This window comes from Mesorhizobium sp. M0029 (assembly GCF_040323735.1).
Taxonomy (GTDB): Bacteria; Pseudomonadota; Alphaproteobacteria; order Rhizobiales; family Rhizobiaceae; genus Mesorhizobium.
Genome location: NZ_JAMYVF010000002.1, coordinates 57038 through 112777, shown reverse-complemented (window position 1 = coordinate 112777; position 55740 = coordinate 57038). Strand labels below are relative to the sequence as shown.

57 protein-coding genes and 2 pseudogenes (2 of these 59 only partly in view) are annotated in these 55740 nt (G+C 62.9%); 40 read left to right on the top strand and 19 right to left on the bottom strand.

What is annotated here, in order from left to right; genetic code table 11:
- The 3 genes from NKJ76_RS03690 to NKJ76_RS03680 all read left to right on the top strand — a co-directional run.
- Positions 1-908: the 3' portion of a DNA alkylation response protein gene (locus NKJ76_RS03690; protein ID WP_023700749.1), read on the top strand. It extends 721 nt beyond the left edge of the window; the window shows 908 of its 1629 coding nt (coding positions 722-1629); its start codon lies off the left edge, out of view; the stop codon is at positions 906-908.
- Between the two features lie 124 nt (positions 909-1032).
- Positions 1033-1620: a hypothetical protein gene (locus tag NKJ76_RS03685; protein WP_023724363.1), complete on the top strand. Its 588-nt coding sequence runs from the start codon at positions 1033-1035 to the stop codon at positions 1618-1620.
- Positions 1620-1961: a DUF6105 family protein gene (locus NKJ76_RS03680; protein ID WP_023693426.1), complete on the top strand. Its 342-nt coding sequence runs from the start codon at positions 1620-1622 to the stop codon at positions 1959-1961. Before NKJ76_RS03685 ends, NKJ76_RS03680 begins: the two co-directional genes overlap by 1 nt.
- Here the strand turns inward: NKJ76_RS03680 and ruvX are convergent.
- Complete coding sequence (gene ruvX / locus NKJ76_RS03675) at positions 1879-2385, bottom strand: Holliday junction resolvase RuvX (RefSeq protein ID WP_023724364.1); 507 nt, start codon at positions 2383-2385, stop codon at positions 1879-1881. The two genes, NKJ76_RS03680 and ruvX, sit on opposite strands and share 83 nt — an antisense overlap.
- Before the next feature lie 182 nt (positions 2386-2567).
- Here ruvX and NKJ76_RS03670 point away from each other — a divergent pair, with 182 nt between their 5' ends.
- The 7 genes and pseudogenes from NKJ76_RS03670 to NKJ76_RS03640 all read left to right on the top strand — a co-directional run bounded on the left by NKJ76_RS03670 (position 2568) and on the right by NKJ76_RS03640 (position 7501).
- A complete protein-coding gene (locus tag NKJ76_RS03670; RefSeq protein ID WP_352536785.1) occupies positions 2568-3275 on the top strand; it encodes a metal-dependent hydrolase in 708 nt (235 codons plus the stop codon).
- Positions 3276-3319: 44 nt separating this feature from the next.
- Positions 3320-3736: a hypothetical protein gene (locus NKJ76_RS03665; RefSeq protein WP_023670998.1), complete on the top strand. Its 417-nt coding sequence runs from the start codon at positions 3320-3322 to the stop codon at positions 3734-3736.
- Between the two features lie 110 nt (positions 3737-3846).
- Positions 3847-4134 carry an Asp-tRNA(Asn)/Glu-tRNA(Gln) amidotransferase subunit GatC gene (gene gatC / locus NKJ76_RS03660; RefSeq protein WP_352536784.1) on the top strand — a complete coding sequence of 96 codons (288 nt, stop codon included), beginning with the start codon at positions 3847-3849 and terminating at the stop codon, positions 4132-4134.
- Between the two features lie 7 nt (positions 4135-4141).
- Positions 4142-4597, top strand: coding sequence for a GNAT family N-acetyltransferase (locus NKJ76_RS03655; RefSeq protein WP_023706217.1), 456 nt, complete (start codon positions 4142-4144; stop codon positions 4595-4597).
- Positions 4597-6162: an amidase gene (locus NKJ76_RS03650; RefSeq protein WP_023671001.1), complete on the top strand. Its 1566-nt coding sequence runs from the start codon at positions 4597-4599 to the stop codon at positions 6160-6162. The genes NKJ76_RS03655 and NKJ76_RS03650 overlap by 1 nt, the downstream gene beginning before the upstream one ends.
- A gap of 1 nt (position 6163) precedes the next feature.
- Positions 6164-6694 (top strand): hypothetical protein, encoded by a 531-nt coding sequence (locus NKJ76_RS03645; protein WP_023693430.1) that lies wholly within the window; start codon positions 6164-6166, stop codon positions 6692-6694.
- Between the two features lie 7 nt (positions 6695-6701).
- Positions 6702-7501: pseudogene (locus NKJ76_RS03640) on the top strand (YdcF family protein).
- On the opposite strand, the gene NKJ76_RS03635 reads toward NKJ76_RS03640, so the two are convergent.
- The gene (locus NKJ76_RS03635) at positions 7450-8193 is read right to left on the bottom strand and encodes a DUF599 domain-containing protein (RefSeq protein ID WP_352536988.1); all 744 of its coding nucleotides are present in this window, start codon (positions 8191-8193) and stop codon (positions 7450-7452) included. The pseudogene NKJ76_RS03640 and the gene NKJ76_RS03635 overlap by 52 nt on opposite strands.
- 273 nt (positions 8194-8466) lie before the next feature.
- Between NKJ76_RS03635 and NKJ76_RS03630 the strand changes: the two genes are divergently transcribed.
- The 4 genes from NKJ76_RS03630 to NKJ76_RS03615 all read left to right on the top strand — a co-directional run bounded on the left by NKJ76_RS03630 (position 8467) and on the right by NKJ76_RS03615 (position 11919).
- Positions 8467-9870 carry an L-serine ammonia-lyase gene (locus NKJ76_RS03630; protein WP_023724370.1) on the top strand — a complete coding sequence of 468 codons (1404 nt, stop codon included), beginning with the start codon at positions 8467-8469 and terminating at the stop codon, positions 9868-9870.
- A 78-nt stretch (positions 9871-9948) separates the two neighbouring features.
- Positions 9949-10386 carry a DUF1489 family protein gene (locus tag NKJ76_RS03625; RefSeq protein ID WP_023752223.1) on the top strand — a complete coding sequence of 146 codons (438 nt, stop codon included), beginning with the start codon at positions 9949-9951 and terminating at the stop codon, positions 10384-10386.
- A gap of 103 nt (positions 10387-10489) precedes the next feature.
- A complete protein-coding gene (locus tag NKJ76_RS03620) occupies positions 10490-11221 on the top strand; it encodes a hypothetical protein (RefSeq protein ID WP_023832078.1) in 732 nt (243 codons plus the stop codon).
- The gene (locus tag NKJ76_RS03615; RefSeq protein ID WP_023700739.1) at positions 11221-11919 is read left to right on the top strand and encodes a DnaJ domain-containing protein; all 699 of its coding nucleotides are present in this window, start codon (positions 11221-11223) and stop codon (positions 11917-11919) included. Before NKJ76_RS03620 ends, NKJ76_RS03615 begins: the two co-directional genes overlap by 1 nt.
- A 46-nt stretch (positions 11920-11965) precedes the next feature.
- On the opposite strand, the gene NKJ76_RS03610 is transcribed toward NKJ76_RS03615, so the two are convergent.
- On the bottom strand, positions 11966-13360 hold the full coding sequence (locus NKJ76_RS03610) for an SPOR domain-containing protein (protein ID WP_373420149.1): 1395 nt from the start codon (positions 13358-13360) through the stop codon (positions 11966-11968).
- Between the two features lie 68 nt (positions 13361-13428).
- Here NKJ76_RS03610 and NKJ76_RS03605 point away from each other — a divergent pair, with 68 nt between their 5' ends.
- From NKJ76_RS03605 to clpA, 4 genes are all read left to right on the top strand, one after another.
- Positions 13429-13704: a hypothetical protein gene (locus tag NKJ76_RS03605; RefSeq protein WP_155927172.1), complete on the top strand. Its 276-nt coding sequence runs from the start codon at positions 13429-13431 to the stop codon at positions 13702-13704.
- Positions 13701-14030: a phasin family protein gene (locus NKJ76_RS03600; protein WP_023671011.1), complete on the top strand. Its 330-nt coding sequence runs from the start codon at positions 13701-13703 to the stop codon at positions 14028-14030. Before NKJ76_RS03605 ends, NKJ76_RS03600 begins: the two co-directional genes overlap by 4 nt.
- A 277-nt stretch (positions 14031-14307) precedes the next feature.
- Positions 14308-14634 carry an ATP-dependent Clp protease adapter ClpS gene (gene clpS / locus NKJ76_RS03595; RefSeq protein WP_023671012.1) on the top strand — a complete coding sequence of 109 codons (327 nt, stop codon included), beginning with the start codon at positions 14308-14310 and terminating at the stop codon, positions 14632-14634.
- Positions 14635-14640: 6 nt separating this feature from the next.
- Positions 14641-17130 (top strand): ATP-dependent Clp protease ATP-binding subunit ClpA, encoded by a 2490-nt coding sequence (gene clpA, locus NKJ76_RS03590; protein ID WP_023671013.1) that lies wholly within the window; start codon positions 14641-14643, stop codon positions 17128-17130.
- 102 nt (positions 17131-17232) lie between these two features.
- Here the strand turns inward: clpA and NKJ76_RS03585 are convergent, their stop codons facing one another.
- The 5 genes from NKJ76_RS03585 to NKJ76_RS03565 all read right to left on the bottom strand — a co-directional run bounded on the left by NKJ76_RS03585 (position 17233) and on the right by NKJ76_RS03565 (position 21464).
- Entirely contained in the window at positions 17233-18375 is a 1143-nt protein-coding gene (locus tag NKJ76_RS03585) for a phosphatase PAP2 family protein (protein ID WP_352536783.1), read from the bottom strand.
- Between the two features lie 73 nt (positions 18376-18448).
- On the bottom strand, positions 18449-18877 hold the full coding sequence (locus NKJ76_RS03580) for an HIT family protein (RefSeq protein ID WP_023684683.1): 429 nt from the start codon (positions 18875-18877) through the stop codon (positions 18449-18451).
- A 109-nt stretch (positions 18878-18986) separates the two neighbouring features.
- Positions 18987-20201 carry a GNAT family N-acetyltransferase gene (locus tag NKJ76_RS03575; RefSeq protein WP_023693439.1) on the bottom strand — a complete coding sequence of 405 codons (1215 nt, stop codon included), beginning with the start codon at positions 20199-20201 and terminating at the stop codon, positions 18987-18989.
- Positions 20202-20256: 55 nt separating this feature from the next.
- Positions 20257-20985 carry a glycerophosphodiester phosphodiesterase gene (locus NKJ76_RS03570; protein WP_023724372.1) on the bottom strand — a complete coding sequence of 243 codons (729 nt, stop codon included), beginning with the start codon at positions 20983-20985 and terminating at the stop codon, positions 20257-20259.
- 14 nt (positions 20986-20999) lie between these two features.
- A complete protein-coding gene (locus NKJ76_RS03565) occupies positions 21000-21464 on the bottom strand; it encodes a RidA family protein (RefSeq protein WP_023693441.1) in 465 nt (154 codons plus the stop codon).
- Positions 21465-21602: 138 nt separating this feature from the next.
- Here NKJ76_RS03565 and NKJ76_RS03560 point away from each other — a divergent pair, with 138 nt between their 5' ends.
- From NKJ76_RS03560 to tsf, 5 genes are all read left to right on the top strand, one after another.
- Entirely contained in the window at positions 21603-22433 is an 831-nt protein-coding gene (locus NKJ76_RS03560) for a cell envelope integrity EipB family protein (protein ID WP_352536782.1), read from the top strand.
- Between the two features lie 44 nt (positions 22434-22477).
- On the top strand, positions 22478-22756 hold the full coding sequence (locus NKJ76_RS03555; RefSeq protein ID WP_023671020.1) for a DUF4031 domain-containing protein: 279 nt from the start codon (positions 22478-22480) through the stop codon (positions 22754-22756).
- Between the two features lie 5 nt (positions 22757-22761).
- Positions 22762-23364, top strand: a complete 603-nt coding sequence (locus NKJ76_RS03550; protein WP_245272516.1) for a LysE family translocator — start codon at positions 22762-22764, stop codon at positions 23362-23364.
- Positions 23365-23542: 178 nt separating this feature from the next.
- The gene (rpsB, locus tag NKJ76_RS03545; protein WP_023671022.1) at positions 23543-24331 is read left to right on the top strand and encodes a 30S ribosomal protein S2; all 789 of its coding nucleotides are present in this window, start codon (positions 23543-23545) and stop codon (positions 24329-24331) included.
- Between the two features lie 108 nt (positions 24332-24439).
- Positions 24440-25360 (top strand): translation elongation factor Ts, encoded by a 921-nt coding sequence (tsf, locus tag NKJ76_RS03540; RefSeq protein ID WP_023724376.1) that lies wholly within the window; start codon positions 24440-24442, stop codon positions 25358-25360.
- A gap of 34 nt (positions 25361-25394) precedes the next feature.
- Here tsf and NKJ76_RS03535 read toward each other — a convergent pair.
- Positions 25395-26293: pseudogene (locus NKJ76_RS03535) on the bottom strand (LysR family transcriptional regulator).
- Positions 26294-26392: 99 nt separating this feature from the next.
- Here NKJ76_RS03535 and NKJ76_RS03530 point away from each other — a divergent pair.
- The 13 genes from NKJ76_RS03530 (at position 26393) to lpxB (ending at position 39499) form a co-directional block, all read left to right on the top strand.
- On the top strand, positions 26393-26920 hold the full coding sequence (locus tag NKJ76_RS03530) for a nuclear transport factor 2 family protein (RefSeq protein WP_352536781.1): 528 nt from the start codon (positions 26393-26395) through the stop codon (positions 26918-26920).
- A gap of 34 nt (positions 26921-26954) precedes the next feature.
- Entirely contained in the window at positions 26955-28064 is a 1110-nt protein-coding gene (locus NKJ76_RS03525; RefSeq protein ID WP_023724378.1) for an aldo/keto reductase, read from the top strand.
- A gap of 151 nt (positions 28065-28215) precedes the next feature.
- Complete coding sequence (gene pyrH / locus NKJ76_RS03520) at positions 28216-28938, top strand: UMP kinase (RefSeq protein ID WP_023671026.1); 723 nt, start codon at positions 28216-28218, stop codon at positions 28936-28938.
- 99 nt (positions 28939-29037) lie between these two features.
- Positions 29038-29592: a ribosome recycling factor gene (gene frr, locus NKJ76_RS03515; RefSeq protein ID WP_023671027.1), complete on the top strand. Its 555-nt coding sequence runs from the start codon at positions 29038-29040 to the stop codon at positions 29590-29592.
- A gap of 31 nt (positions 29593-29623) precedes the next feature.
- Positions 29624-30346, top strand: a complete 723-nt coding sequence (locus NKJ76_RS03510) for an isoprenyl transferase (protein ID WP_023748403.1) — start codon at positions 29624-29626, stop codon at positions 30344-30346.
- An 11-nt stretch (positions 30347-30357) separates the two neighbouring features.
- Positions 30358-31173 carry a phosphatidate cytidylyltransferase gene (locus NKJ76_RS03505; protein WP_023724379.1) on the top strand — a complete coding sequence of 272 codons (816 nt, stop codon included), beginning with the start codon at positions 30358-30360 and terminating at the stop codon, positions 31171-31173.
- A gap of 103 nt (positions 31174-31276) precedes the next feature.
- Positions 31277-32419 carry an RIP metalloprotease RseP gene (gene rseP, locus NKJ76_RS03500; protein ID WP_023688578.1) on the top strand — a complete coding sequence of 381 codons (1143 nt, stop codon included), beginning with the start codon at positions 31277-31279 and terminating at the stop codon, positions 32417-32419.
- A 217-nt stretch (positions 32420-32636) separates the two neighbouring features.
- Positions 32637-35003 (top strand): outer membrane protein assembly factor BamA, encoded by a 2367-nt coding sequence (gene bamA / locus NKJ76_RS03495; protein WP_023724380.1) that lies wholly within the window; start codon positions 32637-32639, stop codon positions 35001-35003.
- A gap of 77 nt (positions 35004-35080) precedes the next feature.
- Positions 35081-36139, top strand: coding sequence for a UDP-3-O-(3-hydroxymyristoyl)glucosamine N-acyltransferase (gene lpxD / locus NKJ76_RS03490; RefSeq protein WP_023724381.1), 1059 nt, complete (start codon positions 35081-35083; stop codon positions 36137-36139).
- 1 nt (position 36140) lies between these two features.
- Positions 36141-36593, top strand: a complete 453-nt coding sequence (gene fabZ / locus NKJ76_RS03485; protein ID WP_023684696.1) for a 3-hydroxyacyl-ACP dehydratase FabZ — start codon at positions 36141-36143, stop codon at positions 36591-36593.
- A gap of 15 nt (positions 36594-36608) precedes the next feature.
- Positions 36609-37442, top strand: coding sequence for an acyl-ACP--UDP-N-acetylglucosamine O-acyltransferase (gene lpxA, locus NKJ76_RS03480; RefSeq protein ID WP_023706235.1), 834 nt, complete (start codon positions 36609-36611; stop codon positions 37440-37442).
- Positions 37429-38331, top strand: a complete 903-nt coding sequence (locus tag NKJ76_RS03475; protein WP_023724382.1) for an LpxI family protein — start codon at positions 37429-37431, stop codon at positions 38329-38331. The genes lpxA and NKJ76_RS03475 overlap by 14 nt, the downstream gene beginning before the upstream one ends.
- A complete protein-coding gene (gene lpxB / locus NKJ76_RS03470) occupies positions 38321-39499 on the top strand; it encodes a lipid-A-disaccharide synthase (RefSeq protein ID WP_352536780.1) in 1179 nt (392 codons plus the stop codon). Before NKJ76_RS03475 ends, lpxB begins: the two co-directional genes overlap by 11 nt.
- Positions 39500-39656: 157 nt before the next feature.
- Here the strand turns inward: lpxB and gltA are convergent, their stop codons facing one another.
- Both gltA and gltX read right to left on the bottom strand, forming a co-directional pair.
- Positions 39657-40988 (bottom strand): citrate synthase, encoded by a 1332-nt coding sequence (gene gltA / locus NKJ76_RS03465; RefSeq protein WP_023671037.1) that lies wholly within the window; start codon positions 40986-40988, stop codon positions 39657-39659.
- 181 nt (positions 40989-41169) lie between these two features.
- Positions 41170-42594 (bottom strand): glutamate--tRNA ligase, encoded by a 1425-nt coding sequence (gltX, locus tag NKJ76_RS03460; protein ID WP_023696561.1) that lies wholly within the window; start codon positions 42592-42594, stop codon positions 41170-41172.
- Positions 42595-43057: 463 nt separating this feature from the next.
- Between gltX and arr the strand changes: the two genes are divergently transcribed.
- Positions 43058-43474, top strand: a complete 417-nt coding sequence (gene arr, locus NKJ76_RS03455) for an NAD(+)--rifampin ADP-ribosyltransferase (RefSeq protein WP_023688571.1) — start codon at positions 43058-43060, stop codon at positions 43472-43474.
- Positions 43475-43585: 111 nt separating this feature from the next.
- Positions 43586-46042 carry a ComEC/Rec2 family competence protein gene (locus NKJ76_RS03450; protein WP_352536779.1) on the top strand — a complete coding sequence of 819 codons (2457 nt, stop codon included), beginning with the start codon at positions 43586-43588 and terminating at the stop codon, positions 46040-46042.
- Here NKJ76_RS03450 and lexA read toward each other — a convergent pair.
- Together lexA and NKJ76_RS03440 are read right to left on the bottom strand one after the other, a co-directional pair.
- Positions 46036-46818: a transcriptional repressor LexA gene (gene lexA / locus NKJ76_RS03445; protein WP_023693449.1), complete on the bottom strand. Its 783-nt coding sequence runs from the start codon at positions 46816-46818 to the stop codon at positions 46036-46038. The genes NKJ76_RS03450 and lexA overlap by 7 nt on opposite strands.
- A 205-nt stretch (positions 46819-47023) precedes the next feature.
- Positions 47024-47788 (bottom strand): GntR family transcriptional regulator, encoded by a 765-nt coding sequence (locus NKJ76_RS03440; RefSeq protein WP_023688568.1) that lies wholly within the window; start codon positions 47786-47788, stop codon positions 47024-47026.
- A gap of 167 nt (positions 47789-47955) precedes the next feature.
- On the opposite strand from NKJ76_RS03440, the gene kynU reads away from it, so the two are divergent.
- Positions 47956-49203, top strand: a complete 1248-nt coding sequence (gene kynU / locus NKJ76_RS03435) for a kynureninase (protein ID WP_023724389.1) — start codon at positions 47956-47958, stop codon at positions 49201-49203.
- Positions 49204-49309: 106 nt separating this feature from the next.
- Here the strand turns inward: kynU and kynA are convergent, their stop codons facing one another.
- Positions 49310-50146 (bottom strand): tryptophan 2,3-dioxygenase, encoded by an 837-nt coding sequence (gene kynA, locus NKJ76_RS03430; protein WP_023748414.1) that lies wholly within the window; start codon positions 50144-50146, stop codon positions 49310-49312.
- Positions 50143-51768 carry an AMP-binding protein gene (locus tag NKJ76_RS03425; RefSeq protein ID WP_023724390.1) on the bottom strand — a complete coding sequence of 542 codons (1626 nt, stop codon included), beginning with the start codon at positions 51766-51768 and terminating at the stop codon, positions 50143-50145. Before NKJ76_RS03425 ends, kynA begins: the two co-directional genes overlap by 4 nt.
- A gap of 160 nt (positions 51769-51928) precedes the next feature.
- Between NKJ76_RS03425 and NKJ76_RS03420 the strand changes: the two genes are divergently transcribed.
- Positions 51929-52765, top strand: a complete 837-nt coding sequence (locus NKJ76_RS03420; RefSeq protein WP_488376730.1) for a hormone-sensitive lipase — start codon at positions 51929-51931, stop codon at positions 52763-52765.
- 45 nt (positions 52766-52810) lie between these two features.
- Here NKJ76_RS03420 and NKJ76_RS03415 read toward each other — a convergent pair whose 3' ends face one another.
- The 4 genes in view from NKJ76_RS03415 to trpD are tightly spaced (at most 3 nt apart) and all read right to left on the bottom strand, a layout consistent with a single transcriptional unit that may run on beyond the window.
- A complete protein-coding gene (locus tag NKJ76_RS03415; protein ID WP_352536778.1) occupies positions 52811-54016 on the bottom strand; it encodes a molybdopterin molybdotransferase MoeA in 1206 nt (401 codons plus the stop codon).
- A complete protein-coding gene (moaC, locus tag NKJ76_RS03410; protein WP_023726639.1) occupies positions 54016-54498 on the bottom strand; it encodes a cyclic pyranopterin monophosphate synthase MoaC in 483 nt (160 codons plus the stop codon). Before moaC ends, NKJ76_RS03415 begins: the two co-directional genes overlap by 1 nt.
- Before the next feature lie 2 nt (positions 54499-54500).
- Complete coding sequence (trpC, locus tag NKJ76_RS03405) at positions 54501-55313, bottom strand: indole-3-glycerol phosphate synthase TrpC (protein ID WP_023750454.1); 813 nt, start codon at positions 55311-55313, stop codon at positions 54501-54503.
- Positions 55314-55316: 3 nt separating this feature from the next.
- On the bottom strand, positions 55317-55740 hold the 3' portion of the coding sequence (gene trpD / locus NKJ76_RS03400; protein WP_352536777.1) for an anthranilate phosphoribosyltransferase. 587 nt of this gene lie beyond the right edge of the window; only the last 424 of its 1011 coding nucleotides appear in the window; its start codon lies beyond the right edge, outside the window — the gene reads right to left on this strand; its stop codon occupies positions 55317-55319.

The window sequence follows — 55740 nt, the reverse complement described above, 5'->3', positions numbered from 1 at the left end:
TCGGCGACGGTTCCGGCAACGGCTTCCGCTTTCAGCGGCTGAAGGACAAGCTCGGCAACCGCTCCAACGCCTCATCGGAGGTAGAGTTCGTCAACGCCATCGGCGAGATGGTCGGCGAGCCCGGCGCCGGCATAAAGACGATCATGGACATGGTCACGCTGACCCGGCTCGACTGCGCCGTCGCCTCGTCGGCAATCATGCGAGCGGGGCTGGCTGAGGCCGTGCATCACGCCCGTCACCGCCAGGTGGCCGGCTCGACGCTGATCGAACAGCCGCTGATGCAGCGCGTGCTGGCGGACATGGCGCTCGATGTCGCCGCCGCCACGGCACTCTCGTTCCGACTGGCGCGCTCCTTCGACGAGGCTGCCGGCGACCGCGGCGAGGCTGCTTTTGCCCGCGCCATGACCCCGGTGGTCAAATACTGGGTCTGCAAGATCGCGCCGCCACTGCTCTATGAGGCGATGGAGTGCCTCGGCGGCAATGGCTATGTCGAGGAAGCGCCGCTCGCCCGCTACTACCGCGAAGCCCCGGTCAATGCGATCTGGGAGGGCTCAGGCAATGTCATGGCGCTCGACGTGCTGCGCGTGCTCGGCCGCGCGCCCGGCCTGTTCGAGGAGGTGCTGGCCGGCATCGACCGCGATCTCGGCGCCGGCGGACGCGGAACCATTGGCGTGCTCAAGGCGGCCATGCAGGTCGCCGGCACCGATGAGGGGTCGGCCCGCCTGCTGACCGAACAGCTGGCGCTGTCGGCGGCAGCTGCGGAATTGCGCCGGCTGGGGGCAGGGCGGATTGCGGACGCCTTCGTCGAGACGCGGCTCGCCGGCCAGTGGCGCAACACCTATGGCATGCTCGATTCGCGCCACGATGCGCGCATGATCATCGACACGCTCTATCCGCCGGTGAATTGAGGGCCTTCCGCCAGTCCGTGAACGAATTTGCCTGCCTGTGGACAGCCGTTAACCTTAACGAATGGTTTCCGTTGCAGCCGCAGGCCGCAGACCCCACTGTCTTTGTCACCAAAGCAGGAATGCCATGCGGCACATTTTGACGTCCTTTCTGGCCTTGCACTGGGCGCTGGTTTTCGCCCTGCTGGCGTTCATCTGTGTCGATGGAAACCGCGGCGTTGCGGGCGCTCTGGGCGTGCTCGGCGTCGTCGTGGAAAACACTCGTCTGGCCGATCTCGACAATGCTGCCGTCGTGGCGCCGCTGGCCATCGCCTTGCTGGTCGTGGCGGTGCTGTTTTGCTGGGTCTTCGTCGAGAGCCTGGTTAACGCCGCAGCGAGCCCGGACGGAGCCGACAGTGTGGCGCGGACCGCCTTCATTTCGGCATCCGCGGTGTTGTCGCTCATCCTGGTCGGCGGCGCGGCGCGAGGCATCAACGGCCTGTTTTTGGTTGTCGCCGTGCAATTGGCGGCACTTCTGGCCTCCTATGTCGCCATGCTGGCCGAGCGGAGGTCGGTCTTCGCCGTCATGGTTTCGCGGGAGGCAGAGAGTCGCGCCACCGCCCATGCCATGGCCAAGGGTGCCGCGCACGGCTCCTTGCTGTCGCGCATTTCCGGCCGTCCGGACATTGGTCCCAGCGGTCCCAGAGGCGGCTCCAGCCGCAGGGACGGTCACTGATGCGCACGCTGTTCGCATTGTGGGCCGCGCCACTCGCTCTGTTCTGGGGCTGGTTCTTCCTGTCGCTCAACGACATCAATTTCGGCTACGTCATGCTCAGCCGGCAGCTGCATGATTTCGTGTTCCAGCTCTACGGGCAGATGCTGGGCATCGATCCGGCGATCATTCCCGGCATGGTGGCAAGGGCCTGCGTCTTTGACGGCTTCCTGCTGATGGCATTGTGGGCGTTTCGCCGCCGCCGCAACATCACGGCCTGGGTCAGGCGGCAGGCGGGGAATCCGGTTCCGTCCGATCGCGTGGGTCAAGCGACTGGAGCCGGTCCAGAACTCCCTGCAGAATAAAGGCCGCAGCCGCCGAATCGATCTTGCCGGCGCGCTTTCGGCGCGAGAAATCCATCTCGATCAGCGTCCGCTCCGCCGCCACCGTCGACAGCCGCTCGTCCCACAGCACGAAGGGCAGGTCGGTTATGCCTGCCATGTTGCGCACGAAGGCGCGCGACTTCTGGGCGCGGGGACCTTCCGAGCCGTCCATGTTGATAGGAAGGCCGAGTACAAACGCGCCGACATTATCCTTCTGCAGCTGGGCGAGCAGCGCTGCCGCATCCAGCGAAAACTTTTTACGTAGGATGACAGGGCGCGGATGGGCAAAGGACAGGCCGCGGTCGGAAACGGCGACACCGATCGTCTTGTCGCCGAGGTCGAGTCCGGCCAGCGTCCTGCCGCCCTCCAGCCGTGCCGGCAGATCCTCGATTGCTATGATGCCCAACGGCTTTCCCCAACCAGTTTTACCGTGACCCAGTCTTAACCGTGACCCAGACTTACCGTGACCCAGACTTGCCGTCACAAAGAGCGCGACACGTTCTTTTGAACCGCGAGCACACTATGTCACTTTAATTTTGCTGCCGGCGTTCTATCTTCCGGCGCAACCAAAATCGAGGAACACGATCGATGAAATTGACCTGGTACGGACATTCCGCCTTCCGCGTCGAGACATCAGGCGCGACCATCCTGATCGACCCCTATCTCGTCGGCAACCCATCATGGACGAGCGGCTGGGAGGGGCCGGCGGAAGGCGTCACCCATGTGCTTTTGACCCACGGCCACAGTGACCATGTCAGTGGCGCGGTGGAGGTGCTGAAGAAGAGCGGCGCCCAGCTGGTCGCCAATTACGAGATCTGCATGTACCTGGTCGGCAAGGGCGTCGACGGCAAGAAGATCAATCCCGGCAATCATGGCGGCACCGTCGATTGCGGTGCCTTCACCACCACCTTCGTGCAGGCACTGCATTCCTCGTCGTTTGGACTCGATGGCGGCCAGAACGTCTACCTCGGCAATCCCAACGGGCTGGTCCTGCATTTCCCGGAGGACAAGACGCTCTACCATATGGGCGACACCGACATCTTCTCCGATATGGCGCTGATCGAGGAACTGCATGAGCCGAAGATCGGCCTCGTGCCGGTCGGCGACCGCTTCACCATGGGCGGCGCGGTGGCGGCCCTGGCCTGCCGGCGCTTCTTCCACTTCGACACGGTCGTTCCCTGCCATTTCGGCACCTTCCGGATCATCGACGCGACGGCGGAGAAGTTCGTGGCCGGCCTCGAAGGGTCAGGTGTCGACGTAGCCTTGCCAGCGATCGGCCAAACGATCACACTATAGAGCGATCGTTGAAACGATCCCTTGTCGCAAAGGGGAATTAAACCATGGGTTTGAGAGAGACTCTTTGCGTTTCGATGCTGGTCGCTGCGTCGCCCGCATCCGCCGCCGAGGACTTCATCAAGGGCGTTTACCTCCAGACCCAGGAGCTTTGCGCGCAAGCCAAAAAGGACACGCTGCAGACGCTGATTGACACCGGCAATGTCATCTTGTCGGCGGACGGCCTGCAAAGCGTCGAGTATAATTGCGAGTTCGTCCAGGTCACCAAGGCGACGCGCTCGCCGAGCTGGGCGGTCACTGCCATCTGCCAGGAGCCGGGCTTTCTCTTTCCCGATATACTGTCGATTACGCAGATGAACGCGACCCAAATCGACATCGTCTCGGTGCGCCCGACCGCCGACGAAGGCGAGCAGGCCGGCAATGGCGGCAGCTATTATCTGTGCGAGGGTGTATCGCTGCCCTAGGCTGAAATGCCGCCCTGGCATGAACGGGCTCTATCCCCAAGCACGATCGATGTTGCGCGGCACGCGCCACGCCGCTATAGCGCCATCTGGTTTTCCCAAAGGCTAAAGACATGTCCGTTGATCTGCAAACTGTGAAGCGCGTCGCGCGTCTCGCCCGCATTGCGGTGAGCGAGGAGGATGCCGAGCGCATGACCGGCGAGCTGAACGCCATTCTGGGCTTTGTCGAGCAGCTGAACGAGGTCGATGTCTCCGGCGTCGAACCGATGACATCGGTGACGCCGATGGAGATGAAGAAGCGCCAAGACATCGTCACCGACGGCAAGAAGGCTGCCGATATCGTCGCCAACGCGCCGGCCACTGACGAGAATTTCTTCCTCGTGCCGAAGGTCGTGGAGTAGCTGGCCGATGGCAATCGAGATCGCCATCGAAACGCCGCTGCAGGACGATGTCCGCGCTTTGGTCGAGGAGCTCAACGCGACGCTGCTCGAACTGACGCCGCCGGAGCATTGCTACCATCTGACGGTCGAGCAGATGGCTGGCGACGACACCACCGTGTTCATCGCCCGCGACGACGGGCAAGCCATCGGTTGCGGCGCGCTGAAGCGCCATGACGCCCGCGTCGGTGAGGTCAAGCGCATGTACACGCGGCCCTCGCATCGCGGCAGGAAGATCGGCGCCAAGATCGTCGAGCATGTCGAAACGCTGGCGCGCAGCGAAGGGCTGAAGCGCCTGGTGCTTGAAACCGGCGACCGCCATCCCGCCGCCTGGACCGTCTACGAACGCGCCGGCTTCTCGCGCTGCGGGCCGGTGCTGGATTATCCCGATTCCGAGTGGTCGGTGTTTTACGAAAAGAGCCTTTGATGAGCGAACTGACCCATCTGACGATTTCGCAGGCGCGCGCCAAGCTGCGCGCCAAGGAGATTTCGGCCGTCGAAATCACCGAGGCCTATCTCGGTGCCATCGAGCGCGCCAATCCGGTGCTCAATGCCTACATCGTCGTCACCGGCGACAAGGCGCGCGATATGGCCAAAGCTTCCGACGCCAGGCTCGCCAAGGGCCATGGCGGTGCGCTGGAAGGCATCCCGCTCGGCATCAAGGACCTGTTCGGCACCGAAGGTATCCACACCCAGGCCTGCAGCCATGTGCTGGACGGCTTCAAGCCGCGCTACGAATCGACCGTCACCGCCAATCTGTGGGCAGACGGCGCCGTCATGCTGGGCAAGCTTAACATGGACGAGTTCGCCATGGGCTCGTCCAACGAGACCTCCTATTACGGCCCTGTCGTCAATCCATGGCGGCGTTCGCGCCTCGACACGGTGGTGATGCCGACCACGCATCAGGGCGATGGCGGTTTCGTTTCGGCCGGCGGCACCAAGACCGCGCGCACGCTGGACAATGCCCAACTGGTGCCGGGGGGCTCGTCGGGGGGCTCGGCTTCCGCCGTCTCGGCTTTCCTGTGCGCCGGCGCCACCGCCACCGACACCGGCGGCTCGATCCGCCAGCCAGCCGCCTTCACCGGCACCGTCGGCATCAAGCCGACCTATGGCCGCTGCTCGCGCTGGGGCATCGTCGCCTTCGCTTCGTCGCTCGATCAGGCCGGCCCGATCGCCCGGGACGTGCGCGATGCCGCGATCATGCTGAAGTCCATGGCCTCGGTCGACGCCAAGGACACCACTTCCGTCGACCGGCCGGTGCCGGATTACGAGGCGGCGATCGGCAAACCGATCAGGGGCATGAAGGTCGGCATTCCCCGGGAATACCGCGTCGACGGCATGCCGGAAGAGATCGAGGCGCTGTGGCAGAAGGGCATTGCCTGGCTCAGGGATGCCGGCGCCGAGATCGTCGACATTTCGCTGCCGCACACCAAATATGCTTTGCCGGCTTATTATATCGTAGCGCCTGCCGAAGCATCGTCCAATCTGGCGCGCTATGACGGCGTCCGCTATGGCCTGCGCGTGCCGGGCCAGGACATTGTCGACATGTACGAAAAGACCCGAGCCGCCGGGTTCGGTCGAGAGGTCAAGCGTCGCATCATGATCGGCACCTATGTACTGTCGGCAGGCTATTACGATGCCTACTATCTGCAGGCGCAGAAGGTGCGCAATTTGATCAAGCGCGACTTCGAGACGGTTTTTGCCGACGGCGTCGACGTCATCCTGACGCCGGCGACGCCGTCGGCCGCCTTCGGCATCGCTGACGAGGACATGGCCGCCGATCCGGTGAAAATGTACCTCAACGACATTTTCACGGTGACCGTGAACATGGCCGGACTGCCGGGCATTGCTGTGCCTGCCGGCCTCGATGCCAAGGGCCTGCCGCTCGGCCTGCAGCTGATTGGCCGTCCCTTCGACGAGGAAACCCTGTTCCAGACAGCCGCCGTCATCGAGCAGGCGGCGGGAACCTTCCAGCCGGAGAAGTGGTGGTAGCATGCCGCCTCCGTCTCGCATTTCCATCGTCGAGACGGGAAACGAACTGCTGATCGCGAACCCGCCACGCACCTCGGATTTCAGGACAGTCTTTGTCCTGATCGGGGCCGCGATTGTCGCCTACACCGGCTACATGGGATTGACGGATATGTCGTCCGCAACGCTCACCAGCGGCACGCTCGGCCTGCTGTCCTTCGTGGCGGTCATTGCCCTCTTCACCTATTTCCTGGGCAAGGATTTCATCTGGCGGGTGTTCGGCAGGGAAACCCTGCGGCTGACCGACACCGCAGCCGTGCGCTCGGTGAGGGGTTCCTTGCGAAATCGGTGGTCACTGCCTTTGAAAGGGCATCTTAGGGTCGAAATCCTCGACCATACCTATCCCACGGACGAAGTGGGACTGTCGGAAGTCATCAGCTTAACCAACGCGAACGGCGTCCTTGTTTTCGGCAGGGAGTTAAGCCGCCTCGAAGCGGAAGCGGTAGCGAGTGCGGTCGAGCACTTCACCGGCCGTCACAATTTGAGCTGGAGATAGGCAGGCAATGTTCTTCTATCTCTCCAAGGTATTCTGGTTCTTCGTCCAACCACTCAACCTGGCGATCTTCCTGCTGCTTGCCGGCTTGCTCGCGGCGCTGATCGGCCGCCGGCGATTGGCGGCGACGGGCAGTGTGTTCGCCTTCCTGATTCTGGCGCTGTCGGCCTGGACCTCGCTTGGCGCCATGATGCTCAATCCGCTCGAAGAGCGCTTCCCAAAGCCGCCGCTGCCGCGGAAGGTCGACGGCATTGTCGTGCTCGGCGGCGGCTTCGAGGGCGCCATCAACTTGGCGCGCGGCGGCTATGAGCTGAATTCCGGCGGCGACCGCATGGTGGAGGCGGCGATTTCCTTGCCCGGCGCTTTCCCGAGGCGAAAGTGGTTATCTCGGGCGGCACCGGTGAACTGTTCATCGATGGCGAGGGGGATGCGGCCACCGCGCCGCGGCTGCTCGGTGCGCTTGGCGTCGACGCCGATCGCCTGATGCTCGAGAGCAAATCCCGCAACACCTATGAGAATGCCGTCTTCACCAAGGAACTGGTAACGCCGAAATCGGGCGAAACCTGGCTGCTGGTGACCTCCGCCTTCCACATGCCGCGCGCCAAGGCGCTGTTCGACAAGGCCGGCTTTCACACGGTCCCGTGGCCGGTCGACTATCGCACCTCGGGCAAGGAAGGCTTCGGCCTGTTTCGCGACAACGCACCCGATTCGCTGCAGACCACGACCATGGCGATCCGCGAATGGATCGGGCTCGCCGCCTATTGGCTATCGGGCCGGATCGACCAGCTTTTCCCCGGCCCGGGCGGCTGACCGATCACCGCTTGTCGCGCCGCTGAAAAGAACTGGCGCCGCACCAGCACCGCCAGAAGCAGCAGCGTCGACAGCACGAACACGATCGGGTCGACGAACCAGCCGAGATAGCCGATCGAGAAGAACACCGCGCGCAGCCCTGAATTGAAGTGCTTGCCGGCCAGCATGTTCATGCGCGCCGCGCGCCACACCGCCGTTTCGCTGACCGGGTTGCGTGACGCCTCGCCATAGGGGATCGGCACCGCGCCGATCAGGATCGTGCAGTAGTTGAAGAGACGGTAGGCCCAGCCGAACTTGAAGAAGGCGAAGGCCAGGATCAGCACCAGGCCAAAGACCTTGATCTGGAAGGCGGAGCGCGATGAGGTCGCGTTCAACGGCAGGTCGTTCAGCACGGCAAGGACCTGATCCGAGGCGCCAAGCAGCGCGAAACAGCCACCGGGCGCAATCAGCGAACTGGAGGCGAAAAAGGCGGTGCCTTGCTGCAGGCCGCTCATGATGGCGGTGTCGACGATGCGGATTTCGCGCTCGGCCATGGTGCGCATCCAGGCCTCGCGCTGCACGTTCATGGCCATCGTCAACGACACCCGGCTGACCAGTCTGCCGTCGGACGCCAGCGTATGCAGCAACCAGGCGAGCAGGAAGAAAGCCAGCGCCGCCAGATCGGCCGTCGACAGGTGGAAGGAATCGCCCATGCCCCCTTTTACCACAGGCAAAGCGGTCAGTTCGATGCTCCAAAGCATGTCGCCCAGAAGTGAGCTTCGGTTCTGGGACAACGACATGCATTAAAACAAGAACTTAAAGCGCGTCGCATGAATCCGTTTTCAGCGCGACGCGCTTTAAGCCGGTGATGTCGCTGCCGGAGCAAACAAGGTCGGCAGGTGCAGCGCCGCAATCCGCAAAACAGCACAAACATCATGGAAAGTCCTATATGTAGGCCTTGATCTCATTTCCGGAGACGGCGCAGCGTGTTTCTTTCGGTTTTCGACCTGTTCAAGATCGGCATCGGACCGTCGAGTTCGCACACGATGGGACCGATGACGGCGGCGCGGCGGTTTCTCGACGAGATCGCCGGAGATGACTGGCCGCGCCCGGCCGGCGTCAAGGTCGATCGCATTGGCGCCAGCCTGCACGGCTCGCTCGCCTATACCGGTATCGGCCATGGCTCGGATCGCGCCGTTGTCCTCGGCCTTGCTGGCCTGACACCGCAGACGGTCGATCCCGATCAGGTCGAGGGCATCGCCACGCGCATCGCAGCCGAGAAGCGGATATCGCCCCGCGGCCATCCCTCCTACCGCTTCGATCCGGCGACGGATCTGGTGCTCGACCGCAAGACGTCGCTCACCGGCCACGCCAACGGCATGGCCTTCTACGCTTACGATGCCGGCGACCGGCTGCTGCTCAAGCGCATCTATTATTCCATCGGCGGCGGCTTCGTGGTGTCCGAGGAAGAGCTGCAGCGGATAAAGGTGAAGGGCTCGGTGACCACAGAAGGCAAGAAGGTGCCCTATCCCTTCAAGAATGCCGTCGAGATGCTGAAGATGGCAGGCAAAAGCGGCCTGTCTATCGCCGACATGAAGCGCATCAATGAAGAGACGCATATGTCGCGCGAGGAGCTCGACAGCGGCCTCGATGCGATCTGGGGCGCTATGAAGGGCTGCATCGACCGCGGCCTGTCGCAGGACGGCATCATGCCGGGCGGGCTGAAAGTGCGCCGTCGTGCCCGCATGCTGCACGACAAGCTGCAGGAGCAATGGCAGCAGAACAAGCCCAACCCTTTGCTGGCCAATGACTGGCTGTCGATCTACGCCATGGCGGTGAACGAAGAGAACGCCGCCGGTGGACGCGTCGTCACCGCGCCGACCAATGGCGCGGCCGGCACATTGCCGGCTGTGCTGCGTTACTGGCTGCATTTCCACCCCGAGGCCGACCAGCCGAGCATCCGCGACTTCCTGCTCACGGCGGCCGCCGTCGGCGGCATCATCAAGACCAATGCCTCGATCTCCGGCGCCGAGGTCGGCTGCCAGGGCGAGGTCGGTTCGGCCTCGGCGATGGCTGCCGCGGGTCTCTGCGCCGTGATGGGCGGCACGCCCGAGCAGGTCGAGAACGCCGCCGAAATCGCGCTCGAACATCATCTCGGCATGACTTGCGATCCGGTCGGCGGTCTGGTCCAAGTGCCTTGCATCGAGCGCAACGCGCTCGGCGCCGTCAAGGCGGTCACCGCCGCCTCTCTGGCGATCAAAGGCGACGGCGTCCATTTCGTGCCGCTCGACGCCGCGATCGAAACAATGCGCCAGACGGGCCTCGACATGAACGAGAAGTACAAGGAAACCAGCCTTGGTGGGCTCGCCGTCAATGTCGTGGAATGCTGACCGTGCAACGCCACTGGCACTGTGGAGAAGTCGGGCAGGGCCGTTGACGCAATCGCGCGCCGGACTAAACCTTAAGCGATGGCACTCAATCTCCTAAAACTGTGCGTCGGTTGCGACAGCGTCGAGGACCTCGAAGAATGGATCGCCTTCCGCCTCGATGAGCGCCGCCGCGCCGGCGAACCCGCCGAGCACTGGCACACCACCCGCATGGTGCCTACGCGCGGCGCCGAGGTCACCGATGGCGGTTCGCTTTATTGGGTGATCAAGGGCAGCGTGCAATGCCGCCAGCTGATCACTGATATCAGGCCCTTCACGGACGATGAAGGCATCGGCCGTTGCCGCCTGATGCTCGACCTCGACGTCGTGCGCACCGACTGGCAGCCGCGCCGCGCCTTCCAGGGCTGGCGTTATCTCAGACCTTCGGATGCGCCCGCCGATATCGGCAAGGGCAAGGCCGGAATGGTCGAGATGCCGCCGAAACTGAAGCGCGAGCTCGCCGATCTGGGCTTGCTGTAGAGCCAAGGGCGCGGCCGCTTCTCCCAGAGCGTCGAGCGCTGGCCCTTCATCTTGTCCAAGGCTGGACTTGCAAGGGGCCCGACAACGCCACATCTTGCTTCTTATGAGCGACAAGAAGCAGCGCGTGCCCGCAAGGGCCAGTCCTGCGCCGGTCAAGCCTCAATCCAATGCCGGCGAGATCGACGCCTTCATCCGTCAGGCCCGGACGCTTGCCGCGTCCGCGACCGGCTCCGGGCGGCTGATCCTTGCGCTCGACGCCACGATGAGCCGCCAGCCGACCTGGGATCTCGCCACCAAGCTGCAGGGCGAAATGTTCGACGCCGTCGGCAAGGCCGGAACTCTCAGCGTCCAACTGGCCTATTTTCGCGGGTTGGGCGAGTGCCGCTCGTCGGCTTTTGTCGCCGATACTGATGCCCTGAAGCAGCTGATGACGCGGATCGACTGCCGTGCCGGCCACACCCAGATCGGCAAGGTGCTGGCGCATGCGCTAAAGGAAACGGCGGCGGCCAAGGTCAACGCTCTGGTTTATATCGGCGACGCCATGGAAGAGGATATCGACGACCTGGCGCAGAAGGCCGGCAGCCTCGGCCTGCACGGCGTTCCCGTCTTCGTCTTCCAGGAAGGTCATGATTCCGGCGCAGAAAGGGCGTTCAAGGAGATTGCGCGGCTGTCCAAAGGGGCTTGGTTCCGATTTGATCGGCGGGCTGCCGCGACCTTGGCCGGGCTGCTTTCGGCGGTTGCCGTCTATGCGACCGGCGGATTGAAGGCGCTCGAGGCAAGGGACAGGCCGGGAGACCGGCTGCTGATCGAGCATCTCAGGGGCGGCGGGAATTGATGGGCGCTATCATTGCACTTGTTGCACTGTTTCTGGTGCTGCTCGGCGCGGCGACGATCTTTGTCCGCGCCGATGCGCAAAAACTGGCAAGCGGCATGCGCACGCTCGGGCCGGTGCTTCTGGCGCTGGTCGGGCTCGCCGTGCTGGTGGTCGGGCGCGAAGGCATTGCCGGCCTCATTCTGGCCGCGGCCCTTGCCTGGTACGGTTCGATGCGAATGAAGCGGCCGTCGGTCGGGCCGGCGCCCGGCAAGCGCTCGACGGTGCGGACCGCCGCACTGGAAATGGAGCTTGATCACGATACGGGCGGGCTTGAAGGCCTGGTTCTGGCCGGCCGCCATGAAGGCAAGATGCTGGGCGCGATGGGCCTGGCCGAGCTGCAGCAGCTTTACCGCGAACTCCCCGGCGACCCGGAGAGCCGCCAGCTCCTAGAGACGTATCTTGACGGCCGTTTTCCCGTCTGGCGCAAAGACGCTGAGGCGAACGGTGGCGAAGGGCTGGGTGTTGCGCCAGGTGCGGGCGCCATGACTAAGGAGGAGGCCTACAAGATCCTTGGTCTTGAAGCGGGGGCCGCCGCGGCGGATGTCCGCAAGGCGCACCGCCGCCTGATGCAGCGCCTGCACCCCGACATCGGCGGCACGTCTTTCCTGGCGGCGCGGATCAACGAAGCCAAGGACGTCTTGCTCTCCAATCACAACTAGTCTCCTTCGACGCAGTAAATTTCCGGGAGATGGTTCCGACGCCGCCCTACTGTTGGACGGCGTAGCAGGCGATTTTCTTTTTCTTCAGGGCATTGCAGGCATTCCAGGCCGCGTCCTTCGAGCGGAAGCCGCCGAACCGGGCGCGGTAATAGGTCTCGCCATCTTTTTCGAAGGCGACGGTGAAACCGGAAGCAGCCCCAAGAACTTTGGGCGCCAGCTTGGCGGTCTTGTCGAGGAAAGCCTGGGCTTCGGACTGCTTGGGCGACGACGCCACCTGCACCGCCCAACCAGCCGGCACGGAGGCCGTGTTGACCGGGTCGACCGCCTGTGGGGATACAGGCGTGGGTTCGGCATAGGCAGCCACAATCTGCGCAGTTTCGACCTTCGGCGCCGTCACGATGACGGTCTTGACCTTCCTGGTCTTGACGACGGGGGCGGGCTCTTCGACCGCGGCCACCGTCTGTTCGTCGGCAGACTGGCCTTCAGCAGACTGCTCGTCAGCGGATGTCGGATCGTCATTGGACGCTACGGCATCGTCTTCAACGATCGGCTTGCCATCCGGCGTCGGCGCGTCATGCTTGGGCAGGAAGACCTTGGCCAGCGCCTTGACCGGATTGTCGCCGCCGGCCTTGGCGACCAGGGCGCCGCCGCCGCGGGTCGATGCGCGCGGCATGTAGGCGTTGATCAGGCCGGCCATCTGGTTGTCGCGGCTGCGCCCCGAAGTGCCGCCCATGACGACGGCGACGAGGCGGCGGTTGCCATCCGAAACCGACGAGACGAGGTTGAAGCCGGAGGCGCGGGTATAGCCGGTCTTAATGCCGTCGACGCCCTTGATGCGGCCGAGCAGACGGTTGTGGCCATTGATGCGCTGGCGGCCGTAAAGGAAGGAGCGCTGCGAGAAATAGCCGTAATACTGCGGATAATGTTCCCTGAGCGCTATGCCAAGCATCGCCATGTCGTGGGCGGTTGTGAACTGGCCTGGATCGGGCAGGCCGTTGGCATTGCGAAACACGGTGCCGTCCATGCCGAGCGCGCGCGCCTTGGCGGTCATCATGCGGGCGAAATTGCTTTCGCTGCCGCCGAGCAGTTCGCCGAGCGCGGTCGCCGAATCATTGGCCGACTTGGTCACCATCGACAGGATGGCGGTCTCGACCGAAACCGCTCCGCCCGCCTTGACGCCGAGCTTGGTCGGCGGTTCGGCCGCCGCTTTGGCCGAGAACGGCACGGGCGTGTTCCTGCTGATCCGGCCCTTCGCCATGGCCTCGAAGGTCAGATAGAGCGTCATCATCTTGGTCAGCGACGCCGGGTAGCGCCGGCCGTTGGCATCGGACGAATAAAGCACCTTGCCGGTCTTGGCGTCGACGACGATCGCCGAAGACCTGGCGGCCATCGAGGACGCGGCATCCGCAACGACAAATGACATCGCCAAAGCGAGGATCATGATCGTTTTGAGGGAAGATGCGGATTTTGAACCGAAGACCGACAACGCCTGACGCACTGATAGTTCCTTTGAAACTCATTGCCATGGAGGCGGCAAAGGGATCCGACCTCACTTGTCGTCAAACTATCGCGGCCAGCGTTACCAATCCGTTTATGGTAACCGGCGCGTTCACCATTTTCCTCGGGCTTGAGCCTTTCTTTATTCGAATTTTAGCTGTTGCCGGCGCAGCGCGGCCTGATGCCGCTGAAATCTTGACTTTTGTGCAGCGCACAATATATTCTCGTGCATTGCACAACCGCGCTCAGGCAAGGGCGCTTCAAAACGCCAAGGGAAACGTCAAATGACCCAGACCTACGAGGACTTCTCGAAATACGGCAAGGAGTTTGCCGATACCGGATTGAAGAGCTTCACCTCGCTCTCCAAGGGCGCGCAGGCGATCGCCACTGAAGCTGGCGAATACACCAAGAAGAGCTTCGAAGCCGGCAGCGCCGCGGTCGAAAAGCTGTTCTCCGCCAAGTCGCTGGAAAAGGCGGTCGAGATCCAGTCCGACTTCGCCAAGCAGAGCTATGAGAGCTTCGTTGCCGAGGCGACCAAGTTCGGCGATCTCTATGCCGATCTCGCCAAGGAGGCTTACAAGCCCTTCGAATCGATTGTCGCCAAGGCGAAGTAATTTCGCTCGAGAATACCAGGCACGGCCTTTCGGGCTTGCAAAACAGACCCGGTCGCGGATGCGCGGCCGGGTTTTTTCATGCCGGTTTCAATTCCGGGGCTTTGGCGGTTCACGATTTTGAAAATCGCCTCGGTTTGCCCACCTAGCCATATTGTCAGCTAACAAGAAGGGCTTAAAATCGTCCATCGAACACCTACATATCGAACTCGCCATGGGGATTCGAAAGAGGCAGGATTACGTGACTTCAGGTTTGACTGCCACGACAAGCGTGGTGCGGATGCAAAGTGACGGCGACGGCAATGAGGCCGGTCGCGGCACAGCCGTCATTACGCGCACCAAGACCAAGACCAAGAAGCCCAGCCTTTACAGGGTCCTCATCCTCAACGACGACTACACGCCCATGGAGTTCGTGGTTCACGTCCTGGAGCGTTTTTTTCAAAAGGACCGCGAAGCCGCCACACGCATCATGCTTCATGTTCACAATCATGGGGTGGGAGAGTGCGGGGTCTATACATTCGAGGTGGCCGAGACCAAAGTGTCTCAGGTCATGGATTTCGCCCGACAGAATCAGCATCCGCTGCAATGCGTGATGGAGAAGAAGTGAGGTAACATGCCGGCTTTCTCCCAAGGCCTGGAAAAGGCGCTTCACCAGGCGCTGACGCTCGCCAATGAGCGGCACCATGAATATGCAACCCTAGAACATCTGCTGCTCGCCCTCATCGACGACACGGAGGCGGCCGCCGTCATGCGCGCCTGCAACGTCGATCTCGACGAGCTGAAGCACACCGTTCTGACCTATATCGACACCGAGCTCGATAATCTCGTCACCGGCTACGATGAGGATTCCAAGCCGACCGCCGGCTTCCAGCGCGTCATCCAGCGCGCGGTGATCCATGTGCAGTCGTCGGGCCGCGAGGAAGTATCCGGCGCCAACGTGCTCGTCGCCATCTTTGCCGAGCGCGAGAGCCATGCCGCTTATTTCCTGCAGGAACAGCAGATGACCCGCTACGACGCGGTCAACTACATCTCGCACGGCATCGCCAAGCGCCCCGGCGCATCGGAGACGCGCTCGCCGCGCGGCGCCGATGACGAGCAGGGCGGCCAGAACGGCGCCGAGCCGCAGGAGGAAGGCGGCAAGAAGAAGCAGCAGCAGGATGCGCTGACGGCTTATTGCGTCAACCTCAACAACAAGGCCAAGGCCGGCAAGATCGATCCGCTGATCGGCCGCGAGAGCGAAATCAACCGCACCATCCAGGTGCTGTGCCGCCGCTCCAAGAACAACCCGCTCTATGTCGGCGATCCCGGCGTCGGCAAGACGGCGATTGCCGAAGGTCTGGCCAAGCGCATCGTCGAAGGCGACGTGCCCGAAGTGCTGCAGGACGCCACCATTTTCGCGCTCGACATGGGCACGCTTCTGGCCGGCACCCGCTACCGTGGCGATTTCGAAGAGCGGCTGAAGCAGGTTGTCAAGGAGCTAGAGGATTATCCCGGCGCCGTGCTGTTCATCGACGAGATCCACACCGTCATCGGCGCCGGTGCGACGTCCGGCGGCGCGATGGATGCGTCGAACCTGTTGAAGCCGGCGCTGTCTTCGGGTGCCATCCGCTGCATCGGCTCGACCACTTACAAGGAGTTCCGCCAGTTCTTCGAGAAGGACCGCGCTCTGGTGCGGCGCTTCCAGAAGATCGACGTCAACGAGCCGACCATCGAGGACGCCATCGAGATCATGAAGGGCCTCAAGCCCTATTATGAGGAATTCCACAAGGTGAAGTTCACCAACGAGGCGATCAAGGCTTCGGTGGAACTGTCGGCCCGCTACATCAACGACCGCAAGCTGCCGGACAAGGCGATCGACGTGATCGACGAGACGGGCGCCTCGCAGATGCTGGTGCCGGAAGCCAAGCGCAAAAAGACGATCGGCATCAAGGAGATCGAAGCCACGATCGCCACGATGGCCCGCATCCCGCCGAAGACGGTTTCGGCAGACGACGAGAAGGTGCTGCAAGGCCTCGACATCGAGCTGAAGCGCGTCGTCTATGGCCAGGACACCGCCATCACCGCGCTGACCTCGGCGATCAAGCTGGCACGTGCCGGCCTGCGCGAACCGGAAAAGCCGATCGGCTCCTACCTGTTCTCAGGCCCGACCGGCGTCGGCAAGACCGAAGTCGCCAAGCAGTTGGCTGCCTCGCTCGGCGTCGAGCTGATCCGCTTCGACATGTCGGAATATATGGAACGCCACACCGTCTCGCGGTTGATCGGCGCGCCTCCCGGCTATGTCGGCTTCGACCAGGGCGGTCTGCTTACCGACGGGGTCGACCAGCATCCGCACTGCGTGCTCTTGCTGGATGAAGTCGAGAAGGCGCATCCGGACCTGTTCAACATCCTGTTGCAGGTCATGGACCACGGCAAGCTGACCGACCATAACGGCAAGCAGATCGACTTCCGCAATGTCATCCTTATCATGACCACCAATGCGGGCGCATCCGATGCGCAGCGCGCGGCGATCGGTTTCGGATCGACCAAGCGCGAAGGCGACGATGTCGAGGCCATCAACCGGTTGTTCACGCCGGAGTTCCGCAACCGTCTCGATGCGATCATCCCGTTCGGTTCGCTGCCGGTGCCGGTCATCCATCAGGTGGTGCAGAAGTTCGTCATGCAGCTCGAGGCCCAGCTCTCCGAGCGGGGCGTCACCTTCGACCTGTCGTCCGACGCGATCGCCTGGCTGGCCGACAAGGGCTATGATGAGCGCATGGGTGCGCGGCCGCTCGGCCGGGTCATCCAGGAGCACATCAAGAAGCCGTTGGCCGACGAGGTGCTGTTCGGCAAGCTCAAGAAGGGCGGCACGGTGCGCGTCACCGTCGAGAAGAAGGAAACCGGCGAAACCGGCCTGAAGCTCGAATCACTGGCCGACGAAGCCCCGGTGCAGCCGAAGCAGGAGCCGGAAGAGGCGCCGAAAGCCCGCAAGGCGGTGGCCAAGAAGCCCGTCGCCAAGAAGGCGGTGGCGCAGAAGCCTCAGCCCAAGGGCAAGGACGAGCCTGAGCCGAAGGGCAAGGACGGCGGCAAGCGCAGCCTGGTGCCGCAACTGCCGCGCAAGAGCTAAAAAGTTCGCCTATGAAAAAAGGGCCCGGTGACGGGCCCTTTTTCATTGGCTGGCCGGTTTGCCGACACAGCGCCCCTGCTTTTCAGGTCAGATGTTGTTAGGTCAGGCGGCGACGCCCTCGGGTGCAAACTTGCCCAGGAAGTACCCGCACGCCTTCCAGATGGCGATCGAAATCAGAACGCTCGCATAGCCATCCACGGCATAATGCCAGCCAAGGACGACCGAGCCGACCATGATGATTGCGGCGAATGCCCACATCAAAAGGCCGGCCAACCATGAGCGGCGTGTTGCATAAAGCGCGAAAAGCACCGCCATCGCTACATGCATGGACGGGAAGGCGGATATGCCGAGACTGCCTGGCGTCGCCCCGATATAGCCGCTCCACACAATGTCCTGCGTGCTGAGCGCCCAGATCGGATAGATGCGATCGGCGGCGGCGAGTGCTTGCATCAGGGAATGATAGTCGCTGCCCAGCCCCAGTCGCTCGTAAAAGCACGGCCCTGCCGAAGACAGGCCCATCGCCAGGAAAAAACCCGCCAGTATCCACACGAGCATGAAGCTCATCAGGAACTGGTGACGCAGCTTCGTGTCCCTGCGCGTGATGCAAGCGATGAAGACCGAGGCGATAAGGACGACGAACCAGGAATTGTAAGCCAGGTTGAACGATCTTACGGCGAGCGGCGACTGGACGATAAACCATAGCCATTCATGGGGCGCTCGGCCGAAATGCAGCACCCGGTCGGCCTGAGCCAATGCGTGATCCCATGCGAATGGCGAAAGGATCGCGACCGCGCCTTTCAACACACCGAAAGCGGATATGAGCGCAATGCACGCGGCCAGACCATTCAGGCTGTTGGCGTTGCGCTCGGCGTCGCCGAAGACGCCGCCGATCGATCGCAGGAAAGTGCCGAGCGGCTCAGGATCCCGCTTGATGAGTGCAAGGTGAAAAAAGCTGCCGAGTGCGAAGGCGCAGCCACCGATCCAGAAAGCGAAAAGAAGGTATTGGGAATAGTCTTCCAGCACGCCGAAATCCGGCATGTTTCCGGTGCGCAGGCCGACCGCGGCTGCCAAAAGCAGGGCAGCGATGGCCATCGCGTGCAGCAGGCGGTGTCGCCGGTACGCGTCCGCCAAGGTGCGCAGAAAGGCCCGCCCGGCAGCTGCTTTTACCAACGGCTCTGATGTCGCAACCGAATGTTCCACGATTTTGAAAACCCAAACGCATGCCGGTACGGAGCACGTTATCACGGCGTGGTTTGATATTTTCCTAACCGACGTGGTGGATTGTGGCTGAGCGCATCTCCCTGAGGCGCGCGCCACCTCAACCGTTCAGCGCTGCTCGGATCTTCGCCGCGTTCTCCGTCAGCACTTCGGGCTTCTCCATCTGCCCCGTATGCGGCTTGAGCGCGATGCCTTCGAACCGCGGGATGACATGGACATGTAGGTGGTAGACGGTCTGGCCGGACGCCGGTTCGTTGAACTGCAGGATGGTGACCCCGTCAGCGCCGAAAGCCTTTTTGACCGCCAGCGCGACCGTTTGGACCGTGGTGAACAGCCGGCCGAGCGTCGCGGGATCGGCATCGAGCAGATTGCGCGACGGTGCTTTGGGCACCACCAGCGTGTGACCGGGGCCTTGCGGCATCACATCCATGAAGGCGACCACGGCATCATCCTCGTAGATGCGGTGCGAGGGGATTTCGCCGCGCAGGATCTTTGCGAAGATATTGCTGGGGTCGTAGGCCTCGGTCATGGCGGCGCTCCGGGAGTATGCTCCCGGTGTAGCGAAGCTGTCCCGGACCGGCAAGATGGTCAGGTAAGATGGTCAGGTAAGATGGTCAGGCGAGGGCAGGGGCGGATCGCTATTCCTCAAGATCCTTGCGGAACGGCGTATGCTCTTCCAGGATTTCGCCCATCCGCTCGACCTCGCGGCGTTCCCGCCGGAGATAGTCGGCCACAGCATTGCGCAGGCCGGGATGTGCGATGTAGTGCGCCGAATGCATGGTCACGGGACGATAGCCGCGCGCCAGCTTGTGCTCACCCTGCGCGCCGGCCTCGACCACCTTCAGCTTACGCTCGATGGCGAAGTCGATGGCCTGATGGTAGCAAACTTCGAAATGCAGGAACGGGTGGTCCTCGATGCAGCCCCAATTGCGGCCGTAGAGCGCATCGGAGCCGATGAAGTTGATGGCGCCGGCGACATAGCGGCCATTGCGCTTGGCCATTACCAACAGGATATCCTGGGACATGCGCTCGCCGATCAGCGAGAAGAACTTGCGGTTGAGATAGGGCCGGCCCCATTTGCGGCTGCCGGTATCCATATAGAAGGCGAAGAAATCGTCCCAGGCCCTTTCGGTCAGGTCCTTGCCGGTCAGCCGGTCGATCGAGATATCGTTGGCGAGCGCCTCGCGCCGCTCCTTCTTCATCGCCTTGCGCTTGCGCGATGCCAGCGTGGCGAGGAAATCGTCATAGGTCGAAAAGCCTTCGTTGAAGAAGTGGAACTGCTGGTCGGTGCGGTGCAGGAAGCCGGCTGCTTCCAGCGTTGCAACGTCGCTTTCACTGGCGAAGGTGACATGCGCGGACGACACGCCGAGCTTTTCCGTCACCGCCTTCAGGCCCGCTGCGAGACCGGCCTTCACAATGGCGCTGTCCTCGCCCTTGCTGACCAGCAGGCGAGGGCCGGTGACCGGAGAGAACGGCACGGCGCATTGCAGTTTCGGATAGTAGTTGCCGCCGGCGCGTTCGAACGCATCGGACCAGCCGTGGTCGAAGACATATTCGCCCTGGCTGTGCGATTTGAGATAGCAGGGCACGGCGCCCAGCAATCTGCCTTGGGCATTTTCCAGTCTGAGATGATGACCTTGCCAGCCGGTACGCCGCACGGCGCAGCCGGAATCTTCAAGCGCGCTCAGAAAAGCATATGAAACGAGAGGGTTATAGCCATTTTCTGTGTCGCTGCGGGTTGTGCCGGTAAAGCCGTTCCACTCGTCGCAGGTGAAGGCATTGATGCCGGCGGCGACGCGGATGGAAAACTCCGCATTCGCCGTTTGCCCGTCGCCTTCATCACCCTGATCCATGGGGCTTATTTAAGCTCTGTCGGGGCCGCTACAAGTCACGTTTCAGGCACTTCCATCAGGCGACATTGACCAGATCGGGTTCGAACCCTTCGAACGTCATCTGGTCGGCGTATTTGAAGGTGAGATCCACCGCCGGCTGGTCATGCACCGTCCAGGTGATGACAGGCATTTTAAGCCTTTCGCGCACGAAGCTGACGAACGGGTTCGGCAGATCGCCCGCGGCATAGGAGGTGAAGGCGAGGTCATGCGCCAGCATGGCGAAATGCGCCTCGATCAACTGGTTGTCCTTGCCATAGGCCGTGAGCCCGCCCGGAATTCCTGGCGCATCCCTGGGGAAATCGCGGACCAGCCAGTGGTCGAACGACATGATCGCCGCCTTGCCCTTGTAGCGCTCCAGCATCTTGCCGACGCTCGCCACCAGGCCCTCGTCGTAGCCGGGCACGCCCTTCAATTCGACCACCAAAGGCACGCGGCCGTCGACCAGGTCGAGCACCTCCTGAAGTGTCGGCACATGGTCCTTGGTGCCGCCGATCCTGAGCGCCGCCAGTTCCGCTGCCGTGCGCTGCCAGACGAAGCCGTCCTGGCCGGTCAACCGCCTGAGATCGCCGTCATGAATGATGACGGGGACGCGGTCGGACGACAAATGCACGTCGCATTCGATCGCATAGCCGCGCTCGGCGGCAGCAGCGAAGGCCGACAGCGTGTTTTCCCAGCGCGTCTTGTTCATGTCGTGAAAGCCGCGATGCGCCACCGGGCGGGCGGTCAGCCAGGAAAGGTCGGTCATTGTCTTGGTCCTGCTCATGCGACCTCGAAGACGGCTTCGATTTCCACTGCGGCATTAAGCGGCAGACAGGCGGTGCCGACGGCGGAGCGGGCATGCTTGCCGCGCTCGCCAAGGGCCGCGACCAGGAAATCGGAGGCGCCATTGGCGACCAGATGCTGCTCGACGAAATCCGGCACTGATGCAACAAACACGGTAATCTTGACCAAACGCTGGATTTTTTCGAGATCGCCAAGTGCTGCTTTTGCCTGGGCCAAGATGTTGATTGCACAGTACTTTGCGCCTTCCTTGCCGGTTGCCGTGTCGACGTCGCGGCCGAGCAGGCCGCTTGCCTGCAGCTTGCCGTCCTTGAGCGGCAACTGCCCGGCGGTGAACAAAAGATTGCCGGACCTGCAATAGGGCACATAGTTCGCGGCGGGCGCTGCGGCGGCAGGTATCGTCACGCCGAGATCGCTTAGCCGCTTTTCGATTGTTTCACTCATGGTATTTCCCTATTGCTTGGAGACGCCGCGCTGGCCGGGCCGAAATTGCTATTTTTGCCTCGCTTCCGCCACGACTTTTTTTAAGCTGGACCATCTTTACCTGCTGCCTGCCATCAGCTGCGACGATCGGAGCCCCTTATGCGCGCAACGCGCCTTGCCTTCCACGCCGTTCTCTTTCCGGTGCTGTTCTCGATGGCTCCAGCCTTTGCCGTGCCGGCGCTGCAGGCGCATCGCGCCGTCTACGATCTTACCCTCGACAAGGCGTCGGACCGCTCGGGTATCACCGGCATTTCCGGCCGCATGGTCTATGAGTTCAACGGCTCGCCCTGCGAGGGCTATACGGTAAAATTCCGTTTCGTCACCCAGATCGCCACCGGCGACAACACCAGGCTGACCGACCAGCAGACGACCACGTTCGAGGACGCCGAAGGCAAGACCTTCTCGTTCGTGACCAAATCCTTCGTCGACCAGAACTTCGACAAGGAGGTCAAGGGCACCGCCACGAAAGAGACCAAGGGCCTCAAAGTCGACATCGACAAGCCCGAGAAGAACAGCCTGGAACTTGCCACCACCCAGTTCCCGACCCAGCATCTGGTCGAACTGATCGGCAAGGCCGAGAAGGGCGAGAATTTCTACGAAACCAGCCTGTTCGACGGTTCGGAGGATGCCAACAAGGTGATGACCACCACCGTCATCGTCGGCAAGAAGGCCGAGGGCGACAAGGCCGACCCCGAAGCGCCGGCGCTGGCCAAGCTTGCCGGCGACAAATACTGGCCGGTCGACATCGCCTATTTCGACGAGACCGACAAATCGGGCGAAGAGGTGCCGGAATACCGCATCAGCTTCAAGCTGCACGAGAACGGCATCACCCGCGACCTCACAATGGACTATGGCGAGTTCTCGATGACCGGAAAGCTGGTCAACCTGTCGCTGTTCGATCAGACCAAGCCTTGCCCGGTCTCGAAATAGCAACAATGCGGCGCTGGCCACGGCAGGCTTGATGGCAGTACCCGATGGCGGTCTATGTCGATGCGGCGATCTGGAAATGGGCCGGCCATCGCTGGTGCCACCTGATGGCCGACGATACGGACGAACTGCATCGTTTCGCCGCCGAACTTGGCGTCAAGCGTTCGTCCTACCAGGGGCCGCCCAGGACATCGGCGCCGCACTATGACATAACCGGCTTCGAGCGCGACCGCGCGGTGCGGCTCGGCGCCATCGAATGCAGCCGCGAGGAGATCGTTGCGATCTTCAGGCGCGTACGGGTACCCAACGGAAAGGGCCGATCGTGACGCTAATGGCATTCCTGGCTTATTGCCTTGCCATCACACTTGCCGCCGCCACGCCGGGACCGGCGATGTTCACGGTGATCACCAACGGCGTGGCACGCGGCTTCCTGCGTGCGTTCGTCGCCGGAATGGGCATTGCCGCCGGCGATGCCGTGCTGGTCACCCTGGCACTGCTCGGGCTGGTGGCGCTGGCCCAGACCTTCGAATGGGTGTTTCTCCTGTTGAAATACGCCGGTGCGGCCTACCTGATTTTCCTCGGCATCAAGATGTGGCGGGCCGCGGCCGCGCAATCGGCCGCGCAAGGAATCCCCCAAACCGGATTGTCGCGTTCGTTCCTGCTTGGTGCCTCCGTGGCGCTCGGCAACCCGAAGGCGATCCTGTTCCACGCCTCGATCATGCCGCTGATCCTCAACCTCGACACCATGACGTTTGCCGACGGCCTGCTGGTGGTGGCAGTCGTCGTCGGCGCCAATATTCTCACCATGGGCATCTACGCCGCGCTGGCGGGCAGGGCATCCGGCTGGTTCAGGACGCCCGAACGCATGCGGCTGATTAACCGGTTCGCCGGCAGCGCCATGATCGGCACCGGAGCGCTGATTGCCGCACGCTGAGCGATGAAGCACCTCACCGCTTGCGTTTGCAGCGCTTCCCCTCTATATGCGCGCTCATTCCACACACGGACTTTGGTGTCTGCCCGGGAGAAATCCGGCTGGAAACCTCCGGTGGCGTTCGAGGACAAAGTCCAAAAATGCCTGTGTCCGTGGAGGCTAACCGGAAAAGGAACTAAGAATGGCACTGCCTGATTTCAGCATGCGCCAGCTTTTGGAAGCTGGCATTCACTTCGGCCACCAGACCCACCGCTGGAACCCGAAGATGGCGCCTTACATCTACGGCGCCCGCAACAACATCCACATCATCGACCTGTCGCAGACGGTGCCTTTGCTGCACCAGGCTCTGAAGCAGGTTTCCGACACCGTTGCCAAGGGCGGCCGCGTGCTGTTCGTCGGCACCAAGCGCCAGGCGTCCGACATCGTCGCCGACGCCGCACAGCGTTCGGCCCAATACTATGTCAACTCGCGTTGGCTCGGCGGCATGCTGACCAACTGGAAGACGATCTCGAATTCGATCCAGCGCCTGCGCAAGCTCGACGAGATGCTGGCCGGCGAAGCCCAGGGCCTGACCAAGAAGGAACGCCTGAACCTCGACCGCGAGCGCGAGAAGCTCGACAAGGCGCTCGGCGGTATCAAGGACATGGGCTCGACCCCCGACCTGATGTTCGTCATCGACACCAACAAGGAAGCGATCGCCATTCTCGAGGCCAAGCGCCTCGGCATTCCGGTCGTTGCCATCATCGATTCGAACTGCGATCCGGACAAGATCGACTTCCCGATCCCCGGTAATGACGACGCGGCGCGCGCCATCCAGCTCTATTGCGACCTGATCGCCAAGGCTGCCATCGACGGCATCGCCCGCCAGCAGGGCGCGCTCGGCGTCGACATCGGCGCCTCGGTCGAAGCTCCGGTCGAACCGGCGCTTGATCCGGCTCCGGCCCCGGCTGCGGACGCTCCGGAAGCTTGACAATCGAAGGCCGGTTGCGGCCTTCATCATTCTCATATTTGGCACGCTAGACGGACGCATCACCGAGTACCGGTGGTGCGTCGGTGCATTTAAAACAAAGAGGCGACAATGAGCATTTCGGCTGCACAGGTCAAAGAACTCCGCGACTTGACCGGCGCGGGCATGATGGACTGCAAGGCGGCGTTGACGGAGACCAACGGCAACATCGAAGAGGCCGTCGACTGGCTGCGCAAGAAGGGCATTTCCAAGGCCGACAAGAAGGCTGGCCGTACTGCCGCCGAAGGCCTGATCGGCGTCGACTCCGGCGTCCGCGAGGCCGCCATCGTCGAGGTTAACTCCGAGACCGATTTCGTGGCCCGCAACGAGCAGTTCCAGGAGATCGTTCGCAATGTCGCCAAGGTCGCGCTTGCTTATGGCACGACGGAGGCTGTCTCTGCCGCAAAGTATCCGGGTTCGGACAAGTCGGTCACTGACACCATCAAGGACGCCGTTGGCACCATTGGCGAGAACATGAGCTTCCGCCGTTCGGCCAAGCTCACCGTCCCGCACGGTGCTGTCGCAACCTACGTCCACAATGCGGTTGCCGATGGTCTTGGCAAGCTCGGCGTTCTGGTCGCGATCGAGACGACGGGCAATGAGCATGCCGCGAACGCCTTTGGCCGAAAGGTCGCCATGCATGTCGCCGCCACCAACCCGCTGGCGTTGACCGCCGAGCAGATCGATCCGGCAGCGGTCGAGCGCGAGAAGGCGATCTTCGCCGACCAGGCGCGCCAGTCCGGCAAGCCGGAAGCGATCATCGAAAAGATGGTCGAAGGCCGCCTGCGCAAGTTCTACGAGGAAGTCGTGCTCCTCAAGCAGGCCTTCGTGCTCAATCCCGACATCACTGTCGAGCAGGCGCTGAAGGATGCCGAGAAGGATATCGGCGCTCCGGCCAAGATCTCCGCCTATCTGCGCTTTGCGCTGGGCGAAGGCATCGAAAAGGAAGAGACCGATTTCGCGGCGGAAGTCGCGGCGGCGGTGAAGAAGTAGTTTTAAAATAGCCCCTGAAAAGGGGCTTCTCAGCTCAGGCAACTCGGCCGGGTGTCCGCAAGGATGCTCGGCCGATTTCTTGTGCGGTGTCGATGAAGGCCCTGAGCTTTGGCGCCATCGACGCCCGGCGCGGGAAGTAGAGGAAGAGGCCGGGCTCCTCGATCGCCGTTTGCGGCAGGATCTGAACGAGGCGGCCGGCTGCCAATTCCGCGCGCACCAGCGGCTCGAACACATAGGTCAGCCCGACGCCGGCAAGCGCAAGGTCGATCGCGGCCAGCGAATCGGTGACGATGACCGTACCCTTCGTCTCGGCCACGACATCCTTGCCGTCCTCGGTCAGGTCCCAGCGATAGAGTGCGCCGGAGCGCACAAGCCGGTAGCCGATGCAATTGTGGTCCGAAAGATCCGCCACACCGCGCGGACGGCCATGCCGGCCGACATAGGCGGGGGAGGCGACGATCACGGCGTTGAATGGCGGCGTCAGCCGGACCGTGACCATGTCCTGTGCGATCATCTCGCCCAGCCGGATGCCGGCATCGAAACCCTCGCCGACAATGTCCACCAGCCCCTGATCGGTGAGCAATTCGATGGTCACATCAGGATAGCGTTTAGCCATCGCGGCGACCGTGTTGGGAACGTTCAACCTGAGCAAGCCGGAGGGCCGGCCCTTGATGGCGCGGATACGGTCCATCCGGTCGGCGATATCCTGGAGAGCAGGGGCTGCCGTCTCCACCAGCGCCTTGCCGGCTTCCGTCAGCGAGACGCTGCGCGTGGTGCGCGCAAACAGCGGCTGGCCGATCGCTCCTCCACGAGGCGCACCGCATGGCTGACGGCGGATGGGGACATGCCCAGTTCGGCCGCAGCTAGCGCAAAGCCGCCGCGTCGGGCAACGGCGACGATGACAGGCAAATGACTGAGCAGATCCCGGTCCATTCATGCATGATATCGCATAGTCCTTGCGAACACTTCAATCTTCTCGATGCCGACAGGCTGACCCATATTGCCATCACCGATGCACAAAGGAGAAGAGAGATGAATGCCTTGAAAAACGCTACCTTCGCCGCAGGCCTTGCCCTAGCGCCGGTCGATGCCGGCGGCGCCGAGCCGTCCGGTTGGCGCGCGCTCGCCGACGAACGCGCCGTCATCCGCATCGCCGATGCCATCGACCGTGCCGTCGATGCGCAGGACTGGAAGCTTGCCCGCTCCTATTTCGCCGACCGTGTCACCGTCGACTTCAGCAGCCTGTCAGGACAGCCTGCCGCCACCATCCCCTCCGACAATCTGATCGGTACCTGGGCCGGCAACCTCAGGGGCAGCAAGACCAGCCTGCATCTGCGCACCAATCACCAGGTGATCTTTGAGGCGGACGCGGCGACCGTCTCTTCGAACGGCTATGCCTGGAACCGGATGGAAGGCAATGGCGACCCGCTGTGGGAAGTCTGGGGCACCTACGAGCACCATCTGGTTCGCTCCGGGACCGGCTGGAAAGTCGACGGCTTCGTTTTCCGCGCCACGCATGAGCGCGGCAATCCCTGGGTCAAGATGACGCCTGGCCAGTGAGCCGGCGTCAAGAAATCAGGATAGGAAAAACACCATGACCATGAGCTATTACACACTGGGCAACAGCGGCCTGCGCGTCAGCCGGCTGGCACTGGGCACCATGACCTTTGGCACCGAATGGGGCTGGGGCGCGGACAGGGAAACCGCGCGCGCCATGGTCGACGCCTATGTCGAGGCCGGCGGCAATTTCTTCGACACCGCCGACCTCTACACCGGCGGCACAGCCGAAACCTGGCTCGGCGAATTCATCGCCGAGCGGGGCTTGCGCGACAAAGCGGTGATCGCCACGAAATTCACCTTCAACGCGGAGCCCGGCAATCCGAACGCCGGCGGCAATGGCCGCAAGAACATCTTGCGCGCCGTGGACGCCTCGCTGAAGCGGTTGGGCACTGACTATATCGACCTCTACCTCCTCCATGTCTGGGACGGGCTGACGCCGGCCGAGGAGGTCATGCGCACGACGGATGATCTCGTGCGTGCGGGCAAAATTCGCCATGTCGGCCTGTCCGATGTGCCGGCCTGGTATGCTGCCCGCGCGCAGACGATCGCCGAGTGGCGCGGCTACGAGCCGGTGTCGGCCCTGCAGCTTGAATATTCGCTGGCGGAGCGTTCGATCGAAAATGAGTTCGTGCCCTTCGGCACCCGCCATGGCGCAGGAATCATGGTGTGGAGCCCGCTGGCCAGCGGGCTGCTCAGCGGCAAGTACCGGCCGACGCAGGACGGCCATGTCGGCCGGCTCGACGGCTTTCGCAACACCACTCATCCGGGGTTCCAGAAATTCACCGAGCGCAACTGGGCGATCGTGGCGGAACTCGAAAAAGTGGCCGCCGAACTCGGACACAGCATGGCGCAGGTCGCGCTCAACTGGGTGGCAACGCAACCGGGCATCGCCACCGTGATTCTTGGCGCCACCAAGCTGGCACAGTTGCAGGACAATCTGGCGGCGTTGGATTTCACTTTACCCGCCGAGCTTCGCGCGCGGCTGGATACGGTCAGCAAGACACCGCCGCCATTCCCGTACGCCTATTTCGGGTCCGACATACAAGCCCGGGTTACCGGCGGCGCCGTGACCGGCGACAAACCGTTGGGTTATGCGCCGCCGCTGCTGGTCGAGGGCGACGCCGTCAGCATCACCAGCAACTGACGGGCCGCGACGGGAAGGCGGAATTCGGCGAGGGGCGCGGCGTCCCAGCGCGGCGCCCTTCGTGTATCGGAACTCGGCATCGCGCCAGCGGCGGCGCCCGCGCGAGGGCGGCCTGCCCAGGCTGCCACACGCAATCAATGACGAGGTCCAGATGACGGCAAAGCCCCTCTATCGACGTGTCCTGCTGAAAGCCTCGGGCGAAGCGTTGATGGGCGAGCAGCATTTCGGCATCGACGTCTCGGTGGTCGACCGAATCGCCGCCGACATCGCCGAAGCCCGCGCGCTTGGCATCGAGGTCGGCGTCGTCATCGGCGGCGGCAATATCTTTCGCGGCGTGGCGGTGGCATCCAAGGGCGGCGACCGCGTCACCGGCGACCACATGGGCATGCTGGCCACCGTCATCAACTCGCTGGCGCTGCGCACCTCGCTGAACAAGATCGGCGTCGATGCCGTCGTGCTGTCGGCCATCGCCATGCCCGAACTGTGCGAGAGTTTTTCCCAGCGCCAGGCCACCGCCTATATGAACCAGGGCAAGGTCGTCATTTTCGCCGGCGGCACCGGCAATCCGTTCTTCACCACCGATTCGGCCGCGGCCTTGCGCGCCGCCGAGATCGGCGCCGACGCGTTGTTCAAGGGCACCCAGGTCGACGGCGTCTATTCGGCCGATCCCAAGAAGGATCCGAATGCGACCCGCTTCGAGCGCATCAGCCATGCCGAAGTCATCAACAAGGGCTTATCGATCATGGATACCGCCGCAATTGCACTTGCGCGCGAAAACAACATCCCGATAATCGTCTATTCGATCCACGAAAAAGGTGGTTTCGGCGATATTCTGCGGGGCGGCGGCCGTTGCACGATCGTCGCCGACGAATAATCCGGAGTATACTCTCCAAAAAGGGATCAGTTTTCGAAAGAGGGTCGGAATATGGGCCCTAAGCAGTGAACCCGGATCAAACGGGTCGAGGAGACTAAGATGAGTGGTGAGTTCGACGACCTCAAGCGGCGCATGGATGGCGCGATCGCCGCCTTCAAGCACGATTTGGCTTCGCTGCGCACCGGCCGTGCCTCCAGCAATCTGCTCGACGCCATCCAGGTCCAGGCCTACGGCACCACCATGCCCATCAACCAGGTGGCGAACGTGTCGGTGCCCGAGCCGCGCATGATTTCGGTTTCGGTCTGGGATAAGTCGATGGTCGGCGCGGTCGACCGTGCCATCAGAGAATCCAATCTCGGCTTCAATCCGATCGTCGACGGCACCAATCTCAGAATTCCGCTGCCCGAGCTCAACGAGCAGCGCCGCAAGGAACTGGTCAAGATCTCGCATGGCTACGCCGAGAACGCCCGCGTCGCGGTGCGCCATGTCCGTCGCGACGGCATGGACTTCTTGAAGAAGGCCGAAAAGGACGGCGACATCAGCGAGGACGATCAGCGCAAGCGCTCCGATCAGGTCCAGAAGCTGACCGACGAGACGATCAGCACCATCGATCACCTGCTTTCCGATAAGGAAGCTGAAATCATGCAGGTTTAGGGTCGGCCCACACCGGCCCGAAAGCGAGACAATGGCAACGCCCGCGCATGTCGCGATCATCATGGATGGAAACGGACGCTGGGCCAAGGCGCGCGGCATGCCGCGGCTTGCCGGCCATCGCGCCGGCGTCGAAGCGCTGCGCAAGACGGTGCGCGCCGCGCCCGGTCTCGGCATTTCCTTCCTGACCGTCTACGCCTTTTCGTCGGAAAACTGGTCGCGGCCCAAGGCCGAAGTCAGCGACCTGATGGGGCTTTTGAAACTGTTCATCCGCCGCGATCTGGCCGAACTGCACCAGAACGGCGTGCGCGTCAGGATCATCGGTGACAGGGCGGGGCTGCAGCCGGACATCAGGGGCCTGCTGGAAGAGGCCGAATCGCTGACTGCGCGCAATGAATCGCTGACCTTGGTCATCGCCTTCAACTATGGCGGGCGCGACGAGATCGTGCGCACGGCACGCAAGCTCGCAGCCGCAGTGGCGCGCGGCGAGATCGACGCAGAGGCGATCACGGCAGACACTTTTGCCGGCGCCCTCGACACCGCAGGCATTCCCGATCCGGAGCTGGTCATCCGCACCAGTGGCGAGCTTCGGCTGTCGAACTTCCTTCTGTGGCAGGCAGCCTACAGCGAACTGGTTTTTCTGCCTTGCTACTGGCCTGACTTCAGCCGCGAACACCTGGCCGACGCATTGCGCGATTTTGCTGGCCGCGAGCGCCGTTTTGGCGGGCTTGCCGCTCAAGATGTCGCTGCCTCGTGATCGGCGGCGGGATGAACAATCTTCAGCTTCGCATCGTCTCGGCGCTGGTGCTGGCCGCAATAGCGCTTGGCCTGACCTGGTTGGGAGGGCTGTGGTTCCGCCTGCTTTGCGCCGGGATATCGGCGGTCATCTTCTATGAATGGGCGCGCATGTCGCGCCCCTTGGCCGGTGCGACCCTCGGCTTCATTCCCGAAGCGCTGCTTCTGTTTTTCGTCGTCGCCCTGGTTGCAGGCGTGCCGGCATCGTGGCTTCTGTCTCTTGTCCTGGCCATGGTTGTGGTCGCTGCTATCGGCGCCCGTATGCGTGGAGCGGCGCAATGGGATGCAGCCGGTCTTGCCTACGCGGCTTTGTCCGGCTTATCGCTGGCGCTGCTGCGCGGCGGCGACCATCCCGGCCTGGTCGCAATCCTGTTTCTGTTCGCCGTGGTCTGGGCGACCGACATCTTCGCCTATTTCGTCGGCCGCTCCGTCGGTGGGCCCAAGCTCGCGCCATCTATATCCCCCGGCAAGACGCACAGCGGCGCGCTTGGCGGCGCTGTCGGCGGCGTGGCCGCCGGCGTGCTTCTGGCTGCCTCCGCCGGGGCCGGCAATCTTGGCGTCCTCGCCTTGGTTGCGCTGGTGCTGTCGATTGTTGCCCAGGCTGGCGATCTCTTCGAATCCTGGGTCAAGCGCCGCCACGGCCGCAAGGATTCAAGCGCGTTGATACCCGGGCATGGCGGTGTCATGGACAGGGTGGACGGGCTTGTCGCGGCGGCTTTTGCCCTATACGTGATCGGCTGGATTTCGGCGGGCGCCGATCATCCGGCGCAGGGGCTGTTTCCGGCTTGAGTGATATTTCACGGCGAAGAAATGGCGCACGCCACGGATTCGCCTGGATTGATGTCACAGTCGCGGCGACACCTTTTGCCGCGGGTGAATTTGAGGGCATGACTTGAACGAAATTCTTCACGCGTTTTTCAGCACGGAAGGCTTTGTCCTCGGCACGCTGGTGCCGTTTCTGTTCGTGCTGACCGTGGTCGTCTTCATTCACGAAATGGGCCATTACCTGGTCGGCCGCTGGTGCGGCATTGGCGTGAAGGCCTTTTCGATCGGCTTCGGCCCCGAACTTCTCGGCTTCAACGACAGCCACGGCACGCGCTGGAAGCTCTGCGCCATACCGCTCGGCGGTTATGTCAAATTCGTCGGCGACATGAGCGCCACGTCGAGCCAGCCGAGTTCGGAAGATCTGGAAACGCTGACTGACGCTGAACGCAAGGTCGCCTTCCACACGCAACCCATCTGGAAACGCGCCGCCACGGTGGTGGCCGGACCGCTGTTCAACTTCCTTTTGACCATTGCCGTCTTTGCCGTGCTGTTTTCCCTCTACGGCCGCCCTGTGTTTGAGCCGATGGTGGCGGCAGTCACTGCCGGCAGTCCAGCCGAAAGGGCCGGCATTTTGCCAGGCGACCGATTCGTCGCCGTCGACGGCAGCAAGGTTGAGACCTTCGCCGACGTCCAACGCCTGGTCTCAGGCCGCGGCGGCGACGCCATCACCTTCACCATGTTGCGCGACGGCAAGGAGGTCACCGTCGTCGCGACGCCGGAGCCGATGGAGCAGCTGGACGCGCTGGGCAACAAGGTCAAGGTGGCCGTCATCGGCGTCGTCAACAACAAGGATGTCGGCCAGCCCAGGCTGATCACCTACAGCCCTGTCGGAGCAGTCGGCGCCGCGGTCGAGGAGACGGGGCACGTCATTCAGCGCACCGGCCAGTTCCTGCAGCGATTCGTTGTCGGCCGCGAAGACAAATGCCAGCTGGGCGGCCCTATCAAGATCGCCAAGATGTCGGGGCAGGCGGCAAAGCTGGGCTTCCTATGGCTGGTGCAACTCGTCGCCGGGCTGTCCGTCGGGATCGGAATTCTGAACCTTTTGCCGATTCCCCCCCTCGACGGCGGCCACCTCCTGTTCTACGCACTCGAAGCCGTTTTCCGGCGTCCGGTATCGGAGCGGATGATGGAAATGGGATACCGGGCCGGCCTCTTTCTGGTGCTGGGATTTATGGGCTTCGTCTTCTGGAACGATCTGTTTGGGTGCTGAAATCATGAAGAAATTTGGCTTCAGCACCGGCAATGTTGAGACGCCGTTTACCATGCACGGGGGTATGCGTGACGCGAAAGCCACGCATCAGGGTTAAGTAATTACAAATTAACCAGAAGCCTTGCGTGTAGGGAAAATCCGGTTAATACGGTAGGAGAAATTACCGCACGTCCGGTTTTCTCGCCGTGGGGACTTCGAGAAAAGGTACAAAAGCCCGATGAAGGCAGCATCCAAATTTTTGAGCGCCGCGTCCGCGGTGGCTATGTCCGCCGCTCTGGTTGTACCAGGTGCGCTCGCCGTGCAGTTCGTTGCCACATCTGCGGCGCAGGCAGCCGTTGTCTCGAGAGTCGAGGTCAGCGGCAACCAGCGTGTCGACGCCGACACCATCCGCAACTACATCACGATCAAGCCGGGCAAGGCGTTTTCCAGCGCCGATATCGACGATGCGGTCAAGGCGCTGTTCGGCACCGGGCTGTTCTCGGACGTGCAGATCAATCAGGTCGGTTCGACGCTGGTGGTCAAGGTTGCCGAATATCAGGTCGTCAACCAGGTTCTGTTCCAGGGCAACAAGAAGCTCAAGGACAATGCGCTGGCAGTCGCCGTGCAGTTGAAGCCGCGCGGGACGTTCTCGCAGGCAACGCTCGACTCCGATGTCGAGGCGGTGAAGGCTGCCTACAGGCGAATTGGCCGCGATGACGCCACTGTCACGACGCAGATCATGGATCTCGGCGACAACCGGGTGAACGTGGTCTTCAACATCAACGAAGGCGGCCGCACCAAGATCGCCGCAGTCAATTTCGTCGGCAACAGCGCCTATTCGAGCCGTCGCCTGTCCGACGTCATCGCCACCAAGCGCTCGAGCTTCCTGTCCTTCGTGCTGCGTGACGACGTCTATGACGAGGACAAGCTCCGCGCCGACCAGGAATCGCTCCGCCGCTTCTATTACAATCACGGCTATGCCGACTTCCAGGTGGTCTCAGCTGTCGGCGAGCTCGACGACACGACCAACCAGTACACCGTTACCATCACCGTCCAGGAAGGCGACCGCTATACGTTCGGCGACGTCAGCGTCGAGAGCACCATTCCCGAAGTCGATTCGAAGGCGCTGGAATCGGTGGTTCAGACCCGCAAGGGCGACGTCTACAACGCCAAGGATGTCGAGGACACCATCATCGCGCTGACCGAAAAGGTCGCGGGTTCGGGCTATGCCTTCGCCCAGGTGACGCCGCGCGGCGATCGCAACTTCGAGAACCACACCATTTCGGTCGTCTATACGATCGACCAGGGCACCAAGGCCTATATCGAGCGCATCGAAATCCGCGGCAACGACCGCACGCGCGACTATGTCATTCGTCGCGAATTCGATGTCAGCGAAGGCGACGCCTTCAACCAGGTTCTCATCCAGCGCGCGAAGAAGCGGCTGGAAGCGCTGGATTATTTTGAGAAGGTCGACATCTCGACTGTTCCCGGTTCCGAGCCTGACCAGGTCGTGCTCGTGGTCGACGTAGTCGAGAAATCGACCGGCGAGTTCTCTGTCGGCGCAGGTTATTCGACCGGTGGCGACACTGCCGGTCCGTCCGTCGAAGGATCGGTTGCGGAGCGCAATTTCCTCGGTCGCGGCCAGTACATCAAGGTCTCGGCCGGCGGCGGCAAGAATTCGCGCGACTACAGCCTGTCCTTCACCGAGCCCTATTTCCTCGGGCGCCGTATCGCTGCCGGTTTCGATATCTTCCAGCAGACGCGAAATTATTCGGACTACGACAGCGAGACGCTGGGCGCGACGGTTCGCTTCGGCCTGCCGATCACCGATAATATCTCGACGCAGCTAGCGTACAATATCGCGCAGGAAAAGTATAAATATGATGATGACTGCTTGACCAGCGGCGCCTATGATCCCTCGAAATGCGACGTTTCTGCCGCAATTCGAGAGGGTATTGATGAAAGCCCTTGGATCAAATCGTCCGTCAGCCTCGGCTTGGTCTACAACACCATAGACGACATGAAGAGCCCGCATGAAGGCATCTACGCTACCACGACCGTGGAAGCGGCCGGCCTTGGTGGCGATGCCAAATTCGTCAAGGTTACCGGTCGCGGCACTGTCTACCAGACGCTGTCCGAACAGCTGGATCTGGTCGGCCTGATCTCGGGCGGCGCTGGCCATATCGCGGGCTATGGCGATAATGGCCTGCGTATCTTCGATCAGTTCAAGAGCAGCGACCGCATGATCCGCGGCTTCGAGTATGGTGGCATTGGCCCTGTGGATATTGCAACAGGTGACCACCTCGGCGGCACCACCTATTTCAATGCTTCGGCGGAAGCTCAGTTCCCGATACCGGTCATTCCGGAAAGCTTTGGCGTGCGTGGCGCTGTGTTTGCTGATGCCGCCACACTGTACGGCAGCAAGATTGATACTCCTGGCGTCACTCAGGCCTCGGTTGATATGAAGTTGCGCGCGTCGGTTGGTGTCGGCTTGTTGTGGTCATCGCCCTTCGGCCCGATCCGCATCGACTACGCGATGCCCGTCAAGAAGGAAAAGACCGACGACGTGCAGGAATTCAACTTCGGCATGTCGAGCCGCTTCTGATCTTGCGGTAACGATGCTTCCGGGCCGTTGGGGTCCGGAAGAGAATTGATCCGACCTAGCTGGATATTGCTTCTGGAATGACCGATCCGGTGTTCTTCGCGCCATCACGCCGGTATACGGCCGGCGAAGTCGCGAATCTGACCGGCGCATCGCTTGTCGATTCCGATCTTGCCCACATATCGATCGATGCGTTGGCGCCAGCGAACGAAGGCGGCGAGGGTGCGCTCGTCTTCGTCGACGGCAAGCGCAATTTCGCGCTGATGCAGTCGCTGAAGGCGGCGGCCGTGTTTTGTCCCGCCGAGTTCGCGGGCAAGGCGCCGGCCGGCATCGCGGTTCTGGTGCATCCGCGCCCGCAGCAGGCCTTCGCCATGATCGGCCGGCTGCTGTTCCCGACAGCGGCTACGCCGGGGCCGATGACCAGCGAAACCGGGGTCTCGCCGCAAGCTCATGTCGATGCCACGGCGCATATCGAGGCCGGGGCGATCATCGAGGCCGGAGCGGTCATCGGCCCCCGCGCTTCCATCGGCAGCGGAACGGTCATTGCCCCCCACGCCGTTATCGGTCCGTCATGCCAGATCGGCCGTGACGGCTACATTGGGCCGGGTGTCAGTGTTCAGTATGCGCTGATCGGCAACCGCGTCATCATTCATGGCGGCGCCAGGATAGGCCAGGACGGCTTCGGCTTTGTCGGCGGCGCCAAAGGCCCTGAGCGTGTGCCGCAGGTCGGCCGCGTCATCATCCAGGACGATGTCGAAATCGGCTCGAACACGACCGTCGATCGCGGCGCCATGTCGGATACGGTCATCGGTCAGGGCACCAAGATCGACAATCTGGTGCAGATCGCCCATAACGTTCGCATCGGCCGCAATTGCATTATTGCCGGGCTCTCTGGTATTTCCGGCTCCGTCACCGTCGGCGACGGTGTCACCATGGGCGGCGGCGTTGGCCTTGCCGATCATTTGACCATCGGATCAGGGGCCAAGCTTGCTGCAAGAAGCGGGTTCATGAGCAACGTGCCGGCGGGCGAGATCTGGGGAGGCTATCCGGCGCAGCCGATGGCGGAAGCCATGCGCGAGATCGCCATGCTGAGGAAGCTCGCCAGGACGCGCAAGCAGGGCGAAGGGGGAAGTAGCTGAGATGGTGCCGGCGACGCTCGAAGCGGTCGATATATTGGGGTTGATGAAGCTTTTACCGCATCGCTATCCCTTCCTGATGATCGATCGCATCATCGAAATCGACGGCAATGATTCTGCCATCGGCATCAAGAACGTGACCATCAATGAGCCGCATTTCCAGGGCCATTTCCCGGATCAGCCGGTGATGCCGGGCGTGCTCATCGTCGAGGCCATGGCGCAGACCGCCGGGGCGATCTGCATCCGTAACCTCAACACGGAAAAGCCGTCGCTGGTCTATTTCCTGACCATCGATAATGCGAAATTCCGCAAACCGGTCGTCCCGGGCGACCAGTTGAAAATCCACGTCAAGAAAATCAAGATGCGCGGCAACCTGCTCAAATTCGCCTGCGAGGCCATGGTGGAGGGCACAAAGGCCGCCGAAGCCGAGATCTCGGCAATGATGGTTACCGGCTGACGGTTCGAAATGCTCATGAAAATACAGACTTCAATCCACCCCTCGGCCGTCATCGAGGCCGGCGCGCAGATCGGCGAAGGCGCCGCAATAGGACCTTTCTGCTATGTCGGCGCTGACGCCGTGATCGGTGACCGCGTCGAACTGGTCAGCCATGTCTCGGTGCTGGGCGCGACAACCATTGGCGCCGCGACCAAGGTCTATCCAATGGCGACACTGGGCGGACCGCCGCAGAACACCAAGCACAAGGGCGGCCGCACCACTTTGGTCATCGGCCAGAACTGCACGATCCGCGAAGGCGTGACCATGCATCTCGGCACCGATTCCAGCCGCGGCGAGACGACCGTCGGCGACAACGGCAATTTCCTTGCCTATGCCCACATTGCCCATGATTGCGTCGTCGGTAAAAACGCCACCTTCGCCAATGGCGCGACCCTGGGCGGCCATTGCGAGGTCGGTGACAGCGTCTATATTGGCGGCCTCAGCGCCGTTCATCAGTTCGTGCGTGTTGGTGACAACGCCTTTCTCGGCGGCTGCTCGGCTTTTGTCGGCGATGTCATTCCCTACGCCATTGCGGTGGGCAATCGCGCCAGCCTGCGTGGACTCAACATCATCGGCCTGAAGCGCGCGGGGTTGCCGCGCGCCGAAATCTACCTGCTGCGCAAGGCTTACAAGACCATCTTCGACCGCTCCCGCACTGTCGGCGAGAACATCGAATTCGCCAAGGCCGAGTTTGCGTCGTCGCCGACGGCCATGAAAATCATCGATTTCATCACCAGTCGCGGCAAGCGGCATTTTGCCGTCCCGTCGCTTAAGGGTGGCGACGGCGACGATGCCGATGACGAGGGCTGAGGCCACTTCAACGGGCCTCGATCTTGCGCCGGACGCCAGGGTCGGCATCATTGCCGGCGGCGGTAGCTTGCCGGTCGAAGTTGCCGCCGGCCTGGCGGAGGCCGGACATCCGCCCGTCATCATCCTGGTCGAAGGTCAGGCCGACCGTCAGTCCGAGCTCACAATCTATGAGCATGAAAGCCTTGCGCTGGAAGACATCGGCTCGCTGGTTGCGTTGCTGAGGCGCCGGCGGATCACCCATCTTGTGCTTGCCGGCGAGATCAGGCGCAGGCCGCGGTTGGTCGACATGCGTCCGAACCTTGGGCTACTGGCACTTATACCCTCGCTCGCCATGGCGCTTGCCCGCGGCGATGACGGGCTGTTGAAGATATTGACCCGCGGCCTGGAGGCACGGGGCGTCAAGGTTGTCGGTGCACATGAAGTCGTGCCCCGGCTCGTCGCGGCCGAAGGGCCGCTGACCAAAGCAGTGCCGCGAAAGTCCGACTGGCGCGATATCGAGGCGGCACACGCGGCGGCAAAGGCCATCGGCGCGCTCGACATTGGTCAGGCGGCAATTGCCATCGGTGGCCGCACTGTTGCCCTGGAAGGCGTCGAGGGCACCCACGGACTGCTCGAGCGGACGCAGCAGTTGCGCGGCCATGGCAGGCTGGCCGGCAAGACGCGCGGTGTCCTGGTCAAATGCGCCAAGCCTGGCCAGGAATTGCGTGCCGATCTGCCATCTATTGGCCCCCAGACCGTCGAGGCGGCGCATGCCGCGGGGCTCGCCGGCATTGCCGTCGAAGCCGGCCGTTCGCTCATCCTCGAAGGCCCCGCCGTTCTCGCGCGCGCCAATGCGCTCGGCCTGTTCGTGTTCGGCCTGCCGGCTGCGGAGTCTGTCCATGGCAGGTGAGAAGCCGCTGAAGATTGCCATCGTCGCCGGTGAAGAATCCGGCGACCTGCTGGGCGCCGACATCGTGCAGGCGCTGAAGCGCATGACCGGGCGCGAGGTGCAACTCGTCGGCACTGGCGGGCGGCATCTGCAGGCGCTCGGACTGGCGCCGCTGTTCGACGGCGCCGAGATCGCGCTGATGGGGCTCAGCGCCATCCTGCGTGACTTGCCGCGCCTGATGCGGCGGATCAGCCAGACGGCAAGTGCTGTTGCCGCCGAAAAACCCGACTGTCTGATCACCATCGACAGCCCCGATTTCTCGCTGCGCGTCGCCAAAAAGATCCGCGCCGCCGATCCGTCGATCCCGATCGTCCATTATGTCTGCCCGAGCGTCTGGGCGTGGCGGCCGGGTAGGGCGGCCGCGATGAAGCCGTATGTCGACCACATACTGTGCATCCTGCCTTTCGAGGTAAAGGAGCTCAGCCGTCTCGGCGGCCCGCCCGGCACTTACGTCGGACATCGCCTCACGCATGATCCAGGCGTGCTGGGCGCGGCCAGGGCGCAAGCCCAGCCACGCGATCTCTCGGCCGATCACGTCAAGACGCTGCTCGTCCTGCCAGGGTCGCGGCGCGGCGAGGTGAGCCGGCTTATCGGTCCGTTCGGCGAGACGGTGTCGGCGCTGCGCGCGCGTGGCCACCGGCTGCGGCTGTTGCTGCCGACGGTGCCGCATGTCGCCGAACTGGTCAAAACATCGGTGGCGCGCTGGGATCAGGAGCCGGAAGTCATCCTCGATCCCGAGCGCAAGTGGCAGGCCTTCGGCAAGGCCGATGCGGCGCTGATCGCGTCAGGAACGGTGTCGCTGGAACTGGCGTTGTCGGGTGTACCGATGATCTCTTGCTACAAGTTCGATCCGATCATGCTGATGGCGCAGAGCCTGATCACGGTGTGGAGCGCCGCTTTGCCCAACCTTATTGCCGACCGGCCGGTCGTGCCGGAAAGCTACAACCAGTATGTGCGGCCGCACTATCTGGCGCGGCAACTCGAGGCACTGTTTTCAGACACCGCCTACCGCGCCTGGCAAAAGGACGGCTTTGCCGAAGTTGCCAGGCGCATGGCCACCGACAGGCCCTCCGGCGACATCGCCGCCGATGTCGTTCTTCGCCACATCGGGAGAGCGAATAGGCCTTAGTGAATAGTGAATAGTGAATAGTGAACAGTGAACAGTGAACAGTGAACAGTGAACAGTGAACAGTGAACAGGATTAACGCGCTCTCGCCTATAATCAAGCTGCTACTTACTACCTGCTACTTACTACCTGCTATTCACTACTTACCATTCACCCTGTTTCACCTTTTCGCAATCGGCACGTAGTCGCGTTCCGGCGCGCCGGTGTAGAGCTGGCGCGGACGGCCGATCTTCTGGTGGGGATCCTCGATCATTTCCTTCCACTGCGCGATCCAGCCGACGGTGCGCGCGACCGCGAACAGCACGGTGAACATGGTGGTGGGGAAGCCCAGCGCCTTCAGCGTGATGCCTGAATAGAAATCGACGTTCGGATAGAGCTTCTTTTCGATGAAGTAGGAATCGGTCAGCGCGATCTTTTCCAGCTCCATGGCGATGTCGAGCAGCGGATCGTCCTTGATGCCGAGTTCGCCGAGCACCTCATGCGCCGTCTTCTGCATGATTTTCGCACGAGGATCGTAGTTCTTGTAGACGCGATGGCCGAAGCCCATCAGCCGGAACGGATCGTTCTTGTCCTTGGCGCGGGCGATGAATTCGGGGATGTGGTCGACATGGCCGATTTCTCCCAGCATGTTGAGCGCCGCCTCATTGGCGCCGCCATGCGCCGGGCCCCACAGGCAGGCGATGCCGGCGGCGATGCAGGCGAACGGATTGGCGCCCGACGAGCCGGCAAGCCGCACCGTCGAGGTCGAGGCGTTCTGCTCGTGGTCGGCATGCAGGATGAAGATGCGCTCCATGGCGCGCGCCAGCACCGGGTTGATCTTGTATTCCTCGCACGGCACCGCAAAGCACATATGCAGGAAGTTGGCGGCGAAGTTCAGCTCGTTCTTCGGGTAAATGAAGGGCTGGCCGATATGGTATTTGTAGGCCATAGCCGCAATCGTCGGCATCTTGGCAATCAGCCGCATCGAGGCGACCATGCGCTGGTATGGGTCCGAAATGTCGGTGGAGTCGTGATAGAAGGCCGACAGCGCGCCGACCACGCCGCACATCACAGCCATCGGATGGGCGTCGCGGCGAAAGCCGGTGAAGAAGCGCGACATCTGCTCATGCACCATGGTGTGGCGCGTTACCCGGTAGTCGAAATCGTCCTTCTGCGCCTTGGTCGGCAGTTCGCCGTAGAGCAGGAGGTAGCAGACTTCGAGGAAGTCGCCATGCTCGGCCAGCTGGTCGATGGGATAGCCGCGGTGAAGCAGGATGCCGGCATCGCCGTCGATGAAGGTTATCGCCGACTCGCAGCTCGCCGTCGAGGTGAAGCCGGGATCGTAGGTGAAGGCGCCGGTGGTGTTGTAGAGCGCACCGATGTCGATGACGTCGGGCCCGACCGAGCCGCTCCGCACCTTGAATTCATGCGTCTTGCCGGCCAGTTCGAGCGTGGCAGTCGACGGGTGCGTCGTCTTGCTGCCGGTTTCCAGTCTCGTCGCAGCTTCGCTCATTCTCAAACTCCTTCATGTTCCTCATGCCGGCAAGGCAATTCCTGCAAACGACACGTCGAAATCACCGGAATGCGCGAACTCGCCACCGCATTTTGGGAGGTGCGTGCCAGATTGGGCCAAGGCCTAATGTTGCACTGCGAAACCCGCCTTTCAATGCCAATCTTTTTGGGCCAGCTCGCTCCTAATCGATTTGATCCGCAATCCGCGCCAGGCTTTCCTCGCGGCCAAGCACGGCAAGCACGTCGAACACGCCGGGCGAGGTGCTACGGCCGGTAAGGGCCGCCCGGAGCGGTTGGGCCACGGCGCCGAGCTTGTGGCCGCCGGCCGCTGCGAACTCGCGCACCGCGGCTTCAGCCGCGGCAGCCGACCAATCGCCCGAAACAGTCTGCAAAGCGGCATGTGCGCCGCGCAGGATCGCGCGCGCGTCGGCACTGAGCAGTGCTGCCGCCTTCTCGTCGATCGGCAGCGGCCGCTCGACGAACAGGAAGGCCGCGCCATCGGCCAGTTCCACCAGCGTCTTGGCGCGCTCTTTCAGGCCCGGCAAGGCGGCCAGCAGCTGCGCCTTCCTGGCGTCGTCGAGACGGGCGGCGATAGCAGATCCGCCTTCGAGGTATGGCAGAGTGGCGACGAAAATGTCGAACAGCTCGGTATCGGCCATCTTGCGCATATGCGCGCCGTTGATTGACTCGAGCTTGGCGAAGTCGAAGCGCGCCGCACCCTTGTTGACATCGCCGATGTCGAACCACGAAATCATGTCCTTGATCGACATGATCTCGTCGTCCCCATGGCTCCAGCCGAGCCGCGCCAGATAGTTGAGCAGTGCCTCGGGCAGATAGCCCATGGCGCGATAAGCCTCGACACCGAGTGCGCCGTGCCGCTTCGACAGCTTGGCGCCGTCGGCGCCGTGGATCAGCGGGATATGCGACATCGACGGGACGTCCCAGCCCATGGCGTTGTAGATCACCGTCTGGCGCGCGGCGTTGGTCAGATGGTCGTCGCCACGGATGATGTGGGTGACGCCCATGTCATGGTCGTCGACGACGACGGCATGCATGTAGGTCGGATTGCCGTCCGAGCGCAGGATGATGAAATCGTCGAGGTCCTTGTTGGGGAAGCGCACCTCGCCCTGCACACGGTCGTGCACCACGGTTTCGCCCTCGGTCGGCGCCTTGATGCGGATGGCGCCCTTGACGCCGGGAGGCGCCTCCGAGGGGGCACGATCGCGCCACGCGCCATTGTAGCGCGGCGGCAAGCCCTTGGCGCGTGCGGCCTCGCGCATCGCCTCGAGCTCGGCAGGCGTCTCGTAGCTGTAATAGGCCTTGCCCAGGCGCACCAGCTCCTCGGCCACCTCACGGTGGCGTGGCGCGCGCTCGAACTGCGATATGGCCTCACCGTCCCAGGAAAGGCCGAGCCAGGTCAGCCCATCCAGAATGGCCTGTGTCGCCGCCTCGTTGAAGCGTTCGCGGTCGGTGTCCTCGATGCGCAGCACCATCGTGCCGCCGGTGTGCTTGGCGTACAGCCAGTTGAACAGTGCGGTGCGCGCGCCGCCTATATGCAGATAGCCGGTGGGCGAGGGGGCAAAACGGGTGACGACCGTGTCGGACATGGAACTCTCGGGAACCTTGGAAAGCGGAGCGTGATCGCGCGGACTTTCGCGCTTTGCGCGTTCATGTAGCATAGGGGGTCTGGGGCGCAAGGGGCAGACCCGATGGCTGGACGTGGCCGGGGCACGTCGGCAATTATCGGTTGCGTCAACTGGCGCTGGAGCCTCGTAGCACAAAATCTGTTCGCACCCTCCGCGCAACCTTGTTTGGCAGCAGCGTCAATGTCTGGGTTTCATTCGGCTGCAGCGTCCGTCACAGTGGCTGGAACATCGCTGCGACGGTGGTAGCCCCCTCTGACGAGCGGACATTTCTTCACGGATGCGGCACTGCCCGACTACAACGCCGCCGTGACAGCGTTGGCTTGGTCACGCATATTGACCTTTCTGCAATCATTATCGTGAACACCGCAACTGTGTGCAGGCCGGTCTCGCCACGAAGGAGGCATGATTGAAAGAAGGACTACCGATGACCGAAAACGCCGACCATACGGAGGGTGATCCGTTCTACCATGGTACCCGGGCGGATTTGAAACCCGGGGATCTGCTGAGCGTCGGCCACCCTTCCAATTTCAGAGGTAAACCACTGTCATGGATCTATTTCACCCAGACACTGGAAGCCGCCATCTGGGGAGCAGAGCTTGCAACGGGTGACGGTCGTCAAAGGATTTACATCGTAAAGCCGACGGGGTTTTTTATGGATGACCCTAACCTGACCGACAAAAAATTTCCCGGTAATCCGACGAAATCCTACCGCTCCCGTGATCCGTTGCTCATCCTGGGTGAACTCGGTGAATGGCAGGGTCATACACCGGAACAATTGAAGGCAATGCACGATGGGCTTGCTCGCCTGAGAGCGGAGGGCCAGGATATGATTGAGGATTGAGCGTCCTTGCCAGGTGATGGTCGATTCCGGCGCGGTGGACGTGATCACGCGGACTTTCGCGCTTTGCGCGTTCATGTAGCATAGGGGTCTGGGGCGCAAGGGGCAGACCCGATGGCTGGACGTGGCCGGGGCACGAAGGAAGGCGAAGGCGCCGAGGCAAGCGTCAGCGAACGCTCGCTGTTTGCCGATAGTCCCTATGCCGAGCCGCTGCCCCTCGCGCTGCCTGAGCCGCATCCCGGCGTCGCGCCTGCGCTGCCCGGTCACGCGTTGCCGGCGCAAGTCACAGCGCCCGGATCTATCGCCCGTCTGCGCAGATGGCTTCGCCGTCCGTCATGGCCCGCGCTCCGCCGCAGCCTTGCCGTGGCCGCCAACACGGAGCTCGACCGGGGCGTCGCCTTCCTGCTGGTGCCGGTTTTCCTGGCGGCCGGCGTCATCATTTATTTCTCGCTGGCCGGCGAGCCCGGCTTTGCGCAGCCAATCGCCATTGTGGTGCTGGCGACATGTTGCGCCCTCGCCACGCGATCGCGGCCGAGGACGCATCTGTTCTGCATGGCCGCGATGCTGTGCGCGCTCGGCGTCGTCGCCGCCAAAGTCGAGACTTGGCGCGCCGGAACGCAGATGCTCGGCTCCGAGATTCAGACACGGCTGACCGGCCGCGTCGTCAGTCTCGAACAGATGGAAAGCGGCCGCATCAGGCTGACGCTCGATGTGGTTTCGACCGCTTACCCCGAGCTGCGCTACGCCCCGGAGCGGGTCAGGCTCTCGGCGCGGACCGTTCCCGCCGATATGACCGCCGGCTCCCTGATCACCGGCTATGCCAGGCTGTTGCCGCCGACCGGTCCGGTGCGGCCGGAGAGCTACGATTTCTCCTTCGACAGCTATTTCACCGGTATCGGCGGCAGCGGCTTCTTTCTCGGCAATCCGAAAACCATTGCTACGCAGGGACCGCCGCCGCTGACCGCGCGGCTCTCCTCGGCAATCGAGAACGCGCGCGAAAACATTGCCGACCATATCAGGGGCAAAATCGGCGGCGCCGAAGGCGAGATTGCCGCGGCGTTGATTGTCGGGGTGCGCGCCGGCATCCCGGACGAGGTCAACGAAGCGATGCGGCGCACCGGCATCTACCACATCATCTCCATCTCCGGCCTGCACATGGCGCTGGTTGCCGGCACCATCATGGCGTTGCTGCGTGGCGCCTTTGCGCTGTTTCCCGATTTCTCTTCGCGCCGCCCAGTCAAGAAATATGCAGCAGTGGCAGCACTCGTCTCCATCGCCGCCTATCTCGTCATTTCAGGCGTCGTGGTTGCCGCCGAGCGCAGCTTCATCATGCTGGCGGTCATGCTTGTCGCCGTGCTGTTTGATCGCGCCGCACTCACCATGCGCAATCTGGCGATCTCCGCCATTGCCGTCATCCTGGTGTCGCCGCACGAGGTGGTCGGTCCCAGCTTCCAGATGTCGTTTGCTGCCACCGCCGCCCTTGTCGGCGCCTATGCCGGCTGGGCCGATTACCGCGCCGACAAGGTGAGAACGCCGCCGGCAAAGCGCTCCTTCGTCGGCTTCCTGTCGCGAAAATTCGCGCTGGCCATGGGCGGCCTCGCCATGACCTCGATCATCGCCGGCAGTGCAACCTTGCTGTTCGCCATCTGGCATTTTCAGCGTGTGTCGCCGCTCAGCCTGATCGCCAATCTGGCCGTGATGCCGATTGTTTCGTTGATCGTCATGCCTTTTGCCGTGCTCAGCGCACTGGCGATGCCGTTCGGCGCCGACGGGCCGTTCCTCTATGTGATGGGCAAGGGTCTGATGGCGATGATCGCTATATCGGCCTGGATTTCCGAGCGCTCGCCGGTCGACGCCGTCGGGCTGATCTCCATCCGCTCGGTGCTGTTAGTGGCGGTCGCCCTCGTCATCGCCACCATGGCCACCACCTGGCTCAGGTTGGCGGCCGTGCCTTTCGCGCTGGCCGGCCTGTTGACGGTGCCGCAGGTGCTTACGCCAGACGTGCTCATATCCGAGGATGCGCATCTGGTGGCCATGCCGATCGGTGGCGGCGAACTCGCCCTCAACCGCGAACGCTCCAACGAATTCACCACGGACAATTGGAAACGGGCGCTGCGGGCCGAAACCATTATCCCACCTGAGATTTTCGAGGCAACAGATACGCGGTTCGATCTCGATCCGCTCGATCTGCCGCCCGGCTCGCCCTTCTATTGCACCGGCGATCTCTGTATCGCCCGGCACCCTTCCGGAGCCATTGTAGCGCTTGCGAAAGACCGCAAGACGGCGCGGCCGGCCTGTGCCTTCGCGAGCCTGATCGTCATCGATGACGCCACCGCCTACAATCCGTGCCGCGACCCGCTGGTGCTGGTCGTGACGAAGAAACAGCTGGCCCGCGACGGCAGCGCCGCCGTCTTCTTCGATCCGCAATCGGCAGCTGCAGCGCCAACCATCCGCTTCGCCGTCGACAAGCCGTATCGCCCCTGGCACGAGCAACGCCGCTTCTCCCGCGAAGCGCGCGGCCTGCCGCCTTACAACCAGCGTGAAAAGTACAAACCCAAGCCGGCTCAGTAGCGCCGGATCAATCCGACAAGCTTGCCCTGCACCTTCACCCTGTCCGGTCCAAAAATGCGGGTCTCGTAGGCCGGGTTGGCGGCTTCCAGGGCGATCGAGGCGCCCTTGCGGCGGAAGCGTTTCAGGGTCGCTTCCTCATCGTCGACCAACGCCACCACGATCTCGCCGGGGCTGGCTGTGTCGGCATTGCGGATGATGACCGTGTCGCCATCGAAAATGCCGGCCTCGATCATCGAATCGCCCTTGACCTCGAGCGCGTAGTGTTCACCGCCCATGATCATGTCGGGCGGCACCGAGATCGAATGGGTCTGATGCTGGATGGCGTCGATCGGCACACCGGCAGCAATGCGTCCCATCACCGGGATCGACACCGCCGAAACGGCGTCGTCATTGCCGGCCGACATCGAACGCGACGGCGAGCCCGGCTTGATCTGGCGGCCGATACCGCCTTGGCCCATCGCGCCTTGTCCTTGGCCGCCTTGCCCTTGGCCGGTTTGACCAAGACTGCCCTGAATGACGCTCGGCGAAAACTTCCTCGCCGCATTGAGGCCTGGTGCGATCGAGTCGGGCAGCCGCAGCACTTCCAGCGCGCGCGCCCGGTTCGGCAGCCGGCGAATGAAACCGCGCTCCTCAAGCGCCGTGATCAGGCGGTGGATGCCGGACTTGGAGGCGAGGTCAAGCGCTTCCTTCATCTCATCGAAGGACGGCGGGATTCCGCTCTCCTTCAGGCGTTCATGGATGAACATCAGAAGCTCATGTTGTTTGCGCGTCAGCATCGCGGCCCCCAGGGGTTCTGAAACCAGAATCAGAAAAAACAAACCCAGAACAAACACTATCTGTTCCAGTTGTGTTCCGCAACCTTTTAAAGTTTAATGAATGTGTTGACGTTTTGTTCAGCGTGACGTTCGGCACCGCGAGCGGCGCTCGTAGTCGTTGGCCGGCAACGGGGTGAAACGAAGACAAAGTGCCCTGCGTCGTCGGCTACGATCGCCGCTTCCTTTTCGGACGGGGCTGCGCAGCATCCGCGCCGGGTTCACTCTGGGCATAGACCTGCAGCGTGTAGCCGATGTGAGCGGTCATCAGAGTTTTCGCACGTTCGACGTCGCGATCGAGGGCCGCTTCCATCAGGGCGGTATGGTGTTCGATCGCCACGGCGTCGCGCAGGGCCGCCACGGCCTTCCGGTGGCCATCCGTGCGGCCGGCGGCGGCGCGCAGCGTCGGGGCCAGACCCAGAAAGCGGTGATGGCGATGCAATTGGTCGGAAATCGTCGCATTGAAGCGCAGCAGCCAGCTGGATGTCGCGGCACTGAGCAGCGCCGCATGGAAGGCATCGTGTTTTTCGTACCACGCGTCGACCGCATCATCCGATGGATCGTCGAGAACAGACCCGCACCGTGAGAGACGATAGTGGGCGGCAACGACCGCGTCTTCCCACTCACGGTCGCCCTCCTCGATCGATTCCACCAGCAGGGGCAGTTCGACCACCAGCCGCGCACGCGCCAAATCCTCGAGCTCCGCCCGAGAGACGGGAGCGACCGCAAACCCGCGGTTGCTGATGGCGGTCACAAGCCGTTCCGCCTCCAGCCGCGACAGCGCCTCGCGCAACGGCGTCCAGCCGATGCCGTAGGTGTTGCGCAGCGTGCTCAGCTTCAACGGCGCGGCAGGCGCCAGCCGGGTCGCAAGAATATCGCGCCTGAGCAGGCGATAGGCCGCTTCCGTCTTCGAGGTCTGCTCGTCATCCAGCATCGTGATCCATCAGACATAAACGCTCGGCGGATCATTATATATCAAAGCCTTTCAATGGGTGAATTATATATAATGTTTGACAGTTCAAGGGCGACCACTCAAGATCGCCGGCATGTTTGGGCGGCAGGCTCCGCCGCGCGCGTTTGTCCATGGAGGGGCGCCGGATCATGAGCACGACACCCGATCTCGCTACAATCGAAGCAATGGATGCCGCCGATCCGCTGCGCTCCATGCGCGAACGCTTTGTCTTGCCGCAAGGCGTGATTTATCTCGACGGCAATTCCCTGGGCGCCGCGTCAGCGGTCGTCTTCAGCGAACTGCAGCAGGCCGCCACGCAGGAATGGGCGCACGACCTCATTCGCGCCTGGAACACCGCCGGCTGGTTCAACATGCCGTTGGAACTCGGAGATCAGCTCGGGCGACTGATCGGCGCGGCTGATGGGCAGACGGTGGTCTGCGACACAACCTCGATCAACATCTACAAGCTGCTGCACGCAGCGCTCGGCATGCGGCCGGATCGGTCGGTCATCGTTGCCGAGGGCGACAGTTTCCCGACCGACCTCTACATGGCCGAAGGCGTCGCCTCGACCCGGCCGGGAACGCGGCTGCGGCTGGAGGGCGTCGACGCGGCCGCAATCGAGGAGCTGATCGACGACAGCGTTGCCGTCATCCTGGTCAACCACGTCAACTACAAATCCGGCCAGTTGCGCGACATGGCGGCGCTGACGCGCAAGGCACATGACGCCGGCGCGCTGATCATCTGGGATCTCTGCCACACGGCCGGCGCCTTGCCGGTCGAACTTGACCGTGCCAATGCCGATTTCGCCGTCGGCTGCACCTACAAATACCTCAATGGCGGCCCGGGCTCGCCAGCCTTCATCTACGCGGCCGAGCGCCACCATGACGATGCCCACCAGCCGCTCAGCGGCTGGTGGGGCCATGCGCGGCCCTTTGCCTTCGAGCAGGGCTTTGCCGTCGGCAGCGGCATTCGCCGCTTCCTGTGCGGAACGCAGCCGGTGCTGTCGATGCGGGCGCTCAAGGGCGCGCTCGATATCTGGAACGACGTCGATATGGCGGCGGTGCGCAGAAAAAGCATCGCGCTGACCGACCTGTTTATCCAGCTCGTCGAAGCCAGATGCGGCGCCTACGGGCTTGAACTCGAAAGTCCTCGCGACGGCAGCCAGCGCGGCAGCCAGGTGTCGTTCCTCCATCCGCATGGCTATCAGGTGATGCGCGCGCTGATCGAGCGCGGCGTGATCGGCGATTTCCGGGCGCCGTCGACCATCCGTTTCGGCTTCACGCCGCTCTATGTCGGATATGGCGATGTCTGGCAGGCGGTCGAAGTCCTGGGGGATATTCTGCGCACCGGCGCCTGGCAGGACGCCCGCTTCGCGGTGAAGACCGCGGTCACCTGAGGAACTAGAGCAATTTCAGGAAAAGTGTGAAGCGGTTTTCCGTCCGCAATTGCGTCAAATCAAAGAGCTAGAGCATTTCGCCGTTTACGTTAAACGGTGAAATGCTCTAGAGCCGGGTGCGGACCGTCCAGAGCTCCGGAAACAGCACAACCTCCAGCATCTTCTTCAGATAGGAGGCGCCTGAGGTGCCGCCCGTGCCGCGCTTCAAGCCGATGATGCGCTCGACCGTGGTGACGTGGTTGAAGCGCCAGCGGCGGAAGTAATCCTCGAAGTCGACCAGCTTCTCGGCCAGTTCGTAGAGCATCCAGTAGCGCTGCGGGTCGCGGTAGACGGTTTGCCAGGCAGCCAGCACGTCTTCGTTCTCGACGCGCGTCTCGCGCCAGTCCGTGCGCCCGGCATCGGCGCCGATGTCGAAGCCATTGCGCGCCAAAAGCAGAAGCGCCTCGTCGTACAGCGACGGCGTGGCCAGGATCGCTTCCAGCCTGTCCGTAAGATCGGGCCGGTGCTTGTGCGGCCCGAGCATGGCTAGGTTGCGGTTGCCGGCCATGAACTCGATAGCGCGGTACTGCCACGACTGGAAGCCCGAGGATTGGCCGAGCGCGTCGCGAAACTCGGTGTATTCGCTTGGCGTCATCGTGCGCAGCACGTCCCAGGCATTGTTGAGCTGCTCGAAGATGCGCGCGACGCGAGACAGCATCTTGAAGCTCGGTTCGAGGCGGTCGGCGCGGATAGAGCGGATCGCGGCGCCGATCTCGTGCAAAGCGAGCTTCATCCACAATTCCGATGTCTGATGCTGGATGATGAACAGCATCTCGTCATGGGCCGAAGACAGCGGCGCCTGCGCATCGAGCACCTTGTCCAGCTGCAGATAGTCGCTGTAGGACATCCGCTCCTTGAACGACATCTGCGCGCCATCGGACGCCGGATCGTGCGGCTTAATCAATTGCTCTTCTCCGCGCGCAACCGGAAGCGCTGGATCTTGCCGGTCTGGGTTTTGGGCAAGGCGTCGATGAACTTCACCGAACGCGGATATTTGTAGGGCGCGATCGTTGCCTTGACGTGGTCCTGCAGGCGTTTGACGGTCAATGCGTCCGGCGAAACACCTTGCACAAGCACGATATGCGCCTCGACGATCTGGCCGCGTTCACCGTCCTCGGCGCCGGTCACCGCGCATTCGGCGACGTCGGGATGCGAGAGCAGCGCCGCTTCGACCTCGGGGCCGGCGATGTTGTAGCCGGCGCTGACGATCATGTCGTCGGAACGCGCGGCGAAGTGGAAGAAGCCATCCTCGTCCTGCGTGAACGTATCGCCGGTGAGATTCCAGCCATCGCGGACATAGTCCTTTTGCCTGGCATCGGCCATGTAGCGGCAGCCGGTCGGGCCGCGCACCGCCAGCCGGCCAGTAGAGCCGCGCGGCAGCTCCCGCATCTCGTCATCGACGATGCGTGCCTGATAGCCGCCGACGGGTTTGCCGGTGGAGGCCGGCTTCATGTCGTCGAAGCGGTTGGAGATGAAGATATGCAGCATCTCGGTGGCGCCGATCCCATCGAGGATCGGCTTGCCGGTCTTCTCAGTCCATTCCTCGAAGACAGGCGCCGGCAGCGTCTCGCCCGCCGAAACCGCGACGCGCAGCGAGGACAGGTCAGCGCCTTGATCCATGGCCTTGAGCATGGCCCGATAGGCGGTTGGAGCGGTGAAGGAAATGGTCGCTTTGTAGGTCTCGATGATGTGGATCATGTTGGGTGGCGTCGCCTGTTCCAGCAACGTCGCCGCGGCGCCGAAACGCAGCGGGAAGATGGCGAGCCCGCCAAGACCGAAGGTAAAGGCAAGGGGCGGGGAGCCGACGAAGATGTCGTCGGGCGTCACCTCCAGGATTTCGCGGGCATAGGCGTCGGCGACGATCAGCAGGTCGCGGTGGAAATGCATCGTCGCCTTCGGCACGCCGGTGGTGCCGGAGGTGAAGCCGAGCAGGGCGACATCGTCGCGGCCGGTGTTGACGGCAGTGAAGGTGACCGGCTTGTCGAGGGCGGCGCGGTCGAGTTCCGCGTCATGGTTGGCCGTGCCGTCGAAGCCAATGACCTGCTTGAGATACGCACTGCCCTTGGCGCAGGCGGTCATCTCGTCCATCAGCCTTGTATCGCAAAGCGCAACCGTGATTTCCGCCTTGTCGACGATCTTGGCGAGTTCGCCGGCGCGCAGCATCGGCATGGTGTTGACGACCACCGCGCCAACCTTGGTGGCGGCCAGCCAGCAGGCGACCATGGCCGGGTTGTTGGCCGAGCGGATCAGCACCCGGTTGCCCGGCTTGATGCCATAATTCTCGACCAGGGCATGGGCGAGCCTGTTGGTCCAGTCGGACAGTTCCTTGTAGGTGCGGCGGCGGCCATTGCCGATCAGCGCGGTGTGGTCGCCGAACCCTTTTTCGACCAGCCTGTCGGTCAATTCGACGCCGGCATTTATGTGGTCGGGATAGTCGAAGCCGTCGAGCAAAAACTCCGGCCATTGCTCCGGCGGCGGCAGGTTGTCACGCGTGAATGTGTCGATATGCGCTGATGGCCCAAGCATTTTCGGCTGCCCCTGTCTGCCTCGCGCCCATGGCTGAACAAGGCGCAGGATCGCACCAGTCGAAATTTGTTTCAAGCCTAAAATGTTTTTAGGTCGCAGCATTGACGCCGCCCTGTTCGGCGGCCATTCCTGTCGACTGAACTGAAGCCATCCGGGAGGGATGCAGATGCTCGAACATCGTGTTGCCGATTGGGACAATGCCTACGCCAACGGCGACAACATTGCCGGCAGCAATCGCTGGCCGGCCGCATGGGACACACCGGCACAGGCTTTTCGCGACACAATGTCGGCGTCCGGTCGGGCCAAGCTCGACATCGCCTATGGCGACAGCCCGCGCAACAGGCTCGATCTGTTCCTTCCCGATGTCATGCCCAAAGGGCTCGTCGTCTTCATCCATGGCGGTTACTGGAAGGCGTTCGACAACAAGCCATGGTCGCATCTGGCCAACGGCGCGGTTGCCAATGGCTTTGCCGTGGCAATGCCGACTTACACGCTTTGTCCCGACATACGCATTTCCGGCATCGTCAGGGAAATCGCGGCGGCGATCGGCAAGGCGGCGACGATGGTCGGCGGGCCGGTGATCCTGACCGGGCATTCCGCCGGCGGCCATCTCGCCTCCAGGATGGTGACGACAACGACGCCTCTGGCCGCCGATGTGGCTGGCCGCATACGCAATGTCGTCTCGATCTCCGGGGTTCATGATCTGCGGCCGATCATGCGGACGGGGATGAACGCGACACTGGCCATCGATGAAGCGGAAGCACTGGCCGAAAGCCCGGTTCTGCTGCGCCCCATGCAGGGCGCGCGCATCACCTGCTGGGCCGGCGGCGGCGAGCGGGCGGAGTTCCTGCGCCAGAATGCGCTGCTTGCCAACATCTGGATCGGCCTCGGCGCCACGACCAGCACAGTGGTCGAGCCGGACCGGCATCATTTCAGCATCGTCGACGGGCTTGCCGATCCGACACATCCGCTGACGCGGACATTGCTGGCGGAGTAACAACCAGTCTTATCTCTTGGAATTAACGGCTTGGATCCGCGACCTTCAGCGCAACATCAGAACGCTGCAAGCAGCGCCTGCTTCTGCCGCCGGAGCGAAGGGCTCGCGCACGATCAGGCCGGTGGCGTCGGCCAGCATTCTCAGCATCGAGGAATCCTGGATGCCGATCGGCGTCGCCACCAATGCGCCGGCTTCTTCCCGGACCACGGCGCGCACATAGTCTTGCCTTAGATCATTGGCCGGCATCGCGGCGCCAAGCTGAGCCTGGCGGATGTCCTGCCGGTGGGGACGGCCGCCGAGCTGCGCCAATAGCGGCTTCAGGAACAATTGCGAGCAGACCAGGCTCGCCACCGGATTGCCGGGCAGGCCGATGCACCTGATATCGCCCAGCCGCCCGAACATCAGCGGCTTGCCCGGGCGCATGGCGAGCTTCCAGAAGTCGAGGTTCATGCCTTCGCCGGTCAGCACGTCATGAACGAGATCATGGTCGCCGACCGAGGCGCCGCCGAGCGTGACGATGACGTCGGCTTTCGCATCGACCGCCTTTTTCACCAGCGCCGCGATCGCTTCCTTGCGATCGGCCGCTATACCGAGATCGAGCGCGCGAGCGCCGACCGACTGCGCCACAGCAGCGACGCCATAGGCGTTGGACGAGATGATCTGGGCGGGGCCAGGTTCGCTGCCCGGTGGCAGCAATTCGTCGCCGGTGGCGATGATGGCGACCAGCGGCCGTTGCACCACGTTCAACCGGGGATGATTGGCCGACGCCGCCAGCGACAATGCAGCCGGATCGAGCACGCGGCCTTTCTCCAGCAGCACGTCGCCTTGGGCAAAATCCAGTCCAAGGCGGCGGATGTTGCGGTTCTTCGCCGTCGGTTCGGTGACCTCGATCCGGCCACCGCCGAGATCGCGAACATTTTCCTGGATGACGATGGTGTCTGCGCCTTCAGGCAGCGGCGCGCCGGTGAAGATGCGCACGGCTTCCGCCTTGCCGACAGCGCCGTCAAAGCCGCGCCCTGCAGGCGCCGTGCCGATCACCGAAAGCCTCGCGGGGAGGGTCGCCACATCCTGCGCCCGTGCGGCATAGCCGTCCATGGCAGATGCATTGAAAGGCGGCTGGGTACGCAGCGCCACGACCGGCTCCGCCAGCACCCGGCCGGCCGCATCCGCCAGCGCGACGCTTTCACCGGGCAACGCCACAGCGCCGTCGAGGAGGCGTTGAAGCGCCTCGGCGACCGGAAACAGCGCCATTACGAACCCGCCCTGTAGTCGCCGGACTTGCCGCCGGTCTTTTCCACCAGCCTGATGCCGGAAATCACCATGGCACGGTCGACCGCCTTGGCCATGTCGTAGATGGTCAGGCACGCCACCGACGCCGCGGTCAGCGCCTCCATCTCGACCCCGGTCTTGCCGGTGACGCGGGCAAGCGCGGTGACCCTGAGGCCGGGCAGCGTGGTGTCCGGTTCGATGTCGACCGACACCTTGGTCAAAAGCAGCGGATGGCAGAGCGGGATCAGCTCATGCGTCTTCTTGGCCGCCATGATGCCGGCAATGCGCGCGGTACCCAGCACATCGCCCTTCTTGGCGTCGCCGTCGAGGATCATCTTCAGGGTTTCGGCCCGCATCGACACAAAGCCCTCGGCGACCGCCGTGCGCGTCGTCTCCGCCTTGTCGCCGACATCGACCATGTTGGCCTCGCCCTTGGCGCCGAGATGGGTGAGGGCGGCTGCCATTGTCAGGCTACCTCTGCCTTCGCCTTGCCTGTCAAAAGCAGCCGCGTTGCCGCAGCGACATCCTCTTGCCGCATCAGGCTCTCGCCGACGAGGAAGGTGCTGATGCCGGTCTTTTGCATCCTGAAGCAATCGTCGTGGGTGAAAATGCCGCTCTCGCTGACCAGCAATCGGCCGCCCGGCACCATCGACGCCAGCCGTTCCGAGGTTTCGAGGCTGGTCTCGAATGTTCTGAGATTGCGGTTGTTGATGCCGATCAGCTGCGACGACAGTTTTACCGCGCGCTGCGTCTCGGCCTCGTCATGCACCTCGATCAGCGCATCCATGCCGAGTTCGAATGCGGTCGCTTCCAATTCGCTGGCCAAGGCATCATCGACGCTGGCCATGATGATCAGGATGGCATCAGCGCCCCAGGCGCGAGCCTCGTAAACCTGGTAAGGGTCGAACAGGAAATCCTTGCGCAGCGCGGGCAGGGCGACGGCGTTGCGCGCATTGGTGAGAAATTCCGGCGCGCCCTGGAAGGATGGCGCATCGGTCAGCACCGAAAGACAGGCGGCACCGCCTTTCTCATAGGCCTGCGCCAGTGCGGGCGGGTCGAAATCGGCACGGATCAAGCCTTTGGAAGGGCTAGCCTTTTTGATCTCGGCGATCAGGCCGAAGCTGCCCGATCTGCGCTTCGCCTCAAGCGCCCTCAGAAAGCCACGCGGTGCGTCGGCATCCTTGGCTCGCGCCTTGATCTCGGCCAACGGTATCCGCGCCTTCGCCGCCGCGATCTCGTCGCGTTTGTAGGCCTCGATCTTGCGCAGAATGTCAGCCACGGCTCATCCGTTCGAAATCTCGACCAGCCTGTCGAGCACGCCCAGCGCCCGGCCGCTGTCGATGGCCTGTGTGGCCGCGGCCATGCCGTCGGCAAGCGTCGTCGCCTTGCCGGCTACCACCATGCCGGCGCCGGCATTCATCAGCACCGTATCGCGATAGGCGCCGGCAGCACCGCCCAGCATGTCGCGCAACGCCTTGGCGTTGTAGGCGGCGTCGCCGCCGCGCAACTCGTTCTTGGTGTGGCGCTGCAGGCCGACGGCTTCCGGGGTGAGCGTGAAATGGCGGATCTCGCCGCCGGCCAGTTCCGCCACCTGCGTTTCGCCGGTGGTGGTGATTTCGTCATAGCCGTCGCCATGGACGACCCAGGCATGCTCGGTGCCCAGCGCCTTCAATGTCTCGGCCACCGGCACGATCCATTCAGGCAGG

Coding starts and splice junctions, on each gene's coding strand:
- NKJ76_RS03685 (WP_023724363.1), top strand. CDS start 1,033: ATGCGGCACATTTTGACGTCCTTTCTGGCCTTGCACTGGGCGCTGGTT.
- NKJ76_RS03680 (WP_023693426.1), top strand. CDS start 1,620: ATGCGCACGCTGTTCGCATTGTGGGCCGCGCCACTCGCTCTGTTCTGG.
- NKJ76_RS03670 (WP_352536785.1), top strand. CDS start 2,568: ATGAAATTGACCTGGTACGGACATTCCGCCTTCCGCGTCGAGACATCA.
- NKJ76_RS03665 (WP_023670998.1), top strand. CDS start 3,320: ATGGGTTTGAGAGAGACTCTTTGCGTTTCGATGCTGGTCGCTGCGTCG.
- gatC (WP_352536784.1), top strand. CDS start 3,847: ATGTCCGTTGATCTGCAAACTGTGAAGCGCGTCGCGCGTCTCGCCCGC.
- NKJ76_RS03655 (WP_023706217.1), top strand. CDS start 4,142: ATGGCAATCGAGATCGCCATCGAAACGCCGCTGCAGGACGATGTCCGC.
- NKJ76_RS03650 (WP_023671001.1), top strand. CDS start 4,597: ATGAGCGAACTGACCCATCTGACGATTTCGCAGGCGCGCGCCAAGCTG.
- NKJ76_RS03645 (WP_023693430.1), top strand. CDS start 6,164: ATGCCGCCTCCGTCTCGCATTTCCATCGTCGAGACGGGAAACGAACTG.
- NKJ76_RS03635 (WP_352536988.1), bottom strand. CDS start 8,193: ATGGGCGATTCCTTCCACCTGTCGACGGCCGATCTGGCGGCGCTGGCT.
- NKJ76_RS03625 (WP_023752223.1), top strand. CDS start 9,949: ATGGCACTCAATCTCCTAAAACTGTGCGTCGGTTGCGACAGCGTCGAG.
- NKJ76_RS03620 (WP_023832078.1), top strand. CDS start 10,490: ATGAGCGACAAGAAGCAGCGCGTGCCCGCAAGGGCCAGTCCTGCGCCG.
- NKJ76_RS03615 (WP_023700739.1), top strand. CDS start 11,221: ATGGGCGCTATCATTGCACTTGTTGCACTGTTTCTGGTGCTGCTCGGC.
- NKJ76_RS03610 (WP_373420149.1), bottom strand. CDS start 13,360: ATGATCCTCGCTTTGGCGATGTCATTTGTCGTTGCGGATGCCGCGTCC.
- NKJ76_RS03600 (WP_023671011.1), top strand. CDS start 13,701: ATGACCCAGACCTACGAGGACTTCTCGAAATACGGCAAGGAGTTTGCC.
- clpS (WP_023671012.1), top strand. CDS start 14,308: ATGCAAAGTGACGGCGACGGCAATGAGGCCGGTCGCGGCACAGCCGTC.
- clpA (WP_023671013.1), top strand. CDS start 14,641: ATGCCGGCTTTCTCCCAAGGCCTGGAAAAGGCGCTTCACCAGGCGCTG.
- NKJ76_RS03580 (WP_023684683.1), bottom strand. CDS start 18,877: ATGACCGAGGCCTACGACCCCAGCAATATCTTCGCAAAGATCCTGCGC.
- NKJ76_RS03575 (WP_023693439.1), bottom strand. CDS start 20,201: ATGGATCAGGGTGATGAAGGCGACGGGCAAACGGCGAATGCGGAGTTT.
- NKJ76_RS03570 (WP_023724372.1), bottom strand. CDS start 20,985: ATGACCGACCTTTCCTGGCTGACCGCCCGCCCGGTGGCGCATCGCGGC.
- NKJ76_RS03565 (WP_023693441.1), bottom strand. CDS start 21,464: ATGAGTGAAACAATCGAAAAGCGGCTAAGCGATCTCGGCGTGACGATA.
- NKJ76_RS03560 (WP_352536782.1), top strand. CDS start 21,603: ATGCGCGCAACGCGCCTTGCCTTCCACGCCGTTCTCTTTCCGGTGCTG.
- NKJ76_RS03555 (WP_023671020.1), top strand. CDS start 22,478: ATGGCGGTCTATGTCGATGCGGCGATCTGGAAATGGGCCGGCCATCGC.
- NKJ76_RS03550 (WP_245272516.1), top strand. CDS start 22,762: ATGGCATTCCTGGCTTATTGCCTTGCCATCACACTTGCCGCCGCCACG.
- rpsB (WP_023671022.1), top strand. CDS start 23,543: ATGGCACTGCCTGATTTCAGCATGCGCCAGCTTTTGGAAGCTGGCATT.
- tsf (WP_023724376.1), top strand. CDS start 24,440: ATGAGCATTTCGGCTGCACAGGTCAAAGAACTCCGCGACTTGACCGGC.
- NKJ76_RS03530 (WP_352536781.1), top strand. CDS start 26,393: ATGAATGCCTTGAAAAACGCTACCTTCGCCGCAGGCCTTGCCCTAGCG.
- NKJ76_RS03525 (WP_023724378.1), top strand. CDS start 26,955: ATGACCATGAGCTATTACACACTGGGCAACAGCGGCCTGCGCGTCAGC.
- pyrH (WP_023671026.1), top strand. CDS start 28,216: ATGACGGCAAAGCCCCTCTATCGACGTGTCCTGCTGAAAGCCTCGGGC.
- frr (WP_023671027.1), top strand. CDS start 29,038: ATGAGTGGTGAGTTCGACGACCTCAAGCGGCGCATGGATGGCGCGATC.
- NKJ76_RS03510 (WP_023748403.1), top strand. CDS start 29,624: ATGGCAACGCCCGCGCATGTCGCGATCATCATGGATGGAAACGGACGC.
- NKJ76_RS03505 (WP_023724379.1), top strand. CDS start 30,358: ATGAACAATCTTCAGCTTCGCATCGTCTCGGCGCTGGTGCTGGCCGCA.
- bamA (WP_023724380.1), top strand. CDS start 32,637: ATGAAGGCAGCATCCAAATTTTTGAGCGCCGCGTCCGCGGTGGCTATG.
- lpxD (WP_023724381.1), top strand. CDS start 35,081: ATGACCGATCCGGTGTTCTTCGCGCCATCACGCCGGTATACGGCCGGC.
- fabZ (WP_023684696.1), top strand. CDS start 36,141: ATGGTGCCGGCGACGCTCGAAGCGGTCGATATATTGGGGTTGATGAAG.
- lpxA (WP_023706235.1), top strand. CDS start 36,609: ATGAAAATACAGACTTCAATCCACCCCTCGGCCGTCATCGAGGCCGGC.
- NKJ76_RS03475 (WP_023724382.1), top strand. CDS start 37,429: ATGACGAGGGCTGAGGCCACTTCAACGGGCCTCGATCTTGCGCCGGAC.
- lpxB (WP_352536780.1), top strand. CDS start 38,321: ATGGCAGGTGAGAAGCCGCTGAAGATTGCCATCGTCGCCGGTGAAGAA.
- gltA (WP_023671037.1), bottom strand. CDS start 40,988: ATGAGCGAAGCTGCGACGAGACTGGAAACCGGCAGCAAGACGACGCAC.
- gltX (WP_023696561.1), bottom strand. CDS start 42,594: ATGTCCGACACGGTCGTCACCCGTTTTGCCCCCTCGCCCACCGGCTAT.
- arr (WP_023688571.1), top strand. CDS start 43,058: ATGACCGAAAACGCCGACCATACGGAGGGTGATCCGTTCTACCATGGT.
- NKJ76_RS03450 (WP_352536779.1), top strand. CDS start 43,586: ATGGCTGGACGTGGCCGGGGCACGAAGGAAGGCGAAGGCGCCGAGGCA.
- lexA (WP_023693449.1), bottom strand. CDS start 46,818: ATGCTGACGCGCAAACAACATGAGCTTCTGATGTTCATCCATGAACGC.
- NKJ76_RS03440 (WP_023688568.1), bottom strand. CDS start 47,788: ATGCTGGATGACGAGCAGACCTCGAAGACGGAAGCGGCCTATCGCCTG.
- kynU (WP_023724389.1), top strand. CDS start 47,956: ATGAGCACGACACCCGATCTCGCTACAATCGAAGCAATGGATGCCGCC.
- NKJ76_RS03425 (WP_023724390.1), bottom strand. CDS start 51,768: ATGCTTGGGCCATCAGCGCATATCGACACATTCACGCGTGACAACCTG.
- NKJ76_RS03420 (WP_488376730.1), top strand. CDS start 51,929: ATGCAGATGCTCGAACATCGTGTTGCCGATTGGGACAATGCCTACGCC.
- NKJ76_RS03415 (WP_352536778.1), bottom strand. CDS start 54,016: ATGGCGCTGTTTCCGGTCGCCGAGGCGCTTCAACGCCTCCTCGACGGC.
- moaC (WP_023726639.1), bottom strand. CDS start 54,498: ATGGCAGCCGCCCTCACCCATCTCGGCGCCAAGGGCGAGGCCAACATG.